Raw genomic sequence first — 57,671 nt, 5'->3', positions numbered from 1 at the left:
ATTATTTGATGATTATACGCAATTCGGTTTTAGGGGAAAAGGATATCATCATTTAATAAATGACTTTCGGATAAAGTATTGTTATCAAAATAATATAAAGAATATATATGTTTTCGTTGTACGCCACAATGTTCCAGCATTGAAAACTCAAATTAAATCTGGGTTGGAAATAAAGAAAAAATTCACGTTGTGGAATATCGGAGGTAAAGAGATTTGTTCAAAAAAAATTATATAGAAATTAGAAGAAATTATTATGCTTGTCAATGAAACTGTTTTTTTTGAAAAACAAACAAGAATGTCATATATTTCTTTTGATCAGTCAAAAGGATGGCATGATTATCAACTTGCTTTAAAAAAAGAGAAAGTTTTATATTTTATTGACCAAGAAGATGAAACCATGATTTGTGCTTGGGGGATGATACGCAAACTTTCTTTTTTGGGAAGTATTCTACAGATAAAGGGTGAAGCTAAAAAGAAAAATATTACAAGAATACAAATACAAAAATTTTATAATGATATTGCGGAGTACTCTCGGGGTAAGTACTTTTTTGTATGGGTATCGAGTTCTGACTTGTATAGTGTAGATTATGAGATCGGGATTCGTCAAGCAGGATATGTTCGTCCACTAGTTCAAAGTGTGTGTCCTTTGTCTATTCTAGTGGATTTAGATATTGATATGGAAAGAACAAAAAATTGGAGAAAAAAAGTAAGGCAAGGGATTAAGAATGAATTGGTTTTTAAATATATAGAAAAACCGACGAAGAACGATATTGAGATCGTTTGTGAAATGTTTAGAGAATTATCCCAAACTAAAAAGTTAGGGTATGAGTTATCTAATGATGCTCTCTCTTGTTTACTATTGGATACTCGAATGAAATTATTTTTTGTGTATACAAAAGATAGTATTCCTATTTGTGCAAGAATTGTTTACGTACAAGGAGATTTTTCATATGATACCATAGCTGCTAATTTTAATTTAAGTAGAGAAATACATGGAACCACTTATTTTATGATAGAATCAATATTGTCTTATTTAAAAAAGCAGGGAGTGAAAAGGTTTGATTTTGGGAGAATAGGACCCGGAAAACGTTCTTCTAATAGCGTTTATGAATTTAAAGCATATGTTGGAGCTCCAGAAGTTCATTATAACGGGGAATGGGTATTGGCAAATAGTAAATTTATTGAAATGTTATTTTTCAGCATGTTGAATTTAAAACTTCAAAGATTCTAATGGACATTTTTCAAAAATTGTATGTGAAAAGTAGTTTGTTCCATTGGAATATCGGATTAACTTCTTTTATTGATACAGATTTTTCTTTAGCAAGGATTTCTTGGTTGAAGCATTCTTATCGAGATCGTTTTTTTGCAGATCCTTTTTTATTATCGGTTAATGAAGATTTTGTTGAAGTTCTTGTTGAAGAATTTTTTTATTCAGAGTGGAGAGGGGTTATAACATTATTGGTGATAGACCGAAAGACAACTCAATTACTTGAAAGGAAAGTTATATTAGAGTTAGCCACTCATTTATCCTTTCCATTTATTATTGAAGAAAAAGGGGAGGTTTTTGTTTTACCGGAAAATGCTGCGAGTGGGAAATTGAGTGTTTATCGTTATAATACTATTGCGAAAGAACTGGAATTTGTGAAGGTGTTGTTGGATTTTCCTGCTGTAGATCCTGTAATATATAAATTCCGGGAAACGTATTATTTATTGTGTACACAAGAAGGGAAAAATGTAAATTCTGATTTGTATTGTTTTTGTGCATCTTCTTTTTTGGGAGATTATATGAAAGTAGGAGAGAATGCAGTAAAGTCGGATGTTTCTGCTGGAAGATGTGCAGGAGGAATATTTACTATTGGAGGAAATTTGTATAGAGCTGCTCAAATATGTACTAGTTCTTATGGTGAAGGATGTACTATTAATATGTTGAATTCTTTTGAACCTTTTCAAGAAAAGGTTGTTAAACGATATATGGCAGTACAACCTTATAAATTTGGTTTTCACACCTTGAACAAACGTGATTCTGTATTGGTGGTTGATGGATTAAAGTTTTTGTTTAATCCGATAGCTAAATTAAAGTTATTATTCAAATAGTGGTTCGTATGAAGAGAATATTATTTATTAATAATGGTTATCCAACCGAAGAATTACCGAATTATTCGACATATGTGAAAACGATGTATCAGTGTTTATTGAATGCTGGCTTTCAAGTTGATTTGTTGGTTCTTCGATTACATAATTTGGGCTCTTTAGCTAAAATTTGGGCTTATTTGAAGTTTTGGTGGTGTTTGTTAAGGGTGAGATTAGCCCCGTATGATATTCTCTATGTAAATCATGCTCCCTTCGCTTTTCCTCTGTTTTTTAGAAAAAGGAAATATAGAAAAAAAATATATATACATTGGCATGGAAATGAGCTAGTGGGTAAGACATTTTTTGTTCAGAATATGTTAAGAATGTTGAAGCCTAGGGTTAAAGAGTGTTGTCATATAGCCCCTTCATGTTATTTTAAAGAACGAGTGAAGGATATTTTAGAGGTTGTTGATGAGAATGTTAAGGTTTCTCCTAGTGGAGGAGTAAATACGGATTTATTTAATTTAGAGGAGAAATCGTCTGGTAGGAATGAGTTTGTAATTGGTTATGCTTCATCTTTAACAATGGGAAAAGGAGTAGATATTTTGGAGGGTGTTTTGAAGAGTTATGTTTATTTGAAAAAGAAAACCTCAAAAATTATTTCCTACAGAGTAATAAAATACGGGAGAGATGCTTCTTGTTTTCTTAATTTATTTGCGAAAGAGGAAATACCTTTATCTGTGGTTGATAAGTGTCCTAAATCTTTAATGCCTAATTTTTATCATTCAGTTGATATTTTGTTAATGCCCTCCAAAAGCGAGAGTTTAGGGCTAGTGGCTTTAGAGGCTATGAGTTGTGGTATTCCTGTAATTACATATGATATATGTGCTTTTTCTGAATTTGTGATTTCTGGAGTATCAGGAGAGTTAGTGAAATATACAAAAGATAAAAAGAGGGATGTTGAGGAATTTGAAAAAGCTATTATAAAAATAATAGAGAATTATGATTTATATGCTCCTCGGAAAATAGTATTGGAGAGATATTCAGAGCAAACGGTTGTTGATTTTTATAAGAGTTTGTGAAAGTGTTGATTAGATGAGAAATATTCGTTCGGTTATCGAAAATCGATTATGTACAGGATGTGGAGGATGTGGTGAAATTTGTCCACAGAAATGTATTAGAACCTTATTTGATAAGGAGAAGGGATTTTACGTTACTCAAATAGATGAAAGCAAATGTGTGGATTGTGGGTTATGTCAGAAGATTTGTCCGGTTTATACATGGTGTAATAATTCAGGTTGTTTGTTAGTTGGAGAGTATAGGACTATCTATAGTGGTTATTCTAATGATAAAGACTTGCGTTATGATTGTGCGTCCGGGGGATTTACAACATCGTTTTTGATTTTTTTGCTGGATAATAAATATGTCGATGCGGTTATTGCTGCAACACGAGATGAAAAATTTCCGTTACGTTCTAAATTGAGGATTTGTTTTACTAAAGAGGAGGTGTTAGCTTCCAAGGGTTCGGTTTATGCACCGACTTCTTATGGTAGCATCGTGAGTGAATTGTTGGAGGTTTCATGTGAAAGAGTGGCTGTTGTCGGATTACCTTGTCATATTCAAATGTTGAGTAACTTGGAGAAGGTGTGGAAAAAATTGAATGGCAAATTTTTCTTGAAAATTAGTTTAGTATGTGGACACACACCTTCATTGAAAGGGTATGAATATTCTTTGAGACATTTGGGAATAAGGAAAGAAGACGTGAAATTGATTCGTAATAGAGGAGAGGGATGGCCCGGTTTTTTGAAAATAAAGGTGTGTGATGATTGTGAACGCAAAATCGTACACGGAAATAAATATTCTTGGGGAATGGTTTTATCTTCTTCATTATTTACCCCGGATGGATGTTCCCATTGCGTGGATGCTACCGGATACGAAGCTGATATTTCAGTTTGTGATGCATGGTTGCCTAAGTTTGGACAAGATAAGATAGGACGTAATCTAGTGCTTGTTCGTACAGAAAGAGCTGAAGCTATCGTTGGTGAGATGTCTGCAAAAGAGATAGTATCCTTGCAAAAGGAAGAATTAGCGGATTTCGTGCAAGCAAATCACGCTGTATTTAAAGAAAAATTGATTGTAAATGGATATAAAAACAAGATTGTTTTGAGAAAGGGAGTATATGCTAATATACATTTTTTGAAATCAAATTCTTTTGTAGGCTTGTTCTTTATTTATTTGTTCGTGTATTTTGAACGAACATATAAATTGTTGTTGGGTACAAAAGGAATTAATAACGGAGTTTTATTCATGTGTAAAGTAATCAAATATCTTTCTATAAAATGGCTAAGAATATCTTGTTGATACAATGTTATAATGCAAATAAAGGGGATAATTCAGTAGCTCAGACAATGATCGATGCTTTTCGTGAAGATGGATATGAGGTTGTTGTCACTGCTTTTGATGTTGATAAAGCGGAAAAAGAATATAATGTTCAAACAGGAGAATATCTTTTCAGTGTTTGGAAAGCAAGGCAGGCTTCTTCAACATTTTTGATGATATATGAATTATTAAAAGAAGTGATTTGGTTTTTCTATTCCATCTTTATTTTATTTTTTTATAAGTGTGGTATTAAATTGCCATTGCCATATCGAAAGCGAAAAACTATCTCTAATTATTTGAAAGCGGATGTAATCGTTCTGCCCGGCGGGCATTTTTTTACCTCTTTTAATTCGTTAATAAATAATTTATCTCATTATTACGCTATGAGGTTTGCTCAATTACTGGGAAAGAAGACGATGGTTTATGCTCAAACAGTAGGCCCGTATAAAGGTTGTGCTGGTAAGATTGAACGAATTTTGGCTAATAGAGTATTATCAAAATGTGATTGTGTGACATTGAGGGAAAGTAATTCATTGGCAGAATATAATAAGAAAAATTGTGAGGTCACGGCTGAAACGGTTTTTATGACTCCAGTTCCTGTAGATGACCGGATACGAATAGAGGATTTTATTGAATGTGGGGAGGCGGATTTTATAGTGGGAGTAACAATACATCATATTTATTTTAAACATTATTTCTCAAAAGAGGTATACGTGAAGCTAATGGCTAATATTTTTGATGCTATTTTGGCGGAATTTAACTGTCAAGTACTTGTTATTCCAATGGAGGATAAGAGTTTTAGCGAGGGGGATAGAAAGATTGCCCGAGAGATGATAAATGAAGTAAAACACAGAGAGCGAATAAGAGTAATCGATGGAGATTTGAATTCTATAGAAACTGCTAATTTGATAGCCAAGGTAGATGTTTTTATAGGAACGAAAACGCATTCTGTCGTTTACGGTTTAAAAAGTTTTACTCCGACGTTATCAATTTCATACCAACAGAAATCCACAGAATTTATGAAGATGTTCGGGGTGGAAAGATACGCGATTCCGATGAGCCAGTTGTCAGTTAATGTTTTAATGCCTCTCTTTCGAGAATTGCTTGAACGACGAATGGACGTAAGATGTGAGTTAGAGAAGAAATATAGACTCGTAAAAGAAAAGGTGAAACGTAACAATGAATTATTGTATAAATTGTTGAATGATGTATCAGCTTAGATGGTTATTTGATAGATGGCGTATAATGCAACATCCTTATGAAGAAATTTATAGGGTTAATCAACAAATTCAATATCATTGGCGGGATAAAAAATGGGCTAAAAATCCTCCTTTAAAGCATAATTTTAGATGGAAATATTTGTTGAAAGAATATTATTCACGAGATGATATTAGTAGAATTGTTCATCAGTCATTTGGCAATATTTATGTATTTAAATTATTGAATACTGTCATTGATGATATTGTGCATCACACGAATTGGAATTATGATGCTAAGAATAAGATGGTTTGTAAATCTCGCTTTGTGCATGAGATAAATGATTTTGATTATTCTCAAGGAGAAGTAAAATATATATATGAACTTTCACGTTTGTATCAATTGGTTCCTTTGGTCGCTAATTATATTGCAAATAATGATATTGATGGAATTGGGAAATTAAAGTGTACATTAAAAGAATGGTATAAACAAAATCCTTTTCTATATAATGTTGCTTGGAAGTCTGGTAATGTTGTTGGAATTCGTGCAATAAATTTAATTGTTTTCAAGAGTTTATTGGATTTAGTGGATGATGATAGGTCATTTAGTGTATTTTTCAATGATCTGATAGAATTACATTATAGATTTCTAAAATCGCATCTTTCCCTTTATTCTTCTAAAGGAAATCATCATGTAGGTGAGTTGGCAGGATTAATAGCAATTACTGCATCGTTTGATTTTGAACATTCAAAACAAGATTTAGAAGCGTGTTTTCAAGAATTACAAGAAGAGGTATTAAGATTAATTCATAAGGATGGTTTTAATAAAGAACAAGCAACTCGTTATCAAGCTTCATATTTGAATTTGTTTATGATGTCGTTTTTGTTTTGTCAACGGACAGGTTTAATTTGGAAAAATGAAGTTAAAGAACGAATTGAAAATGCTTATTCTTTCCTGAGCGATATGAAGGTGTCAAATGGGGTATTTATACATGTAGGTGATAATGATGATGCTCAATTGATTTATCCTTATCCTGATGGTTCATTTGATATCTATGAATCCATGTTAAATGATTTTGGAGTGTTGTTTGGGAAAAGGGTTGAAGATAATTATCATTTTGATTTAAGAAATTATGTGTTGTTGGGGATGGAGGGTTTTACGAGATATTTTTCTTGTAAAAGGACAGTTCCTCGAAAATCAACTAAAATGACATTGTATAATGATTCCGGATATTTTCGTTATTCGGATGATAAAATTGATTTGTTATTTGATGTGGGGCAAATTGGTTTGTTGCCAACTATGTCACACGGGCATTCGGATATATTGAGTTTTCAATTTTATTACGAGAGAAATCCCATATTGGTAGACACTGGTTCGTATCAATATAATATAAAATATCGCAGGCTAAGAGATTATTTTCATGGTGTGCATTCTCATAATACCATAGCTGTTGAAGGAAAAGATCAAGCTATTTTAGGAACGGGAATGTTTTGGATGAGTAACCCGAATGTACACATAGAAGCATATTCAGCAGAAAGAAATATGGTTTATTGTACGGCTTGGCATGATGGATACGTGAGAAAGGGGATGAATGTATTGCATAAAAGAAATATAAGGATTGAAGAGAAACAAGTGTGTATAGAAGATTCAATAAAAGGACAGGGAGGACTGAGAGCTTTTTTCTATTTACACTTCTATCCGAGTGTTCGAGTGAACCATGTATATGACGAGTTGATGATAGAGGTTGGGCAAACTAAAAATATTGTTATAAAAAATCATTTATTTCATGAGGGAAAATTGATAAAAGGAGATGTTAAGTCATCGTTAGGTTGGTTTTCACCGTCTTATGACAAAGTTGTAGAAACAAATACGTTTGTATTAGAAATAGATTTGAGTGTGGTGAATGAATTGAAAACGATAATCAATTATAAATAAGTATGTGTGGTATTTTGGGGGCGATAAATCGAGAGATTACTTCTGAATTGTTGAATACAATCAAGCATCGGGGACCTGATAGACAATCAATAGTACATGACGTGTTTGAAAGGAATCAGATTGATTTAGCTCATACTAGATTATCCATTGTTGAATTGTCTGAAGCGGGAAATCAACCTATGGAAAGTCGATGCGGAGATTATGTACTTGTATTTAATGGAGAAATATACAATCATTTAGATCTGAGAAAGCAGTTAAGGTTTCAGAATTTTAGAGGATTATCCGATTCTGAAACGTTATTATATTATTTAGTAGAAAATGGAGTTGAAGGATTAAACCGTTTAAACGGTATATTCGCTTTTGCTTTTTGGAAAAGGAGAACGGGAGAATTGATATTGGCACGGGATAAGTATGGAGTAAAACCATTATATTATTATTATGACGAAAAATCATTGATGTTTTCTTCTGAGATCCGTCCTCTTGAACAGGCATTGCGTGTTGGGTTGGATCAAGATGTTTTGCCGATTTTATTGTCATTGAGATATGTACCATCTCCATACACACTTTTTAAAGGAGTAAAGAAATTACCTCCCGGGCACTATATGTGTTGTAGAGTAAAAGAAAGAAATATAGAATTTGATGTTTTAAGTTATGATATTCATAAAGTTCAATATTGTGATTTATCATTTGGAGAAGCAGTAAAGATTTATGGAGAGAGGTTTGATAAAGCCGTTGAACGACAAATGATGTCAGATGTGGAATTAGGAATATTATTAAGCGGGGGGATAGATTCTGCATTAGTTGCAAGTTCTGCAATAAAACATTCAACGCAAAAACTGAAAGCTTTCACGGTTGGTTTCGATTCTAAATTTGCCGTAAATGAATTGGATAATGCAGCTTATACTGCAAAACAATTTGGATTAGAGCATCATACTGTGAAGATTTCTTCAAGTTCTTTTTTTAGTATTTTTGAAGAATGTTCTCGTATAGTTGAAGAACCATTGGCTACAACTTCTTTTATTCCAATGTATTACCTGTCAAAATTGGCAGCGCAAACGGTGAAGGTTGTTTTGACAGGTCAAGGAGCAGACGAGCCATTGGGAGGATATGGGCGTTATCAAGGAGAGATCTTACATGAAAATTATCCTTTGTTTTTTTGGAAGATTGTTGCTTCTTTGGTTAAATTATCTGGGTGTAAAAAAGAATCTTTAATAAGAGGAGCTAATTCTTTACCGATAAAAGATGATATACGTCGCTATTTAAGCGTGTATAGTTTGTTTACTCCGACAGAAATTGAGGTTCTTACGGGAAGTAAATCAGAAAAATCCATCCAGTTGATAGAATACTATTACAATTTATTGAATTGTAAATTTTATAAAACTTCAGCGGAACGCATGATGGCAATAGACCAACGTATGGATTTGCCGGATGATCTTTTATTGTATACAGATAAAATAACAATGAATTTTTCTGTAGAATGTCGAGTACCTTTATTGGATTATGACTTGATGGATTTTCTTGATTCTTTGCCTTTGTCTTATAAGGTTTCCATGGGAAAAACAAAAATTATACACCGGGAATACGCAAAATTAGTATTGCCGAAAGAAATCGTTGATCGTCCCAAGTTAGGGTTTCAATCTCCAACAAACATTTGGTTTCGTGAGGCATTTGAAGAAGTAGAACATTTATTAATAGGGAAGGATAGTAAACTGTTAGATTATTTGGATAGAAAAGAAATTAGAAATATTTTGTTACAACATAAAAATGGGTATAATAGGGATAAACAGATATTCTTGTTATTGGGATTGAGGTATTGGTTGGATAAATAAATAGAATTTTATGAAGAGTGATGCTATTTATGTGAATGGTATAAAAGTTTATCCTTTTACTTCGGAAGAGGAATTGCTAGAGAGTGTAAATCGGCAAAAAGGGATTCTTATTGCGATAAATGCCGAAAAGATTATGAATGCAAGTGAAGAAATTCGGACTATTATAAGTCAAAATATAGGATATTGTGATGGAGTTGGTACTGTGATAGCCTTGAAAAAGAAAGGATATAATAAAGTAATAAAAATTGCAGGATGCGAACTGTGGTTGAGGATTATTAAAGAATACTATAAGGAAGGAAAGACTTTTTATTTGATAGGAGGTAAGCAGGAAGTAATAGAACGTACTGTGGCAAAATTGAAAAAAGAATTTCTTGGGATTCAAATTGTTAATTATCGGAATGGATATATTAAAACAAAAGAGGAACGGCAAGTATTAATTCAAGATGTGATTGATAAACGTCCGGATGTTGTGTTTGTTGCCATGGGATCACCAAAACAGGAATTGTTAATGCAAGAGATGTTAAAGCGACATCTTGCTATTTATCAGGGGTTAGGGGGGAGTTTTGATGTATATACCGGATTGGTGAAACGTGCTCCTAAATTTTTCCAAAAATTAGGTCTTGAATGGTTTTATCGACTTTTGTGTCAACCTAAAAGAATTGCACGGCAGTGGGTATATGTAAAATTTATGTTTTATTGTTATATGAATAAACTTTAAGTATGCGTATTGTATTACTGACACAAGCAGATCCTTTTTATTTAGCTGAGAACTTAGATTTTTTATTGAGTCACCTACCTTTTCATTCGGATGTTGTTGCAACCGTATTATTTGAGGTTTCTCCTTTTGGCAAAAGAGAATCTTGGGGAGCAAAAATGAAAAGGACTTATCAAGTGTTTGGCTTTAAATTTTTTATGCATTATAGTTTTACCTTTTTGTTTAATAAACTAAAATCCAGTAAAAATGTGAGGAAAGTTTTGCAAAAATATAAGGTACCTATAATTTCTTTGAACAGAGGAGTAAATCATCCAGAATCGTTAGGAATAATAAGATCTTATTATCCTGATTTGTTGATCTCTATTGCCGGTAATCAGATTTTTAAAAAAGAGTTGATAGATTTAGCACCATGTGGTTGTTTGAATTTACATACAGCTTTGTTGCCTAAATATCGTGGTTTAATGCCTTCCTTTTGGGTATTAAAAAATAACGAGAAAGAAACAGGGGTGTCCGTGTTTTTTGTGAATGAAGGGATTGATAGTGGTGATATACTTGTTCAAGAAAATATTCCACTGACAGAAGGAATGACGCAAGAGCAGTTGATTAAGGTAAGTAAGCATATAGGTATGAAAGCTATTATAAAAGCTATTGAAAAAATTCATGGTGGGAATTACATATTAATACCAAATGATGATTCGGGAAAATCATATTATTCTTTTCCGACGAAAGAAGATGTAAAGGAGTTTTATCGCAAAGGAAAGAGATTTTTTTGATTATGAATATACTTTCATTTGATGTTGAGGAATGGTTTCACCTTCTTGATAATGATTCAACACGTACCGAGGCACAGTGGAAAAATTATGAAGTTCGTATTCACGAGAATATGGAACGAATTTTTCGTATTTTAGAAGATACGGATACGAAGGCAACTTTTTTTGTTATTGGTTGGATTGCTAAGACCTATCCGGATATAGTAAAACGTATTGCGGAGAAGTATGAGATTGGGAGCCACACGATGAATCATCAATTGATTTGGCAGCAGAATCATAAAGAGTTTCGAGAGGATATTGAGGCTTCTGTAAAGTTATTGGAAGATATTACGGGACAGAAAGTGAGGGCTTTTAGAGCCCCTGGATTTTCGATGCGAGAAAGTGAGGGGTGGGCAATTGAAGAACTTCATCGGGTTGGTGTTACGATTGATTGTTCTGTTTTTCCCGCTCATCATGCTCACGGTGGGATGTCATCTTATGCTATGCCGGAGCCGAGTATTATTGATTATAATGGTATTCAAATGAAGGAATTTCCGGTAAGTACGAAGCAAATAATGGGAAAACATATTATTTTTTCTGGTGGGGGATATTTTAGGTTAATTCCTTATTGGCTGTTGAAAAAATGGGCTCAAGATTGTGATAATTATCTACTTTCATATATTCATCCTCGGGATTTAGATGCGGGGCAACCGTTGATTAAGGAATTGAATATGGTTCGTCGTTTCAAGAGTTATTATGGCTTGAAAGGGGCGGAGAAAAAGTTGAAAAGGTTTCTGGATGATTTCCATTTTGTGGATATCGCTACAGCGGAAAAGATGGTTGACTGGAATAATGTACCTATTGTAAAAATATGATTTATGTTTGACATGGATTTTATGGAAGGCAGAAAAGAAATTGAGGTTATCGAAGGAGAGATTTTCACGGATTACCGCGGGGTGATTTCTTCTTTGAATGGTTTTGATTTTGAAGGGGTGGAGAGGTTCTATTTTATCCATCATCCGGACGTTAATGTGGTAAGAGGGTGGCATGCGCATCAATTCGAGAAGAAATGGTTTTATTGTGTGAAGGGGGCATTCACGATCGGGTTGGTGAAGATTGATGACTGGGAGCACCCGAGTGAGAATTTGAGGGCAGAGGTGTTTCATTTGTCGGAGGCGAGAAGTGAGATTGTTTGTGTGCCGGAGGGGTATGGAAATTGTATTAAGGCGGAAGAGCCGGGGGCCGTGTTGTTGGTGTTTTCGGGCAAAAGGTACGAGGAGGCGTTGGTGGATAGTTGGCGGTATGATAAGGATTTGTGGGTGGATTGGGAGAAGGGGGAGGCGAGATTTAAATGATTTGCGATTTATGATTTTGTGATTGATGATTAAGAAATTGATGATATGCCTTGGGCGGAGTGTGCCCGGGGCTTTTTTATTTTAATAATTTGTAATATTTATGCTATGAAAAATTTATTAAAAACAAAGTTTTTCGCTTTGTTGACTGAAGATTTAAGTGCAAGTTTTGAAGACGAGAGGTTTAAAACGGCAATTCGGGAGTTTGCAGGGGATTTGCGAGAGGTGGGCGAGGCGGAGGGTGAGCTCCTTGTTCGGGAAAGAATGTTGGAGAGTGCCCGGGTGGGTTTGGAATTCTGGTTGGAGCGTGTTGAGAGTGGGGACGCTTTCGGGAAAAAATGGGGGGGATATTTGTTGTTATATTCACGTGGCGTTGAGTTTAGTGGAGGCGGAGTGTCGTTGGTCACGTGAACGTGGGGATTGTCGGAAAACGAACGATGACAGGGAACAGCCCCGGGTGATGATTCAATGGAAGTCAACGAAGTACAAAATGATGATCATAGAGTTAATCGAGGGGCTGGTGCTGGTGGACGAACTATATTCGCCTGTTGGAGATGCGTTGGGCGAGAAAGAGTTGGTGGGGATGTTGAAAGAGGTGTTTGGGGTGGATATTTCTAATTATCAACAGCTGAGGGATCAGTTTTTTGAGCGCACACGGGAACTGACGCCTTTTTTGAAGCGGATGATTACCGCTATTTTGAAGGAAGCGGACAGCAGGCGTGCGTGGAAGAAGAAAAAATGAGTTGATTTAGAAATTCAGTGATTTGATGATTGCCGATTGGGTGATTCCTGGAAGGGGGTGGCTTGATTGGCAATTTTTATTTTTGGAAGCGGGGTGATATATAGGGGGTTACGGGGAATTGTTATGAATTAATAATTAGGTGTAGTAAGTGAGTTATGGGGATGCACTAATATTGCATTCGCAAATCAAGGTGATTTGTAGTAATCATTTAAAAGAAAAAAGTTATGGCAAAATTGAGTAGTGTTTTGAAACTAAGAGGACGAGTCGGGAATGTCGTCTTTTGTGAACGGGGCGGAAAGCCTTACATGAGGGCTTTGCCGTCGGAGGTGAGGAACCCGAAAACAGAGAAGCAGGAATTGGTGCGCTCGAAATTTAGAGTTGCAGTGGAATTTTACTGTCGGGTGAAAGATACTCCTATCAGGAAAATCTGGAACGAGTCGGCGGAGGGGATCGCGGTTAACGGGTACGCTTTACACATGAAATTGAACATGAAGGCGTTCAAGGGAGATGGTAGAATCGGGGATTTTTCGCAGATGCATTTTTCGGCAGGGACGAGGCAGTGCGTGTATGATTTGGAAGGAAGGATGGATCAGGAGGGACGGGTGGAATTATACTGGAATAACGGGACTGGAAAGGTGTGTGCCGAGATGGACGACCGGTTGGGTGTGATCGTGATTTACGGGAATCGGGAATTTGTGCCGATGGTCGTGGAGGGTGTGGAAGCCCGGCGGAGGGATGAGCGTGCAAGTTTTCGAGTAGAACGGGAGGAGGGCGTGAAGGTACATTTGTATTGTTTTTTCGTGTCGGAAGAGGGAACGAAGTATTCAAATTCTCAATACATCTGTTTATGAGCGGGTTGAATCCGATAACGAGCGTGGCGGACGCCGTGAGTGGACTGGTGGAACGACTGACATTGCCTGCTCGTGAGAAGAAACAATTGGAGGCTGACGTGTTGCGGTTGTTGCTGGAAAGAGAAAAGGAGTTGTTGCGGGTACGGGCAGCGTTGTTGCAGGAGGAGGGGAAAGGGAATTGGTTGCAACGGTCGTGGCGGCCTTTGGTGATGCTGACGTTTGCCGCGGTGATTCTGATAGGTACGTTCACGAATATATCGATTCTCTCGGATTCTTCCCGTTTTTGGGATTTGTTGGAGATTGGGTTGGGTGGCTACGTGGTCGGGAGAAGTGGGGAGAAAATTTTGATGACCCTCGCAAAAGGCAGACGCTGATTTTAGATTTATGATTTACGATTTTAGATTATTGATTTAATATTGTTGATATATGGGATTTTCAATTGTAAAACACCGATTGGTGGGGGATGGGGTGATTCGCGTGGATTGCGTGAAGAATACACAGGTTATTGCCGGACCGGATATGATTATATTGCATTATACGGCGGGGGCTAGTGTTATGTCATCGGCTCGTTATCTGGCAAGACCGGATGTGGGGGCTTCGGCTCATCTGGTAATCGGGAGAGCGGGAGAAGTAGTTCAGTTGGTGCCGTTTAATATTGTGGCTTGGCATGCCGGGAGAAGTCGGTACGCGGGACGGATCGGGTTGAATTATTGTTCGTTGGGGATAGAGTTGGATAATCTGGGACAGCTTCGGCAGGAAGGGGGAAAATTTGTGGCGGAGTGCGGGGTGGTTGTGTCTTTTGAGGATGTGTATGTTGATGAGTCGGGACGGGAAAAAACTTATTGGCATAAGTATACTAAGGTGCAGGAAAGGGTGCTGGCAGAGGTGTGCGGGGTTTTGACAAACTGTTATCCTATTGACGAAATTGTGGGACATTCGGATGTGACGGAGAGAAAGGTGGATCCCGGACCGGCATTGCGGTTACCGGATTGGATGAGGTATTACTGATTTACGATTTTAGATTTACAGATAGAAATCGAGTGTTTATTTTTTTATTTATTCATTTTTAAATTTTATTGTTATGGCAAAATTTAATTCTTATTTATTAGGAAAGGTAACGAAGTCGGTTGGTAACGTGACGATGTGTTACATGAACAAGCAGAATATCGCTAGAGCGAAGATTTTTTCGAGAAAGGACAATCCGACCCCGGAGGTGTTGACTCAACGGGCGAAGATGAAGGCGTTGATCGAATTGTCGCGTTGGCTGCTGCCCGTGGTGCAGAAAGGGTTTCGGGGAATCGGGAGCGGAACGACTTCCAATGCGTTCGTTTCTTTGAATATGGGATGCGTGAGTGTTGATGAGGATTACACGGTAACGGTGGATTATGCCCGGATGCTCGTGGCTGCCGGAATCAGGAATACGCCGAAAGTTTCCGTGACGTATGATTCGGATGCGAGTAAGTACGCGTTCGTGCAGGAGGCTGAAGAAGCGGAAGAGGGGTATGCTGCCGGTGATGACTTGGTGTATGCCGTGTTGTATGAAACAGAAGTGCAACGGGCTAGATTGGTGGCATTGCGAGTCCGGGGTGAAGGTGGAAGCACGAGTTATGCGTTGCCTGATAATTGGTCGGCGGAGAACGTGAAAGCCTATTGTTTCGCGATGAAGAAGGGCGGAAAGGTCTGTTCGAATAGCGTGAGTTTGACGGTAGGGTAATTTGAGAACGAGGGTGCGTTTTAACGTACCCTCTGTTTTGTATCTTCGTGTGTTTAAATGCTTGTATTTTAAATTGTTATAATTTTAATAATAAAAAAGTGGGAGAAAGTGGTTTGAAGTGGGAAATATTTTAATAACTTTACATCACTAAATTGGATGAAGAATATGTTGTCGTTTATAGGAGATTATACATGTAAGTTGGATAGCAAAGGACGCTTGGTTGTTCCGGCTGTTTTTCGCAAGGAAATGCAGGCCGGGCAGGAGGGTTCTTTCGTGTTGCAGCGGAATATTTTCGAGACATGTATAGATGTTTATCCCAAGGGCGAATGGTTGCGGCTGGTCGAAGAATTGCGGGCTAAATTGAGCCCGTTCAATCAAGAGCATATGAGGTTCCGGAGAGGTTTTTTTCATGGAGCGCTGGAGGTGGAACTGGATGCTAACGGACGTATTCTGATTCCTCGCAAGATGCTTGAGCAGGTAGCGATAGAGGGTGACGAGATCGTGTTGGTGGGTTTGGATTCGAAGATTGAAATTTGGGATAAAATAAAGTACGAAGAGGGGGCGATGAGTACGGAGGAATTTGTACTTTTGACGGATAAATTGAATTTCGGGAATTTAGGATTGTGATGTGTTGAAAATGAGGGTTCAAGGGTAAGAAATTAAATTTAAAAGATATGGAATCGTTGTATCATGTGCCGGTTTTGTTGGAAGAGTCCGTTTCCGGGTTGAATATAGACCCGGAGGGGGTATATCTTGATTTGACTTTCGGAGGAGGTGGTCATTCGAGGGAGATATTAAGACACTTGGGTGGCGGTTGCCTGATAGGATTTGATCAGGATTCTGATGCATTGGCAAATGTGCCGGATGATAGTCGGTTTATTTTCGTGAATCATAATTTCCGGTATCTGCGGAATTTTTTGCGGTATTGCGGATATGATAATGCGGATGGTATATTAGCCGATCTGGGGGTATCGTCACACGAGTTTGACGAGGCGGGGCGGGGATTCTCGTTTCGTTTTGATGCGGAACTGGATATGCGCATGAACCGGAGAGGACGATTGAAAGCAACGGATATATTAAATTCGTACAGCGAGGAGGAGCTGATTCGGGTGTTCCGGGAGTATGGTGAAGTAGATAATGCCCGCGGGTTGGTCAGCTTGATAATCAAAGCACGGGAGGAGAGGCCGATTGGACGTTCGGAAGAGTTTTTGCAAGTGATTGCGCCTCGTGTCCCGAAACAAAAGGAAAAGAAGTATTTGGCACAAGTGTATCAAGCGTTGCGTATAGAGGTAAACGGGGAATTGGATGCATTGAAAGAGATGTTGCAGCAAGCGGAGTTGGCATTGCGTCCGGGGGGACGATTGGTGGTGATTACCTATCATTCACTGGAAGACCGGATCGTGAAAAATTTCTTGAAGAGCGGGAATTTCGAGGGAAAGATCGAGAAAGATTTTTACGGACACGTGAAACGGAATTTCGAGTTGGTGAACCGTAAAGTGATCGTGCCATCGGATGAAGAGATCGAACGCAATCCGAGGGCCAGAAGTGCTAAATTGAGAATTGCGGAAAAAATATAGTAAGGGTATGAAGTGGTTCAAGAAGAAGAAAGTAAAGGATTTTGTATCTCCTTCGCAGGAACAGAAGGAGGTACTTGCCGAGTCCATGAAAGAGGTGTTGGACGGACGGTTGCTTGCCGATACCGTGTTGCGCCGAAATATGGTTTTTATTCTTTTTCTGACATTGCTTGGTATTTTATACATAGCGAACGGGTATAATACAGAGAAATTGTTTATGAAAAAGGTGGCGTTGGAGAAAGAGTTGAGCGACCTGCGCTTTGAATCGGTAACAACCTCGTCGGAATTGATGCGCATCAGTGTGCCGTCGGAGGTGGAAAGACGGGTGAAAGAAGCCGGGTTGGATCTGGTGCAGAGTAAGGAACCGCCGATAAAGATAGAGAAATGAAAAGAGTCCGTAAAGTCCATAAGGTCAGTAAAGTCTGTAAGGTCACGGGTGTCCTTCGGACGGAATGTATCGGCGGCAGAACTGCCGTGGTTAAAGTGATTGATAGGAAGGTATGGACCTTTGACCTTATAGACTTTATGAACCTTATAGACTAATTTAGGAATATGGCATCTTCGATGAAACATGAGTTGGCTGGACGACTGGGGCTTGTTTACCTGGTGGTGATCGGGATTGCGGTGTTGATCGTGGTGCAGGCTTTGTACGTTCAGGTGTGGAAAGGGGATGAGTTGAGGAAGCAGGTGCAGAATGTTTCAAGGAAAGATTTTACGGTAGCCCCGATTCGGGGAAATATATATGCCGATGACGGACGTATTCTGGCGAGTTCTGTGCCGTATTATTCGTTAAGGTTTGATTGCGTGGCGGTGGCGGATACATTGTTTAAAAGAAAAGTGGATAGTCTGGCAATTTGCCTGTCGCGGTTTTTCGGGGATGCTCCCGCTTCAGAATACAGGCAAAAGTTGTGGAAAGGGAAATACGGGGCGAAGGCTAATCGTTATCTGTTGATTAACAAGAAGAAAATTTCTTACACCGAATTGATGAAGGTTAAGAAATTTCCTATTTTTCGGGAGAGAGGTACCCGAAGCGGTTTGATTCTCGAACGGGAGAATGTGCGGTTGCAGCCGCATAGAGATTTGGCGTATCGTACCGTGGGATATCTGAATGAGGCGGAAGATGGAACTTTCGAGGGGCGCGTGGGGCTTGAGGGAGCTTTCGAGAAACAATTGCGCGGGGTGCCGGGAAGGAGTTACCGGCAAATGATGTCCGGAAGGTGGATTTCCGTGACGGTAGATGAACCGATAGACGGGAATGACGTGGTGACGACTATAAACGTGGATTGTCAAGATATCGTGCAAGGGGCATTGACTCGCCAGTTGGAATATTATAAGGCGAATGCCGGTACGGCTATTTTAATGGACGTGAAGACGGGGGATATCAAAGCAATCGCGAATGTGTCGAAAACGGCAACGGGTTACCGTGAGGTGTTGAATAACGCGATCGGTGATGCTGCCGAACCGGGGTCGGTAATCAAGGCGGCTACTATGGTAGCTCTGTTGGAGGACGGGTACGTGCTGCCCACGGACACGATAGATTTGGGTAAAGGGATATACACGCATAACGGGGTAACTTTACGGGAGTCCAGAACTCCTATCGGGAAAGTAACCGTACAGTCTATTTTCGAGCGTTCTCTGAATGGAATCACGGAACTGGTATATGAACGTTATCGCGAGCAACCGGAAAAATTCGTGAACCGTTTGTACGCGATGGGGTTGAACCGAAAGGTGGGTATTGATATAGTGGGGGAAGCGGAGCCTTATATCAAGTATCCCACGGATAAGTCGTGGAGCGGTACTTCTTTGCGGTGGATGAGTTTCGGGTACGAGTTGCAGGTGACTCCGTTACAAGTGTTGGCGTTTTACAATGCTTTGGCAAATGACGGCAAGAAAATGAAACCCCGTATCGTGAAAGAAATCCGGGAGGGTAGCCGGGTGATAGAGCGTTTTGAGCCTGAGGTGGCTATGAATAAAATATGCAGCAAGCAGACGCTGGCTTATATGCGACAGATGATGGAGGGTGTCGTGGAGAACGGAACTGCCAAAAATCTGAAAAATGCAGCTTGTAAGATAGCGGGTAAAACAGGAACGGCAAAAGTGGCGGCAGGGAAAAAGGGGTACAAGGCGGAGCCGAAGTATCGGGCAAGTTTCGTGGGATATTTTCCGGCTGACAAACCTCTGTACTCGTGTATTGTCGTGGTGGATAATCCTTCCACGTCGGTGGGATATTACGGTAATGTGGTTTCGGGAAATGTGTTCCGGGAGATTGCCGACAAGGTATATTCAATGGCGTCATTGATGAGGCACGATGAGCAGGAGGAAGAAATAGACCGGACTCTGCCTATCAGTCAGAACGGGTTGAAGGATGATTTTTTGGCTATATATGACGAGTTGGGTATTGACGTGACGGACGAGGCGGGGAATGCCGATTGGGTGATGACGTCACGGGATAAAGAGGGGAAGGAGTTTGAACTGAAAGCCCGGAGCGTGGATTTCTCCGTGGTGCCGAACGTGAAAGGGATGGGGTTACGGGATGCGTTATACTTGCTGGAGAATAGCGGGCTGAAAGTCGGGGTGAGCGGAGCGGGTACCGTAAGCAGTCAATCGTTGACACCGGGGCAGCGGGTGCAGAAGGGAAGTTATGTAGGGATAGTATTGAAGTAATTTTAGATTTAAAATTTTAGATTTTAGATTGAAAAGATAATAATTTAGAGCAATGAAATTAAGGGATTTGTTAGAAGGGATAGCTTGTGAGATTGTGCAAGGGGATTCGGGTGTAGAGATACACGCGATTCATTTCGATTCCCGGAAGGTTGGTAAAGGGGATGTATTTGTTGCCCAGCGGGGTGTTAGTGTTGACGGGCATGCATTTATCGGCAAGGCGGTTGCCTTGGGTGCGGTTGGCGTGATTTGTGAAGATGTGCCGGAAAGTCTGCCGGACGGGGTAACCGTGGTGAAGGTGGCGAATTCATCGGATGCGTTGGGATGGATGGCATCCGCTTATTACGGGCATCCGTCGCGGGAAATGAAACTTGTCGGGGTGACCGGAACGAACGGGAAGACGACAACGGCGACATTGCTGTACGAGGTGGCACGGTTGGCGGGCAAACAAGCCGGTTTGTTATCGACGGTTTGTAATTACGTGGGGGACGAGAAAGTACATGCTACACATACGACACCGGATGCGTTGGAGATTAATTCACTGATGCGGCGTATGGTGGACGAGGGGTGCGAATATTGTTTTATGGAGGTGAGTTCCCATGCGGCGGATCAGCGACGTGTTAGCGGTTTGGATTTTGACGGTGCTATATTTTCAAATATTACACACGATCATTTGGATTACCACAAAACGTTTCGGGCGTATATCGAGGCGAAGAAGGGATTTTTCGATCGTTTGTCCGCGAAGGCTTTCGCGTTGACGAATGCGGACGACAAGAATGGTATGGTCATGTTGCAGAACACGAAAGCACGTAAATATACTTACTCCTGCAAGCGTATGGCGGATTTTAATTGTAAAATATTGGAACGCCATTTGGACAGCATGTTATTATTGCTGGACGGGAGTGAGGTTTGGACAAAGTTTACGGGAGATTTTAACGCGTATAATTTGCTTGCCGTGTATTCCGCGGCTCGCTTGTTAGGCTTCGAGAAAGAAGAGTTGTTACCCGTGATGAGTATGTTGGTTCCGGTGTCGGGACGATTTGAAACAATTTTGTCCCGGGATGGAATTATGGCGATCGTGGATTATGCCCATACGCCGGATGCTTTGGAGAATGTGTTATCGACAATCAGCGGGTTGAAAAAAGACGGTAAGGTGATTACCGTGGTCGGTGCCGGTGGTGACCGTGACCGGACGAAGCGTCCGGAGATGGCTGAAGTTGCTTGTCGATTGAGTGACCGGATTGTGTTGACTTCCGACAATCCTCGAAGCGAGGAACCCGCGGCGATTATAGAGGATATGCGTGCGGGAGTACCGGAGGATGCCCGTGCTCGGGTGTTGGCGATAACCGACCGGAAGGAGGCGATACGTACGGCACTGATGCTGGCAAAACCGGACGATATTGTGCTGGTTGCCGGTAAAGGACATGAGGATTATCAGGAAATAAAAGGAGTGAAACATCATTTTGATGATAAAGAGATTATAAAGGAAATATTTAAGTTGTAGTGTCATGTTTTACCACATTTTCGATTATTTAGAGCAGTTTGATTTTCCCGGGGCCGGAATGTTCCAGTATATCACATTCCGATCGGCTTGTGCCGTGATTTTGTCTTTGTTGATAGCCACGGTGGTTGGAAAGCGGATTATCCGTATTTTGCAGAAACAGCAGGTTGGAGAGGAGATTCGCGATCTCGGACTGGAAGGGCAGATGCAGAAGAAAGGAACCCCGACGATGGGAGGGATTATTATCCTGTTGGCGATATTAATACCCGTGATTTTGTTTGCGCGGTTGGATAACGTGTATATCCAATTGATGCTTGTGGCTACGGTGTGGCTCGGGTTGATAGGTTTTCTGGATGATTATATCAAAGTATTCAGAAAGCACAAGGAGGGATTGAAAGGACGTTTCAAGGTGATCGGGCAGGTCGGTTTGGGATTGATCGTGGGGGTGACCTTGTACGTGAGCGATGACGTGGTGATTCGCGAGAAAGCTATGTTGTCAGAAGTGGGTGTGGTGACAAGTACGGTAGATGAGGGATTCTCCGAGGAGAATAGTAAAACCTTGTTGACGAAAGACGTGAAATCGACCAGAACAACTATTCCATTCTTCAAGAATAACGAGTTCGATTACGCTTGGTTCGGGGCTCTTTTCGGGAAATATGCCGAACCGATCGGATGGATCGTGTTTATCTTGATCACGATATTTATCGTGACAGCCGTGTCGAACGGGGCAAACTTGACAGACGGGCTTGACGGGCTTGCGACGGGAACGTCCGCGATAGTCGGTGCCACGTTGGGGATACTGGCGTATGTTTCGGGTAACATGGTGTATGCCGATTACCTGAATATCATGTATATCCCACATTCCGGGGAACTGGTGGTATTTATTGCTGCCTTTATCGGTGCCACGATCGGATTCTTGTGGTACAATTCGTATCCGGCACAAGTCTTTATGGGCGACACGGGAAGTTTGTCATTGGGAGGTATTATCGCGGTATTCGCTATCATGATTCATAAAGAATTATTGATTCCGATCCTTTGTGGTATATTCCTCGTGGAGAATTTGTCGGTAGCCATGCAGGTAAGCTATTTCAAGTACACGAAGAGAAAGTTCGGAGAGGGACGGAGAATATTTCTGATGTCGCCTCTGCATCATCATTTTCAGAAGAAGGGTATTCCGGAGCCGAAGATCGTGACTCGTTTCTGGATTGTGGGAATAGCGTTAGCTGTGATAACAATAGTGACATTAAAGATTCGGTAAGTTTAATAATTTCGGATTTATGATTTTAGATTGAAGAATCGTAAATCATAAATCGTAAATCATAAATATATGAAACGCTTGGTTATTTTAGGGGGAGGAGAAAGCGGAGCGGGGGCTGCCCGGTTAGGGAAAAAGTTGGGATACGAGGTTTTCTTATCAGATAAAGGAAAATTGGCTGACAAGTACAAGGAAGTATTGGAAGAGTTGGGTGTAGAGTACGAGGAGGGGCAACATACCGAAACAAAGATATTTACTGCCGATATCGTGGTAAAGAGTCCGGGAATACCGGATAAATTACCGATGATAGTCGGTTTGCGGGAACGGGGGATCGAGGTGATTTCGGAAATCGAGTTTGCCGGACGGCACACGGATGCAAAAATGTATTGCATCACGGGAAGCAACGGAAAGACGACGACCACCTTGTTGTTGTATCATATATTGAAAGAAGCCGGGTATGACGTGGGGTTGGCAGGGAATGTCGGGAATAGTCTGGCGGCACAGGTGGCGGATAATCTGCATCGCGTGTACGTGGTGGAGTTGTCCAGTTTCCAGTTGGACGGGATGTTCCGCTTCCGGTGTGATACAGCGATATTGACGAATATTACTCCCGATCATTTAGACCGTTATGATTATAAGTTCGAGAACTATGCTCGTTCTAAATTCCGTATCTTGAATAACATGAGGGCGGAAGATTTGTTTATCTACGGGTATGACTGTGACGTGGTACGGGAATGTGTCGAACAGGAAAACATCGTACCGGAGGCAGCCGGGTTTACCTATTCGGCAGATAATCGTTTGAACGCGTATATGGACGGGAATACCGTGATTGCCCGATGGGGGGAACGGACTTTCCGCATTGACAAGAAAGAAATTACGATACAGGGACGGCATAACGTGTATAACGCGATGGCAGCTATATTGGCAGCCTTGAAGGCGGGTGTCAGTGATGCGAATTTGAGAAAGGGATTGACGACATTCCCGCAGGTGGAACACCGTTTGGAAACGGTTGAAGTCATCGAGGGGGTGACTTATATAAATGATTCGAAGGCAACGAACGTGGATTCGACATGGTACGCGTTGGATAGTATGCATGCCCCCGTGGTATGGATTGCCGGGGGAACGGATAAAGGAAATGATTATAGCGTGTTGTTTGACCTTGTACGGGAAAAAGTAAAATTATTAATCTGCATGGGGGTAGACAATAAGAAATTGATAGACTCCTTTTCTCCGATTTGTGAGGTGGTGGATACGCATAGCTTGGAGGATACCATGAAAGTGGCATCAATCCGTGCCGTGAGTGGCGATGTCGTGTTACTTTCTCCTTGTTGTGCTAGTTTTGATTTATTCAAGAATTACGAGAACCGGGGGGAACTGTTTAAAGAAAAAGTGAGAGAACTCAAGGAGTTCTGTGATTGAAGAAGTTGTGAATCATAAATCGTAAATTGTAATGGGCAGGATAATTAACAAGCTGAGTTTGAAGGGCGACAGGATATTGGGAATCGTGGTTATAGCTTTAATGCTGATCTCGTTATTGGTCGTGTATTCTTCCACGGGAAGTCTGGCTTTCCGTGTGCGCGGGGGAGATACCAGCTTTTACCTGTTAAAACAGCTTTTCTTGTTGGTGGGCTGTTATGGGGTTATCTTGCTCACACAATCTTGCCATTATAAATATTTATTGTCTTTTGCCACGTTTATTCTATTGGCTTCTTTTGGTTTTCTGGTATTGGCAAAAGTAATGGGAGCCACGTTGAACGACACGGAGCGGTGGATAAAGATATTCGGAATTTCATTCCAGCCGTCGGAGTTTGCGAAATTAGCGGTAATCATATTTTGTGCCCGTGCAATCGCGTTTGAACAGACCGAAAAAGGATGCGATGACAATGTGTTATTGCGGATGTTGTGGGTAGTCCCGATACTTTTCTTGATTTTTATGGAGAACTTTTCTACTTCGGCATTGTTGGGAGGAGTCTGTTTGTTTATGCTATTCGTGGGACGGTTGAGTTTGAAGACATTCAGTAAGATTATCGGGGGACTTGTATTGCTTGTCGTATTGCTTGTGGCGGCACTTTTTATTGTGCCGGAGAAACAATTGGGCAAGGTCGGGCGTCTGTTGACGGTGAAAAGCCGATTGGAGGCATTTTTTGTTCCCTCGAAAGCGAATAAAGATGATTCTTACCAATCGGATCAAGCGAAAATAGCCGTGGCACGAGGCGGATTGTTCAAGGTGGCTCCGGGAACCAGTGTACAGCGTAATTTTCTGCCGCATCCCTATTCTGATTTTATTTTCGCGATAATTGTAGAAGAATACGGATTGGGGGGGGCCGGGGTGGTTATGCTATTATACTTGATCATACTCTATCGTGTGGGGGTGATCGTGCGACGATGCACGAGAATGTTCCCGGCAATGCTGGTGACCGGGTTGGGTTTGTGTATTGTGTTGCAGGCCTTAATAAACATGGGGGTTTGCGTGGGCTTGTTCCCCGTGACCGGACAGCCTTTGCCGCTGGTAAGTATGGGGGGAACTTCCCTGTTATTCACGAGTGCGGCATTCGGGATGATATTGAGTGTCAGTCATACCTTCTCTGAAGAGGGGGAGCGGGAAGCGAAAGAGAAGCTGAAAGTGGCAACGACGGAAGAAGAAATATAAAGAAATAGAATACTATGAAAAAGGTGATTATCAGCGGAGGAGGAACAGGAGGGCATATATTCCCGGCACTCTCGATAGCAAATGCTTTAAAGCGTTTGGATAAAGATGTTGATATTCTGTTCGTGGGGGCAGAGGGTAAGATGGAGATGGAGAAAGTACCTGAGGCGGGATACCGAATCGTGGGTTTGCCTGTTCGCGGGTTGCAACGAAAATTGACGTTGAATAACTTGAAAGTGGCGTGGAACCTTTGGCGAAGTCTGCGGAAAGCCAAACGAATCGTGAAAGAGTTCAAGCCGGATGTCGTGGTAGGAGTCGGGGGATACGCCAGTGGTCCTATCGGTCGGGTGGCGGCGAACGCGGGAGTACCTTTGGTATTGCAGGAACAAAACTCTTATGCCGGGGTGACCAATAAACTATTGGCGAAGAAAGCCGAGAAGATTTGTGTGGCTTACGAGGGGATGGAACGTTTTTTCCCGAAAGAGAAAATTATATTCACGGGTAATCCCGTGCGGAAGGATTTGTTGAATGCTTTGGGAGAACGGGAAGAAGGTATTGTTTTTTACGGTTTGAACCCGAAGAAAAAGACTGTGCTTGTAACCGGGGGTAGTCTTGGTGCTGGATCGATTAATAAGGCTATGGTGCGATGGTTGGAACGTATTGCCGGATGGGAAGACGTGCAGGTAATCTGGCAGTGCGGTAGTTATTACCACAAGCAACTGGAAGCGGAGTTGAAAGATCGTTTGCCGGAGAACGTGAAGTTTATGCCTTTCTTGAAACGTATGGATTTGGCGTATGCTTGCGCTGATCTTGTGGTGGCAAGAGCGGGAGCCGGAACGATTTCAGAATTGTGTTTGCTGGGAAAAGCTGTTGTTCTGGTGCCTTCGCCGAACGTGGCGGAAGATCACCAAACCAAGAATGCGATGGCTCTGGTCCATAAACAAGCTGCCGTTATGGTAAAAGATAACGAGGTCGTCGAACGTCTGGGTGATGTGATGGAAGATTTATTAAAGAACGATACCGAACGCAAAGTTTTGTCCGATCATATCTTGGCGTTAGCAATGAAAGATTCGGATGAGATTATCGCGAACGAAATCTTGAAGATTATAAATAGTGGGCAAGCTAAAATCTAAAATTATGGATATTGATAATGTAAAAGCAATATATTTTGTGGGAATCGGGGGGATAGGTATGAGTGCCTTGGCGCGTTATTTCAAGATTATGGGATATCACGTGGCCGGGTACGATAAGACAGAATCACCTTTGACGAGAAAGATGACCGATGAGGAGGAATTTGATATCACGTACGAGGATGATGAGGCAAGAATCGGGGAGGTATTTCGGGATAAGACGCACACGCTTGTGGTGTACACGCCTGCCGTGCCGAAAGAGAACCGAATATTGAGTTTCTTCCGGGATAATGGCTACGCTTTGCACAAACGTGCGGAGGTGTTGGGGTTTCTTTCCCGAAGCAAAAAAGCTCTTTGTATAGCGGGGACGCACGGGAAAACGACGACGACGACGATGTTGGCGTTTTTGCTGAAAAATTCACATGTCGGATGTAGTGCTTTTTTAGGGGGAATATCTTCTAATTATGGAACGAACTTGTTGATTGACAAGGAATCGGATTACGTGGTGATCGAGGCGGACGAGTATGATCGGTCGTTTTTGCATCTGCATCCGGAAATAGCGGTGATTACAGCCATGGATGCCGATCATCTGGATATATACGGGACTCACGAGGAATTGTTGAAAGCCTTCGAGGAGTTTGCCTTACAAACTCGGGGGCAACTTTTCTTGAGAAAAGGTTTGGAATTGAAAAGGCGGGAAATTACCGGACACTACGCGGCAGGAGAGAAAACGGATTATTATGCCGACCGTTTACGGGTAGATAACGGTAGTTTTTTATTTGATTATATCGGGAAAGATATCGAAATTCGGGATTTGCGATTGTGTTTCCCGGGACGTGTGAACGTGGAGAACGCTACGGCGGCAATCACTGTGGCTTTGCATGCGGGGGTGACTGCCGAGGAAATTCGGGATGCTTTACCTTTGTTCAAAGGAGTGTCAAGACGATTTGATATACACGCGAAAACGGATCGAGTTCTGTACATGGATGATTATGCCCATCACCCGCGGGAGATTGAGGCATCGCTTTCGTCTGTACGGGAGATGTGGCCGGAGAAGAAGTTGATTGTTGCTTTTCAGCCTCACCTGTATTCGCGGACGAACGATTTCTATCCGGATTTCGCGAAGAGTTTGAGTCTGGCGGATTTAGTGATATTGTTGGATATATATCCGGCACGGGAACAACCTATACCGGGGGTAACTTCGGCTCTGATAGCCGATCGTTTGTCCGTGCCTTGTGTTCGGGTGACGAAAGAAGACTTTCCGGCATACGTGAGAGAACACGTGACGGACGGACTCTTCGTGACCATGGGAGCCGGGGATATAGACCGCTTTATTCCGGTATTTACTGATATGTTTAATACAGCAAATCATTGATTTGCTGTTGCAAGTTGAGTCTGTGGCTCTGCAAGTTGCAGGTTACAGGTTTGATTTGCGGAATGAGAATAATAACTTGTAACTTGCAACCTGTAACTTGTAACTGAAATTATTGAATGAAACGCGTACTACCATACATATTATCTTGCATTTTGCTTGTTTACCTGATAATTGTGCTTACCTTTGTGGCGACAAAATTGGGGGAGGTAACATGTAGAGGGGTGCGGATTGCTGTCAAGAATACGGATGTTAATATGTTCGTGGACGAGGAGGATATCATGAAAGCGATAAAGAAGGGGTATGGGGACATAACGAACAAAAGTATTATGGCAGTAAATAAAGATAGTTTGGAAAGGATACTTGTCAAAAATCCGATGATAAAATCGGCTCAGGTTTACTACAGTTTAGACGGCTATATCCATGTGAGTATCAAGCAACGTGAACCTGTTTTGAGAGTAATGACGGGTGAGGGTTACTACGTTGATAGTGACGGGAAAGTAATGCCGTTGTCTTCTAAGTTTACTTCCAGGGTTGTTGTTGCAACCGGTGATATTAGTAAGAAATACGCGTGCGAGAAGTTAGCTCCGTTCGTGATGTCCTTGAGGGACGATTCGTTTTTGGATGCCTACATCGAGCAATTGATCGTGAGATCGAACGAGGATATTGTGATGATTCCCAAAGTAGGTGATTTCAGAATCATACTCGGTAAGGTCGAAAATAGCCGGGAGCGCTTGGATAAACTGATATTGTTCTTGAAGAACGGTATCGCCAAAAAAGGTTGGAATCATTACAAGGAAGTCAATTTAAAATTTGATAACCAAGTAGTTTGTGTTAGAAAATAAAAAATAGATATTATGGGATTTGTAGCTTCTTTAGATATGGGCTCTGAAAAAATGGTAATGGCTCTCGGGGAAACATCCGGGGGAGAATGCCGTTTGGTCGGAATAGAGAGTGTTGCTTCTCAAGGTATCCACCGGGGAATGGTGGTCGATAGGCTTCGGGTGAAGTCTTGTGTACAACGTTTACTTGATAAATTCAAGCAGGAACACGAGATGCATATCGATGCGTTGAATATCGCCTTGGCGGGGGAATGGGTGCAACAGGTAGAGGATCGGGAAGTGTCAAAATTCTCTCGGATGAGAAGAATAGAAGAGAGTGATTTACTGGAGCTGGAAAAGAAATGCCGCGGTAATGTCAATTTGGATATGGAAGAGATCGTGGACGTGGTACCCTTCGGTTATTGGTTGGACGGGGAGGCGGAGAGTGAGCCGATCGGTTGTGAAGCGAGGCGGTTGGAGATAGATTTTCATGTTTACGTGGCGAGAAAGCGTATGTTGGAAGGATTACGCCAAGCATTGAACGAGTCCGGGATAGAGAAAATTAATTTTTACTCGGCGGTGACTGCAGCCCAGAAAGCACTGGTAGTACGGGGGCGGAAAGGCGCGAGAGATTTCGCCTTGATCGATCTGGGTGCTGAAAGCGTGAAAATACACGTGTTCCGGGATGGAATGATCGCGTACGACGAAGTATTGCCATTGGGGTGCAATACCGTGGAGCGGGATATAAATACGGCTTTTTCAATCGAGAGCATGGCGAGTGCCAAGAAATTGAAACACGAATACGGAATGGCATTACAAGCCGAGTGTAAAAGTCGTAAGATAATGATACCGGACACAAAATATTGTATTGATTTGCAGGATATGGTACACGTGGAGCAATGCCGTTTGGAGGAGTTGTTGGAAGGGGCGATCTGGCAGATATTGAAAAGCGGTTATTACAAGGAATTGGAAGACGGTATATTGTTGACAGGAGGAGGTAGTCGGGTGCAAGGAATTGATACTCTGTTGAATCGTTTGTCAAAACATCCGATAAGTATGGCAAGCGTGGTGACGGTAAAATCTGCCAAAGAAACACCCTTGAAAGCACCGGAGAATCTGACAGTTCTGGGGTTGTTGCGTTGCGAACGCAAGGAAACGAAGAAAAGAGGTTGGTTTGATAGTTTTTTTAAAGAATAATGATATAACACGTTTCAGCTATGTGGAATGAAGATGCGTTATTGGATTTGAGGATTCCGGAGCAGGATGAGTCGATTATCAAAGTAATCGGTGTCGGGGGAGGCGGAAGCAATGCCGTCAATCACATGTGCCGACAGGGTATCCGGGGGGTGGAGTTCGTCGTGTGCAACACGGATATACAAGCTCTGCGGATCAGTCCTGTGAAGAACAGAATACAGATCGGAAAGGAACTTACTGAGGGACGTGGAGCGGGCAGTTTGCCGGAACGCGGTAAACAGTCGGCGATAGAGAGTCTGGATTATATCAAGACCATACTCGAACGGAACACGAAAATGGTATTCATCACGGCAGGTATGGGGGGAGGAACCGGAACGGGGGCAGCCCCGGTGATAGCCAAACAGGCTAGAGAGTTGGGGATACTGACGATAGGTATCGTGACCATTCCTTTTAGTTTCGAGGGACGCAGGCGTGTGGAACAAGCCATGGAAGGAGTTGACGAACTGTCGGAATACGTGGATGCCTTGTTAATCATCTGTAACGAGAAATTACGGGATATGTACGGTAACTTGAAGCTGTCAAAGGCTTTCGAGATGGCGGATAACGTGTTGACCATAGCGGCAAAGAGTATCGCGGAGATCATTACCTTGAAAGGGTTCGTGAACGTCGACTTTGCAGACGTGGAAGTCGTGATGCGGAATAGCGGGGTGGCGCTGATGGGAGCCGGGGAATCGGCAGGAGAGAATCGTGCCATGGAAGCCGTGCAGATGGCTTTGGAATCCCCTCTGCTGAATAGTAACGATATCCGGGGAGCTTCCAATATATTGCTGAATATGTTGTACGGCTCGAAAGAAATCACGATGGACGAGATCACGTTAATCACCGATTACGTGAAAGAACTGGTCGGACGGGATGTAGATGTCATCTGGGGAGCAGGGAAAGACGAGTCGTTGAACGAGGAGCTGCACGTGGCGGTTATCGCTACCGGGTTTAATAATTCTCCGGTAGACACTCGACGGAAGGCGCCTACATTCAAGGTGGAACGGGTAGATGATCTGGAGATGAAATTGGAGAGCGCGAAAGAGGTCGAGGAAGAACAACGTCGCCGGAAACAACAGGCGGAAGAAAATCGTCGCATGCGTCGGGAGCAGGAAGACCAACAACGTCGTGCCGCACGAGAGCGAGAGGAACGGGAGCGAAAGACGTGGCGGGATGATGAAGAGATGAGGGAATTTGAAGATGCGGATGATGAACCGTTGTTCAAACGGAAACGGAATATACGTGAGCATAACGAGGAATATGACCGGGAGTTCGAGCGGGAGAGAGGACGCAAGAGAGGATTGAACGAGGTGCCCGATGTGGATAGCTGGTTCAAGCGTAAGTTAGGAAATATGTTCAATGAAGATATGAGCAGGGATTCTGAAATGTAAAATGTATTGTCATGGTAGATGGATTGATCAATTTTAATCAGTACGAGATAACGACACCAATTATTAAAGTGATCGGTGTCGGGGGAGGTGGCGGTAATGCCGTCGAATACATGTACCGGCAAGGAATATGTGATGTGGACTTCGTGCTTTGTAACACGGATTCGCAGGCATTGAACCAGAGCCCGATAAAAACTCGCATTCAATTGGGAACCGGACTGGGTGCGGGCAACCGTGCGGAAGTCGGTGAAGCGGCAGCTCTCGAAAGTGTGGATGAAATTCGGGGATTGTTGAGCGTGAACACGAAAATGGTATTCATCACGGCAGCCATGGGAGGCGGAACCGGAACGGGAGCTGCTCCCGTGATAGCCAAACTTGCCAAGGAAATGGGTATCCTGACGGTAGGGATCGTGACGATACCGGCACGTTTCGAGGGACCGAAACGGTTGGAACAAGCCCGTGTCGGGGTGAGTAAAATGAAAGATTACGTGGATTCTCTTATCATTATCGATAACGAGAAAATACAGAGAATATACGGACCGCAACCTTTGTCCTGTGCTTTTGGCAAGGCGAACGATGTATTGAATATCGCGGCAAAAGGTATTGCCGAGATTATTACTTTGCCGGGATACATTAACGTGGACTTTGCTGATGTGCGTACCGTGATGACCGATAGCGGTATCGCTATCATGGGGGCGGCGCAGGCAGCTGGAGAAGAACGGGCGCACCGGGTTATAGCGGATGCTTTGAATAGCCCCTTGCTGAACAAGAATGATTTGGCAGGAGCAAAGGATATATTGTTGAACATCACGTCGGGTACGGACGAGATCACGATGGACGAGATGAACGAGATCACTTCGTATGTCATACGGGAGGTCGGGGACAATGCCGCTATAATATGGGGTGTAGGAACCGACGAATCGTTAGGTGATGCCATATCCGTGACGATTATAGCCACGGGATTCCCCATGGACGACGTGGATACGATACCGATTCCCGGTCCGAAGAATGCGGTGGCGACAGAGGAAGTGACGGAACCCGGCAGGAAAAAAGAATTGGAGAAAGGAGCGATCAATTACGTGGAGGAACTGCTAAAAGAAACAGACGTGGTGCTTCGGGCTGATTTGTCGCGGGAACAGATAAAAGAATTAGAGGAAACTCCGGCCTATACGCGGAGACATATTAAAATAGACAGAACCTAGCGATTTCGGATTTTACGATTTTAGATTTTAGATTGGAAACCACACGATGGTTTCAGTGAAAATTGAAGAAGCTTTGGAAAAGTTGCCCGTCAACTTTTAATTGTAATCGAAAATCGAGAATCGAGAGGGTAAATTAAAACAGTTTAATGGAAAAATTTAGAGAATTAGGAGTAAGCGAGGAGATGCTTAAAGGAATCGCGGATTTAGGGTTTGAAACACCGAGTCCGGTACAGGAAAAAGCAATCCCCGTTATTTTAGGAGAAGAGAACGATTTAGTAGTATTGGCTCAGACCGGGACGGGAAAAACGGCCGCATTCGGGTTGCCGCTGTTACAGAAAATTGAGCCGGAGTGGAATAATGTTCAAGTCTTGATTTTAAGCCCCACGCGTGAATTGTGCGTGCAGATTGGGAATGATTTGAAAAACTACTCCAAGTATCGTAAAGATATCCGTGTGACGTGTGTGTATGGAGGTACGGATATTAAAAGACAAATCAAAGATTTGCAGAGAGGTGTACACGTGGTCGTGGCTACACCGGGGCGTTTGGTCGATTTGCTGAATCGTAAGGCTATTAACATCGAGAGCGTGTTTGCCGTCGTGCTGGACGAGGCCGACGAAATGCTGAACATGGGATTCCAAGAAGATTTGGATTTTATCTTGAGTAATACGCCCAAGGAAAAGAACACGTATCTTTTCTCGGCAACCATGCCAAAAGAGGTGGAACGGATTGCCCGCAATTATCTGGTAAACCAACAGGAGATATCTGTCGGTAAAAAGAATCAGGGAGCCGACACCGTATCACATCAGTATTATATGGTGCGTGCCAAGGATTGTTACGAAACATTGCGTCGTATCATAGACTGTGCGCCGAGTATGTATGCCATTATCTTTACCCGCACGAAAAATGATGCGCAAGAAATTGCCAAGCACTTGCAACGGGACGGGATTGATTGCGATGCATTGCATGGTGATTTGAGTCAGGCACAACGCGACAGCGTGATGAATGCTTTCCGGGCAAAACGTTTGAAAGTGCTGGTAGCCACGGATGTGGCGGCACGCGGATTGGACGTGGATACATTGACACATGTGATCAACTATAATTTGCCGGAAGATGTAGAGAGTTATACACATCGTAGCGGTAGAACCGGGCGTGCCGGAAAAGAGGGAATTTCGATAGCGATCATCCACTCGAAAGAGAAAGGAAAATTGCGTCGGGTAGAGAATATGCTTAAAAAAGAATTTAAATACATGTCCGTGCCGGGTGGAGAAGAGATTTGTCGGGCACAGTTGGCGTTCTATGCCGATAAGATCCTTACTTCAGAGGAATACGAGGATATGGATGTGTATGCACAGGATGTATATGATAAATTTGCCGAATTTACGAAAGAAGAATTACTCCGCCATCTGGTGTCTTACGAGTTCGGACGGTTGTTGCAGAAATACAAGAATACCAATGATCTGAATATTGAGGATGATGATCGCGGAGGACGTTCGGAAAGAGGAGAGCGCCGTGATCGTAGAGGACGTGACGGGGATACCGTGTACAGTACTTTCACGTTGAATGTCGGTCGGGAAGACGGTTTGACTCCGAAAGATCTGATGTCCTTGATTAACAAATATTCCCGTCGTCGGGGTATCGGTGTCGGAGGAATCCGCATTTTCGATACGGACACGAAGTTCGAGATTGATGAGGAAAGTGCATCTGATTTTGAAGTTGATTTCAGTAAGGTGCTTTTCAACGGAATACCATTGGAAATCAAGGCTATTCCTACCCGTGACCGCGGACGTCGTCGGGATGATCGGGGTAGAGGTAATTTCTCCGGTAGAAGAGATCGGCGTTCCAATGACCGTGGCGGTGATTCTCGTGACCGTGGCGGACGCCGTGAAGACCGCGGCGGAAGCGGTAACGGCGGAAAACGTAGAGGCAGACCGGGAAGTGACCCGAAAAAGCCTAGAAATTTCAACAGATCTTCTTCTCGGAGCTAAATAATTTGTAAATTTGAAGATGTAGAGACATAAACTACATCTTCAATTTTCTTCATTTTTAAATAAGACATTATGGAAGTTTACAGTGCAAAATTTGTGACAAGTAACACGGATGTGAGTAAATGTCCGGAACCTGACAGACACGAGTACGCGTTTATCGGGCGATCAAACGTGGGAAAATCCTCGTTGATTAATATGCTGACGAACCACAGTAAACTGGCCAAAACATCCGCCAGTCCCGGAAAGACACAGTTAATAAACCATTTTTTGATTGATGACAAATGGTATTTGGTCGATTTACCGGGATACGGGTATGCCCGTACATCAAAAACACAAAGATCGCAATTTAGTGCCATGATCAAGAATTATATTTTGAAACGGGAAAATATGGTTTGTCTATTCGTGTTGATAGACAGCCGCCATGAACCGTTAAAAATCGATTTGGAATTTATGGAATGGTTGGGAGAAAACGGAGTACCTTTCGTGATGGTATTCACGAAAGCAGACAAATTATCCACCACGGAACGTATGAATTGCATCGCCAAATATCACGAGGGGATGAAGGACACGTGGGAGAGTATGCCGATAACCTTTATGACTTCTGCCGAAACCAAGTTGGGACGGGTAGAATTGTTATCTTATATTGATGAGCTGAATCAATTGGAGCTGGAACCAATGGAGTGAGATTTAATTTAGAAGAAAAGAAGCGTAAATAAGCGGGTAGAAATCTAAAATCGACAATCTAAAATCTAAAATTTCAATGACTCCTATCGGTTTATATCAATTAAACAGTCTGGTGAAACAAGAGTTGAAAAACCGTTTCCCGGATACTTTCTTGGTGATTGCCGAGATCGCGGACGTGAAAGAAAACCGTTCGGGGCATTGTTACCTAGAACTCGTGGAGAAGCGGGTGGGGGATGATGCCGTTATTGCCACGGCAAGAGCAACGATATGGGCTTTCACCTATCGGATGTTGAAACCGTATTTTGAAACAACGACAGGCAAATCCCTGCAAAGAGGGATAAAAGTCCTTGTCAGCGTGGAGATCGTTTTTCACGAGCTGTACGGCTATTCACTGAATATAAAAAATATTGATCCTACTTTCACGGTAGGTGATTTGGAGCGTAAGCGAAAAGAAATTATCGACCGCTTGACACAAGAGGGAGTGATTGACATGAATCGGGAGTTGGAGTTACCCATGCTTCCGAAAACGATAGCCGTGATATCCTCTCCGACAGCGGCGGGGTACGGGGATTTCACGGATCAATTGCATCGGAACGTGTACGGTTACGCCTTTCATACCAAGTTATTCCCTGCCGTTATGCAAGGGGAGAAAACAACGGAATCGGTGATTGCCGCTCTGGAAAGGATATACGAGTACGAGTCGCTTTTCGACGTGGTGGTTATTATTCGCGGTGGTGGTTCTCAAACGGATTTGGGAAGTTTTGATTCGTATGACTTGGCGGCAAATGTAGCACAATTCCCGATTCCTGTTCTCGCGGGCATCGGGCATGAACGGGATGAAACTATCGTTGATCGGGTGGCGTACCGTAGTGTAAAGACTCCCACGGCGGCAGCAGCATTCCTGATCGAACGATTCAATGAAGCGGAGGGACGCTTGGAAATAGCCAAAGAGAGTTTGATGCGGGGAGCTAAACGATTGTTGCAGGACGAGAAAACCCGGCAAGTGGTAAAGATTACCGAATTAAAACAGTTCACCCGTTTATTTTTGGAGGGACAGGAAAACCGTTTGATTCTGGGCTCCCGACGTGCCAATCATGCCTCGGAATTGTTTCTGGGGAATCAAATGAATTATTTGGAACGGTTGAAAACACAATTCGGGGTGAAAGTCGCGGAGATACTGACAGCAAACCGTTATTTTCTGGAACTGGCGGAAACCAAGATGAAATACGCCGATCCGAAAAATATACTGGAGAAGGGATTCTCTATTACCCGTGTAAACGGGAAAGCCGTGCGGGACAGTGTTCTCGTGCGGGATGGAGATATTCTGGAAACGGAATTGTTTAAGGGTGTGATACGAAGTGAAGTTAAAGATATAGATAAATAAAGGAATTATTATGGAAGAGAATTTGACCTATAAATCAGCGATGGAGGAGATTGAGAACTTGGTAAAACTCTTGGAAGAAAATAAGTTGGATGTAGACGAGTTGCGAGAAAAAGTAAAGCGGATAGCCGTGCTTGTCGAATTTTGTAAAGAGAAATTACACAGTACGGAGGAAGAAGTAAACAAGGTGTTGAAATCCATTGCCGAATGATGAACTTCTGGGGAACCGTTATTGTTCTCTTGTTGACATTTGGTCAAGGAATCGCGCAGAATCCCGATAAATTGCAAGCCTTGTGGCAGCAGGAGGGACTGAAACACGCGGCGATCGGCGTGAGCGTGAAGAATGTCGCCGGCGGCGAAGTCGTGTATGAACATAACCCCGGAATGGCTTTGCGTCCGGCTTCCGTGTTGAAGCTATTGCCCACCTCGTTGGCTTTGAAGTTGAAAGGTGACTCGTTGACCTATCAAACTAAAGTATTTTACACGGGAGAGATAAAAGAAGGGCTCCTTCAAGGAAATATCGTTATAGAGGCCGGGGGTGATCCCTGTCTTGATTCGAAGTATTTCAAAGATGCTGTCTTTACGAAACGTTTGGTGGATTCGATCGTCGGACTGGGTATAAGACGTATCGAAGGAGCCGTTATTATTCAGGGCGAGGGGGAACAACCCTATATTCCGGGTTCGTGGCCTTGGGAAGATATTGCCAATTACTACGGGGCTTTGTATCACCCGTTCAATTATCGGGATAACGCGTACACGGTCACTTTGGCATCCGGGAAACCGGGAACACGTACCCGTGTCGTATCTGTCATCCCGTCAGTACCGGGAGTGAAATTACAAAATGAGGTTTTAGCCTCCGTGAAGCAACAGGATGACGCGTGGATATATGGTGGTCCGGAGGCTTCCGTGCTGTTGGCGCGAGGGACTATACCTGCCAACCGTTCTTCTTTTGCCGTGAAAGGAGCTATGCATAAACCGGCATCGGTTTTTCGGGCAGAGATAGAGAAAGAATTGAAAGCGAAAAACATTATCGTGGAAAAGAAAAAAGGTGTTTCTACCGAATGTCGCGAATGGTTTACTGTTGAATCTCCGTTACTAAAAGAAATCGTTTTCTACACGAATAAAAATAGCGTGAATCTCTTTGCCGAAGCATTGGGTGCGCTGGTAAACCCTTCGGATTTTGAAACTACGGTGAAACAAGAATTAAGTGTTATCGGCATTGATTCAACGGGAATCACGATAAAGGATGCTTGCGGGCTTTCTCCGTCCAATGCCTTGCCTGCAGAGGTAATCACGGATTTGCTATTATGGGCGAAAAGTCATTTGGGAGATTCTTTTTTTGCTTCCTTACCCCGAGGCGGTATTGACAGGGGGCTGCGTGTATATTCAGCCGATCCGGTATTAGGCGGTAATTTAAGAGCGAAAACGGGTTCTATGTTTGGAGTGCGTGCCTTGGCCGGATATTTGTCAACACGGAATGGAGAAACATTGGCATTCACCATATTCGTGAATAACTACACGGGAGACCCGGTGAAAATTCAAGAAACTATACGGGATTTTTTGCGAGAACTGGCAAACAGTTAGTAAAGTTCATAAGATGCATGCACCTTATGAACTTTATAAACTTATTTATTCATTTTTGAACGTGGCATCTCCGAAAGCCAACATCGGTAACGTGATGAAACCGAAGAAAATGGTTGCAATCGTGAATCCGACGCCTTTACCGAATTTGGCAAGGAACTCGTGTAACATGATGATAGAAAACACGAGGTTTGCAATCGGCACGAAAATGATGATCAAAAGCCACCACCACGGTCTGTTGATGATTTGAAGCATCACGTAAATGTTGTAAATAGGGATAATACCTTCCCAACCTTGTCTGCCGGCTTTTTCGAAGATTTTCCACATGGAAACCAACATCAAAACGACAATAAGCAGATAAATTAATCCGACCATAATTTTGAATTTTTAATTAAACATTTATAGTTTGAATGAATATTACTCCACGTTTAGCACACATGCTAAGTATGGCGCAAAAGTATAAAAATTGAATGTTCTGCAAAAGTTTTTTGCTATATTCTTATAAAGTTTTTACACTTGAACGGTAGAAAGATAAAAGTAACCACAATCTTTGATCGTTTCACAAAATTGAATACCTTTGCCCGAGGTTCGGGATTAGGATTGGCGATATGTAAGATGCTGGTTGAAAAAATGGGCGGAGATATATCTGTCGAATCCGAAGGGGATAAAGGTTCTATTTTTAAATTTACAATTCCTTATCAAGAAATTGCAATCGAAACAGGAATGAACGATATGGAAAATAATGAAACAAAAGAAAGCGTAAGTGCCGGTAGAACAATTCTGGTCGCGGAAGATGTTGAGAGTAATTACCTTTTATTGAAAGCTATTATCGGAAAAATTTATACATTGGTTCACGCGTGGGATGGGCAAGAAGCAATAGATTTATTCAAACAATCAAACCCCGACCTTATCCTCATGGATATAAAAATGCCGGTACTGGATGGTTTGGCTGCAACCCGTGTGATTCGGGCGGAATCTAAAGAGGTACCAATCATAGCCTTAACCGCTTTCGCTTTTGATGACGACCGGGTGAAAGCATTGGAAGCCGGATGTAATGATTATCTGACAAAACCATTATCAGCTAACTTGTTAAAAGAAACGATAGCGAAATATCTTAAATAAATAGTCCATAAAATTCGTAAGGTTTATAAAGTGGCATTATTACCTTATAGACTTTATAAATCTTACGAATTTTATGGACTAAAAAAGGGACTGTTTTTCAGCCCCTTTTTTCTTATTTCACTTCCTCGAAATCAACGTCGGTTACTTCTTGATCTTTACCACCATTGTTCGGTTGTTGTTCCGCGTGAGGTGCACCTTGTTGTTGTCCGCCGGCTTGTTGTTGGGCGTTATACATCTCTTGTGATGCAGCTTGGAACACGTTGTTCAATTCATCGATTGACGAGTTGATTGCGGCAACGTCTTGAGCCTTGTGAGCGTCTTTCAGTTTCTGCAAAGCGGCTTCAATCGGTTGTTTCTTGTCCGCGGGCAATTTATCTCCAAACTCTTTCAATTGCTTTTCGGTTTGGAAGATCATACTGTCGGCTTTATTGATCGTGTCGATACGTTCCTTTTCAATCCGGTCAGCTTCGGCATTAGCGGAAGCCTCGTCTTTCATTCTCTTGATATCAGCGTCCGAAAGACCGGATGATGCTTCGATACGGATAGATTGTTCTTTTCCGGTAGCTTTATCCTTGGCAGATACTTTCAATATACCGTTGGCGTCGATATCGAAACTTACCTCGATCTGTGGTACACCGCGCGGGGCTGGTGGTAGACCGTCCAAGTGGAAACGTCCGATTGTCTTGTTGTCTTTTGCCATGGGACGCTCTCCCTGCAATACGTGGATCTCTACTGACGGTTGGTTATCGGCAGCCGTTGAGAATACCTCTGATTTCTTGGTCGGAATGGTCGTGTTGGACTCGATCAATTTGGTCATCACGCCACCTAACGTCTCGATACCCAAAGAAAGCGGGGTTACGTCAAGCAACAGCACGTCTTTTACCTCTCCGGTCAATACACCACCTTGGATAGCGGCACCTACTGCCACCACTTCGTCCGGGTTTACACCCTTTGACGGGGCTTTGCCGAAGAACTCCTGTACCTTTTTCTGGACAGCCGGGATACGGGTAGAACCACCTACCAAAATCACTTCGCTAATCTCGGAAGCGCTGATGTTAGCGTTTTTCAAGGCACGGCGACATGGTTCGATCGTGTTTTGCACCAGTTGGTCAGTCAGTTGCTCGAATTGAGCTCTTGTCAATGTTCTTACCAAGTGTTTGGGCATTCCGTCTACCGGGAAAATATACGGCAAGTTGATTTCCGTTGACGTGGAACTTGACAACTCTATTTTCGCTTTTTCTGCCGCTTCTTTCAGACGTTGGTGAGCCATCGGGTCTTTCCGGATATCCACGCCTTCGTCTTTCTTAAATTCGTCTGCAAGCCAGTTGATGATTACGTCGTCGAAGTCATCACCACCCAAGTGAGTATCACCGTCGGTTGATTTTACTTCAAATACTCCGTCACCCAATTCAAGGATAGAAATATCGAAAGTACCACCACCCAAGTCGAAGACAGCGATTTTCATGTCTTTGTCTTGTTTATCCAACCCGTAGGCCAAAGCGGCAGCCGTCGGCTCGTTGATAATACGCTTAACCGTTAATCCGGCAATCTCTCCGGCTTCTTTTGTGGCTTGACGTTGAGCGTCATTGAAATACGCGGGTACGGTGATTACCGCTTCCGTAACTTCCTGTCCCAAATAGTCCTCGGCGGTTTTCTTCATTTTCTGAAGAATCATCGCGGAAATCTCTTGCGGAGAATATTTCCGGTCACCGATTTCGACACGCGGGGTGTTATTGTCACCGCGTACCACTTTGTAAGCTACCCGGTTAATTTCTTTTGCTACTTGATCATAGGTTTCACCCATGAACCGTTTGATAGAATATATTGTTCTCGTCGGGTTCGTGATCGCCTGACGTTTTGCGGGGTCACCTACTTTTCTTTCGCCATTGTCAACGAAAGCGACGATAGACGGTGTCGTTCTCCTTCCCTCACTGTTAGGGATCACCACGGGTTCGTTACCTTCCATTACGGCAACGCAAGAGTTCGTGGTTCCCAAATCTATACCAATTATCTTTCCCATATTGTTTAATATTATAATGTTATTATTTTCAATACTTGTTTTTCGTTCTTTGTCCTCGAATAGTTTCAAGAACATTAATCTTTTATCAAACGGTGTGCCAGCCGGAAAATTGGAATATTTAATGACATGATTACTGACAGAACGTCACGATTTGTCATAGATGAGGCTTGGATATAGAATTGATCCTTGTAACGTTCTGTCCGGTTTGTCATGTTATCTTTATGACGATGCAATCTGAGGCTTGCGGGAAGCTGTTTTCTTACCGGAAAGTAAACTTTCTCGGTTTTTTGTCATTCCCTTAAAATGTTATTGTGTTGAATCCCAATACAATATTCGATGTAGTTCCGATGTAATAAGGGATCAAAGACGTTACACCTTCGATACAAAGACGTTTCAAAGACGTTCACGAACGTCTTTGAAACGTCTTTAATCTGAAGATGCATTGAAATAGAGATACTTATACATGGGTGGTATATCGGAAATGCCTAGGTATTAGATGCTTGTCATGTTTTTGGAAGGTGATAAAAATATGCATATTAAATACTTTTTAAGAATGATGTTTGCTATAAAGTTTTTTATTATATTTATCCCCTTAGAAGAGATTCAATCAGGCTAGAAGATAATATAACTTGTTGTGTAAAAGAAATTATAGTGGAAGAGAACGTGAACAAAGCTATCCAAGTGATTGGTTTTAGCGGAAATACAGATTTTCATGAATCCCCCTTGGATTCGGGTAATGACTTTCGGAGTAACTTTGTTTTGTTGAGGTCGGGATGTAGTCATGAAGAGTTCTTGAAGACACTTCAGAACGTGGATGCTGACGAGGTCATGTTGGTCGATCTTGACCGGGTGGCGGTAAATACTTTGTCAACTTTTGTGCAGGCATATCGTAAGTCATGCCGGAAAGAGCATTTGTATTACGTGTCGGGACAAAAACGGAAATTATGGTTCGGTTTTATGGATGTGGCATTGTGGAGAGGGGATCGGGTAATCACGGATTCTCCGGTATTGATCGGGCAGAAGTCTTTGTTCATGCGATCATACGCCGGGCAGGATTTGGACGATAACCTGTTGCGGGCGGTAAGTTACAGTTTGCAGAAAGCATACGTGAAATTCAGTCGTTTGGAGACAACGGTCACTTGGAAGGAAACAACCGCAACTTCTAATCCGGCTGTCAACTATTTGTGGCGGGTACCGTTTCAATTTCTGGTATCCGGTCGTTTTTTTACCACGTTGTTCGATTCCGGTAATCGTGCCCGACGGGATATGGTCTATCGTATGCTGATGTTGCTTTTCGGGATATTCGTGTTTTTCTATATGCCTTACGTGAGCAAAGATTACGGTATTAGTGGCGATGAGTTTGTAGACCACCGTCATTCCGGTTACGTGTTGGATTATTTCATGAAAGGGGATAAGGCGGCTCTAAATCAGCCGAAAACGGCGTTACATCTTTACGGAAACTCGATGCAGGTCGTGGCGGCTGTTGTGGCAAACGTGATCGGTGCGGATGACGTGTACGCCGTGCGGCACGTGGTATGTGCCTTTGTCGGGGTGCTGGGGGTTATCGTTATCGGACTGATGGGATTGCGTTTCGGGGGTGGGTTATGCGGTTTGCTGTCCATGTTGATGCTTTTCTTCTCGCCGCGTTTTTTCGGGCATAGCATGAATAATTTGAAGGATATACCTTTTGCCGTGGGATATTTGGTTGCTATATTTTATTTTGTCCGGTTGTTCGATCGTTATCCCGTGATAAAACTGCGTCACGTCATTGGTGCCGTGTTGGGTATCGCTTTGGCATTGGGGACTCGTTCGGGAGGTTTGCTCCTGTTTCCTTATCTGGTGATGTACGGAGGTTTATTCTATATCCTTGGGGTAGGTTTCAAGGAATTTTACAAGTTCTTGAAATACCGGAAAGAGGTGGAGAATATCCTGTTTCTTATCGTGATCGTGTTGTTTGTCGGCTATTTCTTGTCTATTGTCACGTGGCCTTTTGCCATGGCTCGTCCTTTCACGAACGTGGTCTTTTCTTTGAAGGAGTTCACGAATTATAATATCGGGTTGCGTACCATATTCGAGGGACAACAGATGATGTCCAATATGTTGCCCGTGCATTATGCCCCGAAATACTTGATGATCGCGTCGCCGCTGGTGGTGGTGATCGGTTTCTTCGGGTACTTTATTTTTATGGTTTCGAGGAAGAAAGAGTTTTCATTACTTTCTTTCTTTATCCTGTTTTCACTGGTGTTTCCCGTGTTCTGGGTGATTTACCAGAAATCGAATTTATATGGCGGAATCCGGCATTTGTTGTTCGTTATGCCGTTCATGGTGTTGCTGGCTGCCCGTTTCTGGACATTGTTGCTGTCCGTGGCTCCCAAATACCTGAAACTCGTGTCGGCGTTCGGGTTTATCGGTTTGCTTTTCCTGCCGGCACGGCATATGGCAGTGAACCACCCGAACGATTACGTCTATTTTAACGAACTGGTAGGAGGGGTGAAGGGTGCTTATGGTGATTACGAAACAGATTACTATTATAATTCTTTGAAAAAAGGAGTGGATTGGTTTAAGGCGAACGTGGATTACAAGGGACGTCCGGTCACGATCGTCACGAATCACAGTGCCAATTTGCAACACTATTTCCGGAAGGATACGAACGTGACGGTGATTTACAGCCGATATTACGACAAGTATAGTAAAGATTGGGATTATATGATATTCGGTAACGTGTATATCAATAGTTACCAGTTGAAGAACGGGCTTTTCCCCGTGAAAGAGGGATTCCTTCATTCCGTGGATGTGGATGGTTTGCCCATGTGCGTGATCGGGGAACGTACTTCCAAAAAAGATTACGGGGCGATATTGTTGGAAAAGGAAAAGAAATACGCGGAAGCCGAGACGGAACTGGAGGATTATTTGAAAGCCCACCCGTGGAACGAGGAGATGTGGATGCGGTTGGCGAGAATGTATTACAGCGCGCACAAACACGAGGATGCCTTACGTTGTGCCGGGGAGGCGTTGAAATGGCAGCCCCAACTGATGGATGCGTTGAATATAAAGGCTCTCAGCGCGTTGGAGTTGGGACGTTATGCCACGGCGCATCAGGCTGTCGATGGTATGTTGGCTCAGAATGACGTGGCTTCTTCGTCCTATTATTTGAAAGGATTGATTTATTACACTGAAGGGAAGGATAAAGAAGCCCTCGATCAAGTGAATAAAGCGTTGCGTTATAACGGACGTAACGATCAGGCTCTGGCGTTAGGTGGTGATATTCTGAAACGTAACCGGAGTTACGCGAAAGCTATCGAAACATACGAAAAGGTGGTGCGGGCAAAGAAAGCGGACGAGAAGGTATTGCTTTCACTGGCAGAGTGTTATTGCCGGGTGAAGAACTACAAAATGCTGGAACAGGTTACAACTTTGCTGCACGAGCAGGGACGGGATAAGGTTACTTTGCGGAAGATTGAGATACGGGCTTTCTTGCAACAGAAAAAGTCGGCGGAAGCACGTGAATTGTTACTGCAAATGAAGGACGTGAAAGAGGATAGCGAGTTGATGTTGCTGTGGGGATTGTACGAATTGACAGAGGGGCGGCGTGCTTCGGCGTTGGAATACGCGAAGAAAGCCACGGAACTTGATCCTCACGATTGGGAAGCCTCGGAATTGCAGAATGTACTGTCCAAAGGGGGCGACATCCGATTATAAAAAGAGACGCGATGAAAAAAATATGTATTATAATACCTTGTTATAACGAATCCCAACGTTTGGAAGTATCCAAATTCCGTGATTTCGTGAGGCACGACGAGAGATTTGATTTCTGTTTCGTGAATGACGGGAGTAAGGATAACACTTCCGAGGTTTTGCGCCGGGCTGTAGCCTCGGAACCGGAACGGTTCCTGCTGGTGGATAACGCCGACAACCGGGGAAAGGCGGAAGCCGTGCGGAGTGGCATGCTGTACGCGGCTTCGTTGGGACGGTATGCGGCGATAGGCTTTTTGGATGCCGATTTGGCTACCCCGTTAGAGGATTTGCATTTGCTGTCGGAAGAGATGGAGTATAAGCAGGGGGTACAGATGGTAATGGGAGTCCGGTTGAAACGGTTGGGGGCAAACGTGCAGCGTAAAGCGTATCGTCATTACTTGGGGCGGGGATTCGCCACGTTGGTTTCCGTGCTGTATCAGCTTCCCGTGTATGACAGCCAATGCGGGGCGAAATTGTTTAAAAGCGAGTTGGTACCCGTGATTTTTAAAGATAGTTTTAATTCCAAATGGCTCTTTGACGTGGAATTGATTTTGCGGGTACGGAAGGAGCATGCCGACTACGACAAAATCATTCACGAGGTACCTCTCGACACGTGGGTGGAGAAAGGGGATAGCCGTATAAAGTTCACCCATTTATTGAAGATGCCGAAGGAGTTGTTTAATATATACTGCCAGTACATGGCGAAATGAAAATCAAAGATATTCCGGGTGTCTTTTTAACCAGACGACAGCGTAAGAGCAAGTCGCTTTGGGTTTCAACTCGTTGGCTTTCGCGTATTCATAGGCGGCTTCGGTCAATGCCCCGGCTATGCCTTGTCCCTCTAATGCCGGGGGTACAAACGTGTGGATGATATCCAGACTACCGTCGTGTAAATAATATTCCGCGTAGGCTGTCATGCCTCCGATTTCGATTTCAAACCGCTGTTTGTTGGGATAGTGAGTGATTTTGTAATTCATAAGTTCTTTTTTATCGTGTACGAAAGTAATAAAAAGAATGTTATGGTTCATTTTTTTTATTCTATATTTGAAAATAAAACAATAAAACAGAATGATATGATAGAAGCACCGGAAGCAGTTTGTTTGGCAAGGCAATTGAATGAAACGATCAAAGGAAAGCGTGTTACTTATGTATTGGTGCGTCACACGCCGCATAAATTCACTTTTTCTTGTGGAAACCCGGACGAGTATCCCGAAATGTTGCAAGATAAAATCGTGGGAGAGTCATGTGCTTACGGGGGAATGGTACAGGTAAACGCGGGGGATGTAAAACTTGTGTTCACGGATGGGGCGAATTTACGTTATTATGCACCGGGGGCGAAATTGCCGGACAAACACCAGTTGCTCGTGGGATTCGAGGATGAAAGTTGTATCATCGTTTCCGTACGCATGTACGGGGGAATACTTTGTTTCGCGGGCGACTCGTTCGATGGCGGGTTGAACGCCTATTACAGTTGCGCCAGAACAAAGCCGCAAGTGATGTCGGATGCTTTTACCAAGGAGTATTTCTTGGGATTGATTAACGCCGGGGACGTGCAAAACAAGAGCGCCAAAGCATTTCTGGCGACGGATCAGATGATTCCCGGTTTGGGAAACGGGGTGTTACAGGATATCCTGTACAATGCCCGTGTTCATCCGAAAACGAAGATCGCTACTCTATCCGTGCGGCAGCGGGAAGAATTGTATCATCACGTGAAAGATACCACGCGTGAAATGCTTGAGAAAGGTGGTCGTAGCTCGGAGAAAGATTTGTTTGACCGGAAGGGAGGATATATTTCTTATTTATCCAAAGATACGGTCGGGACTCATTGTCTTCGTTGTGGCGATACGATATTGAAAGAAAATTACATGGGAGGAAGTATCTATTATTGTAACACCTGTCAGAAATACTGATACTTAAATTCGTTCTATATGAGAGCGATAGAGTGTGTACGAAAAGCTACTATCCGGGATATTCCTGCCTTGAAACAGTTATTCCGGGAAACCGTCCTGTCAGTGAACAGACAGGATTACACGGCAGAAGAAGTGGCAGACTGGGCTTCCTGCGGGGAAAATGACGAACGTTGGGAGAAGATCGTGTATTTTTATTATACTTTGCTGGTAGAAGATGAGGACGGTCATGTGTTGGGATTTGCCGCGCTGTCGGCAAAAGGATATTTGAATTCTATGTTCGTGCATAAAGATTTTCAAGGGCAAGGTATCGCTTCAACCCTGTACGGTTTTATGGAGAGAAGAGCCCGTGCCTTGAAAGTATCGGCAATCACTGCAGACGTGAGCCTCACGGCTTATCCTTTTTTCCGGAAATTGGGATTTGTGGTGGAGGAAGAACAGAGTTACCCTGCCAACCGTCTATTCCTGAAGAATTACAAGATGGTAAAATACTTGGAATATGATGAAGAATAAATAGGTGATATTATATTAAGTGGTGTTTGTAGAGTAGAGGATATTTCATATATTATTGAGTAAAAATACTCACTCCATTGAGTAAATTGTTATGTATGTATAAAAGAGAGCAATACCTTTGAATCGGCAATTGGAGTTCATATTTCCTGTTCAAAAAAAATACCCGTTGTTTATCTTTCCAACGGGTATTTTTGTGTGAGTTTATAGTATGTTGCCTGATAAACTCGTGTTTTTTTATCTATTGTGATCTTTCAAGATTACATCGTGAGCGCCGCCTTCCACGATACTGGTAGATGAAACCAGCGTGATCTTGGCGTTTTTCTGCAATTCGGGGATAGTGGTTGCCCCGCAACTGCACATGGTCGATTTGATCTTTCCGATGGTTACGTCCAGATTATCTTTCAATTTTCCCGCGTAGGGAACGTAGCTATCCACTCCTTCCTCGAATTTCAAGGATTCGCTGCCGCCCATGTCGTAACGTTGCCAGTTGTGCGCGCGGTTGGAACCTTCGCCCCAGTATTCTTTCACGTAGTTGTTTCCCACCATTAATTTTTTGGTGGGGGACTCGTCGAAACGGGCAAAGTAACGTCCCATCATCAAGAAGTCGGCACCCATGGCAAGAGCCAATACCATGTGGTAATCGTGTACCAGACCACCGTCACTGCAAATAGGCACGTAAATTCCGGTATCCTCGAAATACTTGTCACGGGCTTTTGCCACGTCGATAACGGCAGTCGCTTGTCCGCGTCCGATACCTTTTTGCTCGCGGGTGATACAGATGGAACCGCCACCGATACCTACTTTGATAAAGTCCGCTCCGGCTTCAACCAGATAACGGAATCCGGCTTGATCTACTACGTTTCCGGCTCCCACGAGTACTTTGCCGTTGTATTCTTCCTTGATCCATTGCAAAGTTTCTTTTTGCCACTCGGAGAATCCGTCGGACGAGTCGATACACAACACGTCTACTCCTGCTTCCACGAGGGCGGGAACCCGCTCTTTGTAATCCCGTGAATTGATACCCGCACCGACAAGTAATTTCTTGTCCGTCATGTTCAACAGTTCGTTCGGGTTATCCTTGTGGCTATCGTAGTCTTTGCGGAACACGAAGTAAGCCAGATTCTGGTCTTTGTCTATGATGGGCAATGTATTCAACTTGTGATCCCAGATGATTTGGTTCGCTTCGCTGAGAGTCATACCTACTTCTCCCACGGTTAGTTTGGAGAACGGGGTCATAAACTCTTTTACTTTCCGGTCTTTCGGGTCTTTCTCCCCGCGGTAATCCCGGCTGGTTACCAATCCTAGCAATTTGCCGTTCGGGGTACCGTCGTCAGTCACTCCCATGGTGGTGTGTCCCGTCCGTTTCACGAGAGCCAGCACGTCAGCCAAGGTGGCTTCCGGGGTGATGTTCGAGTCGCTGGTAACGAATCCGGCTTTGAATTTCTTTACCTTGCGAACCATTTCGGCTTGCGATTCGATGGGTTGCGAGCCGAAAATGAATGACAATCCGCCGTTACGGGCAAGCGCTATCGCCAGTCCCGAGTCGGAAACCGACTGCATAATCGCGGAAACAAAAGGAATATTCAGCTCGATAGCCGATTTTTCGCCTTTTTTATACTTCACCAAAGGTGTTTTCAATGAAACATTGGTAGGAATACACTGTTTCGTGGTTAAACCGGGAATAAGCAGATATTCTCCGAAAGTTCTTGATACATCGTCCAAATAGATTGCCATAGAGTTTATCTTTATACGAATTGATTAAAAATTGGGCAAAGATAGTAAAATCCGCCGAATAATCAGGGTGCGTGTGAGGTTATTTTTTATCGTGTCTTGATTTCACGGAAAATATACCGTATTCCTAGGGTAATAATACCTCACGTTACTTGCAAGTCGCTTCGCTCGCGCTTGTTGCGCCCTTGGGGAAGGGGGCTGTAACGGGGGAATACCCGTGCTGTGACCGGGATGAGGTAGCATTACCTTGGGATTACCGTGGGAACACGGGGGATATTTGACTATTTTATGTACCTTTGGCTCGAGTTGATTATCTGTTTTGTTATGATGTTTATCCGTTGGAATGTTGAGCCGGTGGCTTTTAAGGTGTTGGGGGTGCCGATTATGTACTACAGCCTGCTGTTTATCGCGGGGACAGTGTTGTCCGTGTGGATATTGAAGCGGGTGTACGAGAGGAACGGGATGCCGTGGGAACATTTGCAGGTGTTGGTGGTGTTGAGTTTGGTGGGTTTGTTTCTCGGGGCGAGGATAGGACATTGTTTGATTTACGAGTATGATTATTACTGGAAACATCCGTTGGAGATCTTTTTGCCTGTCAGGGAATTGCCGGGAGGAGGCTACGTGTTTTCGGGCTACGAGGGGATGGCGAGCCACGGGGGAGCGCTGGGATGGATTGTGGCGTTGGTGATTTATTCCCGGGTAACGGGGGAGAAGATTATTCGAACGTTGGACGCGATTGCTTTGGTGTTGCCGTTGGCGGCTTGTTTTATACGGTTGGGAAATCTGGTCAACTCGGAGATTGTCGGGAGCGGGACGAGTGTGCCTTGGGCTTTTGTTTTCGAACGGGTGGATGGTGTACCCCGGCATCCGGCACAGTTGTACGAGGCGATGGTGTATTTGGCTATTTTCGGGGGAAACATGTTGCTTTATCGACGGGTGGGGTTGAGGCGTTACCCGGGGATGTTGTGGGGATGGATGCTCGTGACGGTATTCAGTGCCCGTTTTTTGTTGGAATTTTTGAAAGAGCGTCAAGTGTCTTTCGAGGAACAGATGTCACTGGATTTGGGACAGGTGTTGAGTATTCCTTTTATTTTCGCGGGGATGCTGTTTTTGTTATTCGCTTGGCGGGTAAGTCGTGGAAACGGTTAGTTATTCTTTTCCCGCTCTTGGGGCTATGGATTCGCTACCTTAAGAGGGTATTATGAATATAGCATGAACACATCATGAACGCAGATTTACGACTATGCTACGTTCATGATACGTTTATGCTACGTTCATGAGGGCAGGAAGGGGTAGGGAAAGGGTAGGGGTTAGTATGCCAATCGCACGTTGTCTACCCAGAATTTGTTACCGACGGAGCCGATGTACGCTTCCCCGTAGCTGGAGGAGATACGGAAAACGAGATGAGTCGGTTGGTCGTCAGCGTCCCCCCAGCCTACTTCCTCGATAGGTACGGATTTGCCTTTGCTGTTGATGCAATAGAGGGATTGTTCCTTGGGAATCAGTTGCATGAAAGGTTTGTATCCCGGTTGTCCGGTGGCGTCGCCGTACAGGATTTCCAGCCTGTGGTTGTTTACCCAGTCGGGGTTTGTTTCCGAAATACGTTCTACCACGGTGCCGACGCGTTTGGCGAACACGTTGCCGTTGGCATCTTCCCAGCGTTTTTGCAATATCACGTATATCTCGGCGGAGTCACGCCCGGGGACGTCCACTATTTTACTGAATCCCGTGGCTTTGATCCGGTGGTCGGTTTCCGGGATGTACATTTTATAATCGAGTACGACCGCTTTCGGGGTTTCCGTGAAAGGGATTCCGGCGTTCAATTTGCTTTGTGGGTTTTTGGTATCCTTGATGGGTTCCAGCATTTCCCCGAGGTAAATGGTACCCGGCACGAGCACGGTGATATTCACGAGTCCCAGCACTTTGCAGTTTTCCATGAGTGTTTCGAGGCGCACGCATTGTCCGTCACCTCTTTTCTCCGGGAACACGGAGATACTGCATTTCGTGACACCGCTGACTTTTGCCATCACGTTGGATGTACGCCAAGGGGATACGGGGGAACTGTTGTACGGAACGGCACCCCGAATGGTATCTACCGGGGCAACCTCGTAAAGGATTTTCGTGTTTCCGCCGATAACGAATGATTCGTCGATGATTCGGACCATCCAACTGTTGAAATCCCCGTAAGGAATCAGTTTCTCCGTGACCGGTGGGGCTGTTTGGGCTATACCGTTCATACTCGTTCCCAAGATGATACCCAGACATAAAGTCTTTATCGCTTTACTGTATACCAATTTCTTCATTTTATTTTGTTTTCTATTGTTCGAATATCTTTTACGGCGGATAAACCTTTAGGTTGTCATGCAAGAAGTATGCCGATATAATTGAAAATTGAAAATTGAGAATTGAAAATTAGCTTCGCGAGTTTGAAATTAAGAAGAACAAGCGAGAAGTATTCCGGCAAACATGTATACCGACCCATCGGGTTAAGACCAATTCAAGGGCAGGTAAAGAGTAGGTTAAGTGTAGCAAGGGTTGAGAGTTTGTCATGCCACTAATTAAAAATTATGGCAATTTTAAACTCGTGAAGCTAATTTTCAATTTTCAATTTTCAATTCTCCATTTTCAATTGTAAGTGTACCCCGTTTTTGTCGGTTGTTCGTTATGCTTTCGGGAGGTTGCAAGAGGGAGGAATACATGGATGATTTGTATAATGAATAAAAGAATGTTTGTATGAAAAATTGGTATGTAATGTTGTTCTGTTGTATGTGCTTGTGTGGAATGGTGCAAGGGCAGGAAACGGTATGGACGAAGAAGAATTTGCCTCATGATTGGCATTTGAGGTCTGTCGAGAAGGATGGAATACACGGGGCAGCCGTGTATGATGCTTACGATTACCTGAAAGGACGTGAGCCGAAGCGGCGGGTTGTGGTGGCAGTGATAGACGGTGGGGCGGATATCGCGCACGAGGATTTGCGGGGGAGTTTGTGGGTGAACGAGGGTGAAATTCCGGGTAACGGGATTGACGATGACGGGAACGGGTACGTGGACGACGTGCATGGATGGAATTTTCTGGGAACTCCCGATGGGGGTACGGTAAAGACGATATCGGCGGAAGCAGACCGGTATTATATGTATCTGAAAAAGCGTTTCGAAGGGGTGGACACGAATCGCTTGTCGAAGAAAGACCGGACTCTTTATTGTTATTACGTGAATGAATTGCCCAAAATATCTGAATTGGCTGATGCTTATAACACTTATATAAACGTGAAGACTTATTCGGAACGTATGGACGGGTTCGATCGGCAGTTGAAGGAAATGTATCCCGGCGTGGAGTTGGGCAAGGAGCATTTTGTCGCCTTGGGCGAGAAGTTGGAGGATGTGGTGGATAAGAAAGCGTTTGAATATTATCTTGATCGTTGGAAATATTCTCCCAAGTATAACTGGGAGCAGATGTTGAATTTGCGGCACACGCTTTTGACGACTTTCGAGGGACGCTATAATAGTAAACTCCGGGCTTACGAGGCGGACGGGCGGAAGAGCGTGGGGGATGACCTGAATAATATCAAAGATCGTTTCTACGGCAATGCTGCGATGACGCCTCACGAGCATGGATCTCACGTGGCGGGAATCATCGGTGCGACACGGAATAACGGGGTGGGTATTGATGGGGTTGCCGACGTGCGGTTGATGAGCCTGCGCGTGTGTACGGACGGTGGCGACGAGTATGACAAGGATGTTGCCACGGCTATCCGGTACGCAGTGGAGAACGGGGCTAATATTATCAATATCAGCTTGGGACGTTCTGTTTCCATGCACAGGGAATGGCTGGATGCGGCTCTTCGGTTCGCGGAAAAGAAAGGGGTGTTGGTTGTGCACGCGGCAGGGAATAACGGTCGTTGCACGAATGATGCTTATGATTATCCGACAAGGTATTTGAGTAACGGGAAGACGGTGGCGAATTTGATTAACGTGGGTAACTCTTATGCGGACGGGATGCCCGTGAACAGTTCCAATTTCGGTAAGGATGAGGTCGATTTGTTCGCGCAGGGGGGAGCTGTTTATTCCACGATCGTGGGGAATCAGTACAAGGAGTTTACCGGAACAAGCATGGCGGCTCCCGTGGTGGCGGGGGTGGCAGCCCTGATTTGGAATTACTTCCCGGAATTGAGCGTGAAGGAGTTGAAACAGGTGTTGCTTGATGGGGTTACATCCCGGAGAGGGGTGGAGGTAACCCGTCCCGCGGGGATTAAGGCTCTGGGAAAAGACAAGGTGTATTTCGAGGATTTGTGTGCTTCCGGGGGAATATTGAACGCCCTCGGATCGGTGAAATTGGCAGAAAAATTGTGTAAAGAGAAAAAATAGAAGGATGAAGAAAAGAATTTTTATTTTAACGGGTGTGACGATTGTTATCGCTTTCGTTATCGCAATCTTGTATTTTGGAAAAGGTGAAAAAGGTGAGGGCGTTTGTGATACGACGACCTTGGTGGGAGTTTACGAGGGGGAAGCGACGTTAGATATACCGGAGAAGATCAGGTCTATGGCGAAAGATTCCAATGGCAATTCTTTGATTCCCGACGGTCCTATTCCTTGCAAGGTGGCGATCGGGACGGACGGGGAAGGAAAAGTCGGGCTCGAGTTGGTAGGGTTCAAAATGCCCGTGGAGGGAGTGGAGATGAAAGCGATACCGTGTAGCGTGACCCTGCTTGACGGGGCTTTTCGGCTCGCGGGGGATGGAAAAGTGGACTATGGCGGACAGAAGTTCTCCTATTCCCACAAGGGAAAAATGAAAGACGAGGAACTGGAGTTGAGCGCGACATTGACGATCATCCCTTTCGTGATAGAACCGAAAGTCATATTCAAAGGGAGAAGAATGATTCAGTGATTGTCGATTTCAATCTAAAATCGTAAATCATAAATCTAAAATCAATTCGTTCTCCACCAGATGCAGTAGATGGCGAAGCAGGCGATAGTGAGCAAGCCCGTGTAAATGATGACTGACGTGTGAGTCATATTATGCGGGTGTTTTACTAAAGCCCTGTTTTCTTGGTAATGCAGAACGGAGGCGATTCCGTTTACGCGGAGGCTGAAACGATAGATGCCGTAAGTGATGAAACCTGCCGCGAATCCTACCGCGGTGCCGAAAAGCAGGTCGCCGGGATAGTGTACTCCCACGTAGATGCGCGTGTAACAGGTGACGATAGCCCAAAGCATGAAGAAGGTGGTGACAGCCCTGTTTTTGAACAGTAGCATCGTGAAACACGCCAAAGCGAACGTGTTGGCGGCGTGACAAGAGGGGAATCCGAATTTTCCGCCCCGACGACCGTTGACGAGGTGTACAATGTCCGCGATCTCCGGGTTACGGGAAGGGCGGGGACGCTCGAATATCGGTCGCAATATGGAACTGCAAGTCTGGTCGGCGATCAAGATCAGTAGCGCGAACATGATCGCGGTGAAAATAGCCATGCGCGGGTTGAAATTGCGGCATAACACGTACAGGATTGACGCGTACAGGGGTATCCATACCAGTTTTCCGGTGAATATATACATGAACGAGTCGAGATAGGGTGTGTGCAGGGCGTTGAGCGCCAAGAATATAGTTTGGTCTAGTGATTGCAGGGATTCTAACATGGCACGAAATATTTATATGATAGCTTACTTTGGCAAATATACTGAAAAATGCTACATTTGCCAGAAGAGAGTTTATAAAGTTTACACATGGTATTATTCCCGAACGCGAAGATTAATATAGGACTTTATGTCACAGAGAGAAGACCGGATGGTTTTCACAATATAGAAACCGTGTTTTACCCGATAGACTTGCGTGATATTCTTGAGATTCACGAGGTGAAGGGAAGCAAGGGAGTATGCTCGTTCACTTCGACGGGCATCCCGATTGACTGTGCCCCGGAGAAGAATCTGGTCACGCGGGCGTATTACCTGTTGGCGGAAGAACACGGGTTGCCTTCTGTCGATGTACACCTGCATAAAGTTATTCCTTACGGTGCCGGTTTGGGAGGTGGGTCTGCCGATGCCGCTTTTACGCTGGTGGGGTTGAATAGATTGTTCTCTTTGGGGTTGAGCGAGGGACAATTGATGGCGTACGCGGAGCGGTTGGGAAGTGATTGCGCCTTTTTCGTGAGGAACCGACCGGTGTTTGCTTTCGGGAAGGGAGAGTTGATGGAAGCCGTGGATTTGTCGTTGGCTGCTTACTCGATGGTGCTAGTGAAACCGGATCGGGGAGTATCCACGCCGGAAGCCTACCGGGGGATTGTACCGCGTGCCGCTATGTTTGATTTGCGGGAGATCGGGAAGTTGCCCGTGAGAGAATGGAGCGAGATGATCCGGAATGATTTTGAAGGTTCGGTTATTCCTAAAGTCCCGGAGATCGGGGAAATAAAAGACCGTTTGAAGTCCTTGGGGGCACTTTACGTTTCTATGACCGGGAGCGGATCGGCAGTGTACGCGCTGTTTGATAATCCCGTTGACATCGAAAAAGAGTTCCCGGGATGTTTCGTGTGGCAGGAGAAAAAGGGTTTATAAGGTTCATAAAGTTTGTAAAGTTTATAAAGTTGATTGCCTCCTGCGGGTGCTTTATCGACGGTAGCATAAGTTGTCGTTAAACATTGTCCGAAGGACACCCGCTACTTTATAAACCTTATAAACTTTACGAACTTTATAAACTAAAGGAACCTCGTTCCGTTTCTATTTCACGAAAGCGTAAATGAACGAAGATATTCCCGCGAACATGAAACTGAGTCCTGTCCAGATAATAATGTTGAATATCCCGAATACGGGGAAGAAAACAATCATGAACGAGAATATGAGGGTGATGATGCCCGCGGTGAGTATCCATCCCCATCCCCTGACTCTTAAGGAGGACATCTCTATGGACTCGGATATGAAATCTATACTCTTGAACATGAGGATAAATCCAACGATGTAGGGGAGTATGTCTTCGGCTATCGCGGGATGGAGCAGTAAAACAAAACCGATCACGAGGTCGAGTAACCCGATAAACAGGCCCCATCCCCAGTTGCGGGAGCTTCCGCCCACGAAGGCGTTCAGCACCTCGCTGATACCGATCACGATGATCATAATACTAAAGTACATTGCCAGTCCGAAGTAAGACACGGCAGGGTGGCGAACGATACCTACCCCGAAAACGAACAGCACGATGCCCAAGATTAGGTATAACCATCTGAATCCTTTAGGTCCGGCTGTTGTAGTTGCAGTTCTTGTTGTCATATCTCTTAATTTTTAGTTTAGTTCATATCCTTTATATGCGAAAAGCTTCGGAAAAGTTGTTATATTGCCTTGAAAAATGCATAACTTTATGGACGGGGATACGTTTCACGATTTAAAACGAGGTTATGAAAAGAGGATTATTGATATTGATGTTGTTTTTGGTAAATTACACGATTATGGCACAGAAGAAAGAATTGACGGCAGACGAGAAACAAGTGATACTTTACAAGGCGACGGAACGTCCGTTCACGGGTAAATATTATGATTTCAAGGCAAAGGGTACGTATGTTTGCAAACAATGCGGGGCTCCGCTGTATCGATCGGAAGATAAATTCGATTCCCGTTGCGGTTGGCCGAGTTTTGACGACGAGATAAAGGGGGCGGTGAAACGGGTGCCGGATGCGGACGGAAGACGCACGGAGATCGTTTGTGCCCGTTGTGGGGCTCATCTCGGGCACGTGTTCACGGGTGAGGGATTCACTTCCAAGAATACCCGGCATTGCGTGAACTCTATTTCAATGGAATTTGTACCTGCCGACGAGTTGAAGGTGGATACTGCTGTGTTCGCGGGCGGATGTTTCTGGGGAGTGGAGTATTACATGAAAAAAGCTCCCGGGGTGCTTGCCGTGGAGTCCGGTTACACGGGAGGTACCGTGGAAGATCCTTCATACGAGGAGGTATGCGAAGGGGGAACGGGACACGTGGAAGCTGTACGGGTGTTGTTCGATAAGTCGAAAACGGATTACGAGACGTTGGCAAAACTCTTTTTTGAGTTGCACGATCCGACGCAGTTGAACCGGCAAGGACCGGATTACGGGGAACAGTATCGTTCGGAGATATTTTATAACAGTCCGGAACAAAAGGCTATTGCCGAGAAGTTGATCCGACAATTGAAGGAGAAAGGATATGATGTAGTGACAAAACTCACTCCGGCATCTGTTTTCTGGGTTGCCGAGGATTATCATCAGAATTATTACGGGCGAAAAGGAACGCTGCCGTATTGCCACGGGTACACGAAAAGATTCGACTGATTTTAGATTTAATGATTTTCTTCCTGCAAGTACCACGTCCAGCCGTTGATGATGACGCTTATACTTAACCATGCGTTGGTGGAGCCGGAAAGGTAAAATACCACGTCATAGGCGTCTTTGCGATCCAAATATTCTTGGTCACCCCATTTGTTTTTATGTTCTTCGTGACGGAGCAGAAGGAAAAAATCGGTCAGGTCTACGTTGAATAGGGTAGTGCCTGTGGTTTTGTCTTTCACTGCAAAATTATTCAGGCGGTCGGTCATCAGCCGCATGGTGTTGAGTTCGATAACGCCCGTGGTGGCAGAGGACTGGTTTATATGATAAGGTTGATAACTCAGTACATCGTCAGGCTTCAATGCATTGTCATGACCCATGTATCCGTTCGATTCGGAGAGTTCGTACGTGTAGTCATTCAC

General features: G+C 43.7%; 55 protein-coding genes (2 of these 55 cut by a window edge). 47 read left to right on the top strand and 8 right to left on the bottom strand.

Translation table 11 applies throughout. From position 1 onward, the window contains the following. From ACK8P8_RS17460 to dacB, 37 genes are all read left to right on the top strand, one after another. A protein-coding gene (locus tag ACK8P8_RS17460) for a hypothetical protein (RefSeq protein WP_369858732.1) crosses the window boundary here: on the top strand, nt 1-235 show its 3' portion. Its footprint begins 395 nt before the window's first position; 235 of the gene's 630 nt are visible here — the last part of the coding sequence; the start codon falls outside the window, past its left edge; its stop codon occupies nt 233-235. 18 nt (nt 236-253) lie between these two features. Then, nucleotides 254-1,231, top strand: a complete 978-nt coding sequence (locus tag ACK8P8_RS17455; protein ID WP_369858731.1) for a GNAT family N-acetyltransferase — start codon at nt 254-256, stop codon at nt 1,229-1,231. Nucleotides 1,232-1,254: 23 nt separating this feature from the next. Continuing rightward, nucleotides 1,255-2,094, top strand: coding sequence for a glucosamine inositolphosphorylceramide transferase family protein (locus tag ACK8P8_RS17450; protein ID WP_369858730.1), 840 nt, complete (start codon nt 1,255-1,257; stop codon nt 2,092-2,094). A gap of 8 nt (nt 2,095-2,102) precedes the next feature. Then, nucleotides 2,103-3,152: a glycosyltransferase family 4 protein gene (locus ACK8P8_RS17445; protein WP_369858729.1), complete on the top strand. Its 1,050-nt coding sequence runs from the start codon at nt 2,103-2,105 to the stop codon at nt 3,150-3,152. A 13-nt stretch (nt 3,153-3,165) separates the two neighbouring features. Next, entirely contained in the window at nt 3,166-4,431 is a 1,266-nt protein-coding gene (locus ACK8P8_RS17440) for a Coenzyme F420 hydrogenase/dehydrogenase, beta subunit C-terminal domain (protein WP_369858728.1), read from the top strand. Continuing rightward, a complete protein-coding gene (locus ACK8P8_RS17435; protein ID WP_369858727.1) occupies nt 4,410-5,669 on the top strand; it encodes a polysaccharide pyruvyl transferase family protein in 1,260 nt (419 codons plus the stop codon). Before ACK8P8_RS17440 ends, ACK8P8_RS17435 begins: the two co-directional genes overlap by 22 nt. Next, nucleotides 5,653-7,581, top strand: coding sequence for a heparinase II/III family protein (locus tag ACK8P8_RS17430; RefSeq protein WP_369858726.1), 1,929 nt, complete (start codon nt 5,653-5,655; stop codon nt 7,579-7,581). The genes ACK8P8_RS17435 and ACK8P8_RS17430 overlap by 17 nt, the downstream gene beginning before the upstream one ends. Nucleotides 7,582-7,583: 2 nt before the next feature. Next, entirely contained in the window at nt 7,584-9,410 is a 1,827-nt protein-coding gene (gene asnB, locus ACK8P8_RS17425) for an asparagine synthase (glutamine-hydrolyzing) (RefSeq protein ID WP_369858725.1), read from the top strand. A gap of 10 nt (nt 9,411-9,420) precedes the next feature. Continuing rightward, entirely contained in the window at nt 9,421-10,128 is a 708-nt protein-coding gene (locus tag ACK8P8_RS17420; RefSeq protein ID WP_369858724.1) for a WecB/TagA/CpsF family glycosyltransferase, read from the top strand. A gap of 2 nt (nt 10,129-10,130) precedes the next feature. Next, a complete protein-coding gene (locus tag ACK8P8_RS17415) occupies nt 10,131-10,898 on the top strand; it encodes a methionyl-tRNA formyltransferase (RefSeq protein WP_369858723.1) in 768 nt (255 codons plus the stop codon). 2 nt (nt 10,899-10,900) lie between these two features. After that, nucleotides 10,901-11,749, top strand: coding sequence for a polysaccharide deacetylase family protein (locus ACK8P8_RS17410; RefSeq protein WP_369858722.1), 849 nt, complete (start codon nt 10,901-10,903; stop codon nt 11,747-11,749). Between the two features lie 3 nt (nt 11,750-11,752). Further along, complete coding sequence (locus tag ACK8P8_RS17405) at nt 11,753-12,229, top strand: WxcM-like domain-containing protein (protein WP_369858721.1); 477 nt, start codon at nt 11,753-11,755, stop codon at nt 12,227-12,229. A 105-nt stretch (nt 12,230-12,334) separates the two neighbouring features. Next, nucleotides 12,335-12,637 carry a hypothetical protein gene (locus ACK8P8_RS17400; RefSeq protein WP_369858720.1) on the top strand — a complete coding sequence of 101 codons (303 nt, stop codon included), beginning with the start codon at nt 12,335-12,337 and terminating at the stop codon, nt 12,635-12,637. Then, complete coding sequence (locus ACK8P8_RS17395) at nt 12,594-12,968, top strand: RteC domain-containing protein (protein WP_410026109.1); 375 nt, start codon at nt 12,594-12,596, stop codon at nt 12,966-12,968. The genes ACK8P8_RS17400 and ACK8P8_RS17395 overlap by 44 nt, the downstream gene beginning before the upstream one ends. Before the next feature lie 224 nt (nt 12,969-13,192). Beyond that, nucleotides 13,193-13,819, top strand: a complete 627-nt coding sequence (locus tag ACK8P8_RS17390; protein WP_369858718.1) for a DUF6266 family protein — start codon at nt 13,193-13,195, stop codon at nt 13,817-13,819. Beyond that, nucleotides 13,816-14,193: a 3TM-type holin gene (locus ACK8P8_RS17385; RefSeq protein ID WP_369858717.1), complete on the top strand. Its 378-nt coding sequence runs from the start codon at nt 13,816-13,818 to the stop codon at nt 14,191-14,193. Before ACK8P8_RS17390 ends, ACK8P8_RS17385 begins: the two co-directional genes overlap by 4 nt. Before the next feature lie 52 nt (nt 14,194-14,245). Continuing rightward, nucleotides 14,246-14,827, top strand: a complete 582-nt coding sequence (locus ACK8P8_RS17380; protein WP_369858716.1) for an N-acetylmuramoyl-L-alanine amidase — start codon at nt 14,246-14,248, stop codon at nt 14,825-14,827. A 73-nt stretch (nt 14,828-14,900) separates the two neighbouring features. After that, nucleotides 14,901-15,533: a DUF6266 family protein gene (locus ACK8P8_RS17375; protein WP_369858714.1), complete on the top strand. Its 633-nt coding sequence runs from the start codon at nt 14,901-14,903 to the stop codon at nt 15,531-15,533. 165 nt (nt 15,534-15,698) lie between these two features. Then, the gene (mraZ, locus tag ACK8P8_RS17370; RefSeq protein ID WP_099294671.1) at nt 15,699-16,160 is read left to right on the top strand and encodes a division/cell wall cluster transcriptional repressor MraZ; all 462 of its coding nucleotides are present in this window, start codon (nt 15,699-15,701) and stop codon (nt 16,158-16,160) included. Nucleotides 16,161-16,207: 47 nt separating this feature from the next. Next, nucleotides 16,208-17,110, top strand: coding sequence for a 16S rRNA (cytosine(1402)-N(4))-methyltransferase RsmH (gene rsmH, locus ACK8P8_RS17365; protein ID WP_303179934.1), 903 nt, complete (start codon nt 16,208-16,210; stop codon nt 17,108-17,110). Nucleotides 17,111-17,117: 7 nt separating this feature from the next. Continuing rightward, nucleotides 17,118-17,495 (top strand): FtsL-like putative cell division protein, encoded by a 378-nt coding sequence (locus ACK8P8_RS17360; protein ID WP_186976544.1) that lies wholly within the window; start codon nt 17,118-17,120, stop codon nt 17,493-17,495. Between the two features lie 164 nt (nt 17,496-17,659). Then, nucleotides 17,660-19,771 (top strand): PASTA domain-containing penicillin-binding protein, encoded by a 2,112-nt coding sequence (locus ACK8P8_RS17355; RefSeq protein WP_369858712.1) that lies wholly within the window; start codon nt 17,660-17,662, stop codon nt 19,769-19,771. A gap of 52 nt (nt 19,772-19,823) precedes the next feature. Continuing rightward, the gene (locus tag ACK8P8_RS17350) at nt 19,824-21,272 is read left to right on the top strand and encodes a UDP-N-acetylmuramoyl-L-alanyl-D-glutamate--2,6-diaminopimelate ligase (protein ID WP_369858711.1); all 1,449 of its coding nucleotides are present in this window, start codon (nt 19,824-19,826) and stop codon (nt 21,270-21,272) included. Nucleotides 21,273-21,276: 4 nt separating this feature from the next. Further along, nucleotides 21,277-22,527 carry a phospho-N-acetylmuramoyl-pentapeptide-transferase gene (gene mraY, locus ACK8P8_RS17345; protein ID WP_099293263.1) on the top strand — a complete coding sequence of 417 codons (1,251 nt, stop codon included), beginning with the start codon at nt 21,277-21,279 and terminating at the stop codon, nt 22,525-22,527. Nucleotides 22,528-22,596: 69 nt separating this feature from the next. Beyond that, nucleotides 22,597-23,943 carry a UDP-N-acetylmuramoyl-L-alanine--D-glutamate ligase gene (gene murD, locus ACK8P8_RS17340; RefSeq protein ID WP_369858710.1) on the top strand — a complete coding sequence of 449 codons (1,347 nt, stop codon included), beginning with the start codon at nt 22,597-22,599 and terminating at the stop codon, nt 23,941-23,943. A gap of 31 nt (nt 23,944-23,974) precedes the next feature. Then, nucleotides 23,975-25,174, top strand: a complete 1,200-nt coding sequence (locus tag ACK8P8_RS17335; RefSeq protein ID WP_186976552.1) for an FtsW/RodA/SpoVE family cell cycle protein — start codon at nt 23,975-23,977, stop codon at nt 25,172-25,174. Between the two features lie 14 nt (nt 25,175-25,188). Next, nucleotides 25,189-26,304 carry an undecaprenyldiphospho-muramoylpentapeptide beta-N-acetylglucosaminyltransferase gene (gene murG / locus ACK8P8_RS17330; RefSeq protein ID WP_369858709.1) on the top strand — a complete coding sequence of 372 codons (1,116 nt, stop codon included), beginning with the start codon at nt 25,189-25,191 and terminating at the stop codon, nt 26,302-26,304. 4 nt (nt 26,305-26,308) lie between these two features. Continuing rightward, nucleotides 26,309-27,676: a UDP-N-acetylmuramate--L-alanine ligase gene (gene murC, locus ACK8P8_RS17325; protein WP_303179939.1), complete on the top strand. Its 1,368-nt coding sequence runs from the start codon at nt 26,309-26,311 to the stop codon at nt 27,674-27,676. A 185-nt stretch (nt 27,677-27,861) separates the two neighbouring features. Further along, a complete protein-coding gene (locus ACK8P8_RS17320) occupies nt 27,862-28,518 on the top strand; it encodes a cell division protein FtsQ/DivIB (protein WP_303179940.1) in 657 nt (218 codons plus the stop codon). A gap of 12 nt (nt 28,519-28,530) precedes the next feature. Next, nucleotides 28,531-29,691, top strand: a complete 1,161-nt coding sequence (locus ACK8P8_RS17315) for a cell division FtsA domain-containing protein (RefSeq protein ID WP_369858708.1) — start codon at nt 28,531-28,533, stop codon at nt 29,689-29,691. Between the two features lie 20 nt (nt 29,692-29,711). Then, nucleotides 29,712-31,118 carry a cell division protein FtsZ gene (gene ftsZ / locus ACK8P8_RS17310; protein WP_369858707.1) on the top strand — a complete coding sequence of 469 codons (1,407 nt, stop codon included), beginning with the start codon at nt 29,712-29,714 and terminating at the stop codon, nt 31,116-31,118. Nucleotides 31,119-31,129: 11 nt separating this feature from the next. After that, a complete protein-coding gene (gene ftsZ, locus ACK8P8_RS17305) occupies nt 31,130-32,317 on the top strand; it encodes a cell division protein FtsZ (RefSeq protein WP_186976563.1) in 1,188 nt (395 codons plus the stop codon). 146 nt (nt 32,318-32,463) lie between these two features. Further along, entirely contained in the window at nt 32,464-34,302 is a 1,839-nt protein-coding gene (locus ACK8P8_RS17300) for a DEAD/DEAH box helicase (protein WP_303179942.1), read from the top strand. Nucleotides 34,303-34,374: 72 nt separating this feature from the next. Beyond that, nucleotides 34,375-34,986 (top strand): ribosome biogenesis GTP-binding protein YihA/YsxC, encoded by a 612-nt coding sequence (yihA, locus tag ACK8P8_RS17295; RefSeq protein ID WP_099293243.1) that lies wholly within the window; start codon nt 34,375-34,377, stop codon nt 34,984-34,986. A 76-nt stretch (nt 34,987-35,062) separates the two neighbouring features. Next, nucleotides 35,063-36,370 carry an exodeoxyribonuclease VII large subunit gene (gene xseA / locus ACK8P8_RS17290; protein WP_369858706.1) on the top strand — a complete coding sequence of 436 codons (1,308 nt, stop codon included), beginning with the start codon at nt 35,063-35,065 and terminating at the stop codon, nt 36,368-36,370. 10 nt (nt 36,371-36,380) lie between these two features. After that, a complete protein-coding gene (gene xseB, locus ACK8P8_RS17285) occupies nt 36,381-36,578 on the top strand; it encodes an exodeoxyribonuclease VII small subunit (RefSeq protein ID WP_099293239.1) in 198 nt (65 codons plus the stop codon). Next, nucleotides 36,575-37,951: a D-alanyl-D-alanine carboxypeptidase/D-alanyl-D-alanine endopeptidase gene (dacB, locus tag ACK8P8_RS17280; protein ID WP_369858705.1), complete on the top strand. Its 1,377-nt coding sequence runs from the start codon at nt 36,575-36,577 to the stop codon at nt 37,949-37,951. Before xseB ends, dacB begins: the two co-directional genes overlap by 4 nt. A gap of 45 nt (nt 37,952-37,996) precedes the next feature. On the opposite strand, the gene ACK8P8_RS17275 is transcribed toward dacB, so the two are convergent. Continuing rightward, a complete protein-coding gene (locus tag ACK8P8_RS17275; protein ID WP_186976569.1) occupies nt 37,997-38,323 on the bottom strand; it encodes a DUF5684 domain-containing protein in 327 nt (108 codons plus the stop codon). Nucleotides 38,324-38,464: 141 nt separating this feature from the next. Between ACK8P8_RS17275 and ACK8P8_RS17270 the strand changes: the two genes are divergently transcribed. Then, the gene (locus ACK8P8_RS17270; protein ID WP_255469534.1) at nt 38,465-39,070 is read left to right on the top strand and encodes an ATP-binding response regulator; all 606 of its coding nucleotides are present in this window, start codon (nt 38,465-38,467) and stop codon (nt 39,068-39,070) included. A 112-nt stretch (nt 39,071-39,182) separates the two neighbouring features. On the opposite strand, the gene dnaK is transcribed toward ACK8P8_RS17270, so the two are convergent. Beyond that, on the bottom strand, nt 39,183-41,090 hold the full coding sequence (gene dnaK / locus ACK8P8_RS17265; protein WP_186976571.1) for a molecular chaperone DnaK: 1,908 nt from the start codon (nt 41,088-41,090) through the stop codon (nt 39,183-39,185). Between the two features lie 651 nt (nt 41,091-41,741). Here dnaK and ACK8P8_RS17260 point away from each other — a divergent pair. Beyond that, complete coding sequence (locus ACK8P8_RS17260) at nt 41,742-44,789, top strand: tetratricopeptide repeat protein (protein ID WP_369858704.1); 3,048 nt, start codon at nt 41,742-41,744, stop codon at nt 44,787-44,789. A gap of 11 nt (nt 44,790-44,800) precedes the next feature. Then, on the top strand, nt 44,801-45,535 hold the full coding sequence (locus ACK8P8_RS17255; protein WP_292269284.1) for a dolichyl-phosphate beta-glucosyltransferase: 735 nt from the start codon (nt 44,801-44,803) through the stop codon (nt 45,533-45,535). Nucleotides 45,536-45,538: 3 nt separating this feature from the next. On the opposite strand, the gene ACK8P8_RS17250 is transcribed toward ACK8P8_RS17255, so the two are convergent. Continuing rightward, nucleotides 45,539-45,802: a GNAT family N-acetyltransferase gene (locus ACK8P8_RS17250; protein WP_099294667.1), complete on the bottom strand. Its 264-nt coding sequence runs from the start codon at nt 45,800-45,802 to the stop codon at nt 45,539-45,541. 96 nt (nt 45,803-45,898) lie between these two features. On the opposite strand from ACK8P8_RS17250, the gene ACK8P8_RS17245 reads away from it, so the two are divergent. Further along, nucleotides 45,899-46,735: an endonuclease VIII gene (locus ACK8P8_RS17245; RefSeq protein WP_099293227.1), complete on the top strand. Its 837-nt coding sequence runs from the start codon at nt 45,899-45,901 to the stop codon at nt 46,733-46,735. 18 nt (nt 46,736-46,753) lie between these two features. Beyond that, on the top strand, nt 46,754-47,245 hold the full coding sequence (locus ACK8P8_RS17240; RefSeq protein WP_410026108.1) for a GNAT family N-acetyltransferase: 492 nt from the start codon (nt 46,754-46,756) through the stop codon (nt 47,243-47,245). A 234-nt stretch (nt 47,246-47,479) separates the two neighbouring features. Here ACK8P8_RS17240 and ACK8P8_RS17235 read toward each other — a convergent pair whose 3' ends face one another. After that, nucleotides 47,480-48,979, bottom strand: coding sequence for an IMP dehydrogenase (locus tag ACK8P8_RS17235; RefSeq protein WP_099293223.1), 1,500 nt, complete (start codon nt 48,977-48,979; stop codon nt 47,480-47,482). A gap of 285 nt (nt 48,980-49,264) precedes the next feature. Here ACK8P8_RS17235 and lgt point away from each other — a divergent pair, with 285 nt between their 5' ends. Next, on the top strand, nt 49,265-50,125 hold the full coding sequence (lgt, locus tag ACK8P8_RS17230) for a prolipoprotein diacylglyceryl transferase (protein WP_410026107.1): 861 nt from the start codon (nt 49,265-49,267) through the stop codon (nt 50,123-50,125). A 161-nt stretch (nt 50,126-50,286) separates the two neighbouring features. Here the strand turns inward: lgt and ACK8P8_RS17225 are convergent, their stop codons facing one another. Continuing rightward, entirely contained in the window at nt 50,287-51,279 is a 993-nt protein-coding gene (locus ACK8P8_RS17225) for a PCMD domain-containing protein (protein WP_410026106.1), read from the bottom strand. A gap of 430 nt (nt 51,280-51,709) precedes the next feature. Here ACK8P8_RS17225 and ACK8P8_RS17220 point away from each other — a divergent pair, with 430 nt between their 5' ends. Both ACK8P8_RS17220 and ACK8P8_RS17215 read left to right on the top strand, forming a co-directional pair. Continuing rightward, nucleotides 51,710-53,341: a S8 family serine peptidase gene (locus ACK8P8_RS17220; RefSeq protein WP_410026105.1), complete on the top strand. Its 1,632-nt coding sequence runs from the start codon at nt 51,710-51,712 to the stop codon at nt 53,339-53,341. A gap of 4 nt (nt 53,342-53,345) precedes the next feature. Then, nucleotides 53,346-53,861: a hypothetical protein gene (locus tag ACK8P8_RS17215; protein ID WP_186976589.1), complete on the top strand. Its 516-nt coding sequence runs from the start codon at nt 53,346-53,348 to the stop codon at nt 53,859-53,861. Nucleotides 53,862-53,902: 41 nt separating this feature from the next. Here the strand turns inward: ACK8P8_RS17215 and ACK8P8_RS17210 are convergent, their stop codons facing one another. Continuing rightward, a complete protein-coding gene (locus ACK8P8_RS17210; protein WP_410026104.1) occupies nt 53,903-54,607 on the bottom strand; it encodes a phosphatase PAP2 family protein in 705 nt (234 codons plus the stop codon). 87 nt (nt 54,608-54,694) lie between these two features. Between ACK8P8_RS17210 and ispE the strand changes: the two genes are divergently transcribed. Continuing rightward, the gene (gene ispE / locus ACK8P8_RS17205) at nt 54,695-55,519 is read left to right on the top strand and encodes a 4-(cytidine 5'-diphospho)-2-C-methyl-D-erythritol kinase (protein WP_369858698.1); all 825 of its coding nucleotides are present in this window, start codon (nt 54,695-54,697) and stop codon (nt 55,517-55,519) included. Nucleotides 55,520-55,681: 162 nt separating this feature from the next. On the opposite strand, the gene ACK8P8_RS17200 is transcribed toward ispE, so the two are convergent. Next, nucleotides 55,682-56,224, bottom strand: a complete 543-nt coding sequence (locus ACK8P8_RS17200) for an HdeD family acid-resistance protein (RefSeq protein ID WP_410026103.1) — start codon at nt 56,222-56,224, stop codon at nt 55,682-55,684. 149 nt (nt 56,225-56,373) lie between these two features. Here ACK8P8_RS17200 and ACK8P8_RS17195 point away from each other — a divergent pair, with 149 nt between their 5' ends. Next, a complete protein-coding gene (locus ACK8P8_RS17195) occupies nt 56,374-57,255 on the top strand; it encodes a bifunctional methionine sulfoxide reductase B/A protein (RefSeq protein WP_410026120.1) in 882 nt (293 codons plus the stop codon). An 8-nt stretch (nt 57,256-57,263) separates the two neighbouring features. Here ACK8P8_RS17195 and ACK8P8_RS17190 read toward each other — a convergent pair whose 3' ends face one another. Beyond that, nucleotides 57,264-57,671 carry the end of a FimB/Mfa2 family fimbrial subunit gene (locus ACK8P8_RS17190; protein WP_410026102.1) on the bottom strand. Its footprint extends 558 nt past the window's final position, so 408 of the gene's 966 nt are visible here — the last part of the coding sequence; the start codon falls outside the window, past its right edge — the gene reads right to left on this strand; its stop codon occupies nt 57,264-57,266.

This window comes from Butyricimonas muris, from assembly GCF_046365375.1.
Lineage (GTDB): Bacteria > Bacteroidota > Bacteroidia > Bacteroidales > Marinifilaceae > Butyricimonas > Butyricimonas muris.
This window is presented reverse-complemented; position numbering and strand designations above follow the sequence as displayed.

Bases quoted from the DNA above. Each gene is read 5' to 3' on its own strand.
- ACK8P8_RS17455 (WP_369858731.1), top strand. From the start codon at position 254: ATGCTTGTCAATGAAACTGTTTTTTTTGAAAAACAAACAAGAATGTCA.
- ACK8P8_RS17445 (WP_369858729.1), top strand. From the start codon at position 2,103: ATGAAGAGAATATTATTTATTAATAATGGTTATCCAACCGAAGAATTA.
- ACK8P8_RS17440 (WP_369858728.1), top strand. From the start codon at position 3,166: ATGAGAAATATTCGTTCGGTTATCGAAAATCGATTATGTACAGGATGT.
- ACK8P8_RS17435 (WP_369858727.1), top strand. From the start codon at position 4,410: ATGGCTAAGAATATCTTGTTGATACAATGTTATAATGCAAATAAAGGG.
- ACK8P8_RS17430 (WP_369858726.1), top strand. From the start codon at position 5,653: ATGATGTATCAGCTTAGATGGTTATTTGATAGATGGCGTATAATGCAA.
- asnB (WP_369858725.1), top strand. From the start codon at position 7,584: ATGTGTGGTATTTTGGGGGCGATAAATCGAGAGATTACTTCTGAATTG.
- ACK8P8_RS17420 (WP_369858724.1), top strand. From the start codon at position 9,421: ATGAAGAGTGATGCTATTTATGTGAATGGTATAAAAGTTTATCCTTTT.
- ACK8P8_RS17415 (WP_369858723.1), top strand. From the start codon at position 10,131: ATGCGTATTGTATTACTGACACAAGCAGATCCTTTTTATTTAGCTGAG.
- ACK8P8_RS17410 (WP_369858722.1), top strand. From the start codon at position 10,901: ATGAATATACTTTCATTTGATGTTGAGGAATGGTTTCACCTTCTTGAT.
- ACK8P8_RS17405 (WP_369858721.1), top strand. From the start codon at position 11,753: ATGTTTGACATGGATTTTATGGAAGGCAGAAAAGAAATTGAGGTTATC.
- ACK8P8_RS17400 (WP_369858720.1), top strand. From the start codon at position 12,335: ATGAAAAATTTATTAAAAACAAAGTTTTTCGCTTTGTTGACTGAAGAT.
- ACK8P8_RS17390 (WP_369858718.1), top strand. From the start codon at position 13,193: ATGGCAAAATTGAGTAGTGTTTTGAAACTAAGAGGACGAGTCGGGAAT.
- ACK8P8_RS17385 (WP_369858717.1), top strand. From the start codon at position 13,816: ATGAGCGGGTTGAATCCGATAACGAGCGTGGCGGACGCCGTGAGTGGA.
- ACK8P8_RS17380 (WP_369858716.1), top strand. From the start codon at position 14,246: ATGGGATTTTCAATTGTAAAACACCGATTGGTGGGGGATGGGGTGATT.
- ACK8P8_RS17375 (WP_369858714.1), top strand. From the start codon at position 14,901: ATGGCAAAATTTAATTCTTATTTATTAGGAAAGGTAACGAAGTCGGTT.
- mraZ (WP_099294671.1), top strand. From the start codon at position 15,699: ATGTTGTCGTTTATAGGAGATTATACATGTAAGTTGGATAGCAAAGGA.
- rsmH (WP_303179934.1), top strand. From the start codon at position 16,208: ATGGAATCGTTGTATCATGTGCCGGTTTTGTTGGAAGAGTCCGTTTCC.
- ACK8P8_RS17360 (WP_186976544.1), top strand. From the start codon at position 17,118: ATGAAGTGGTTCAAGAAGAAGAAAGTAAAGGATTTTGTATCTCCTTCG.
- ACK8P8_RS17355 (WP_369858712.1), top strand. From the start codon at position 17,660: ATGGCATCTTCGATGAAACATGAGTTGGCTGGACGACTGGGGCTTGTT.
- ACK8P8_RS17350 (WP_369858711.1), top strand. From the start codon at position 19,824: ATGAAATTAAGGGATTTGTTAGAAGGGATAGCTTGTGAGATTGTGCAA.
- mraY (WP_099293263.1), top strand. From the start codon at position 21,277: ATGTTTTACCACATTTTCGATTATTTAGAGCAGTTTGATTTTCCCGGG.
- murD (WP_369858710.1), top strand. From the start codon at position 22,597: ATGAAACGCTTGGTTATTTTAGGGGGAGGAGAAAGCGGAGCGGGGGCT.
- ACK8P8_RS17335 (WP_186976552.1), top strand. From the start codon at position 23,975: ATGGGCAGGATAATTAACAAGCTGAGTTTGAAGGGCGACAGGATATTG.
- murG (WP_369858709.1), top strand. From the start codon at position 25,189: ATGAAAAAGGTGATTATCAGCGGAGGAGGAACAGGAGGGCATATATTC.
- murC (WP_303179939.1), top strand. From the start codon at position 26,309: ATGGATATTGATAATGTAAAAGCAATATATTTTGTGGGAATCGGGGGG.
- ACK8P8_RS17315 (WP_369858708.1), top strand. From the start codon at position 28,531: ATGGGATTTGTAGCTTCTTTAGATATGGGCTCTGAAAAAATGGTAATG.
- ftsZ (WP_369858707.1), top strand. From the start codon at position 29,712: ATGTGGAATGAAGATGCGTTATTGGATTTGAGGATTCCGGAGCAGGAT.
- ftsZ (WP_186976563.1), top strand. From the start codon at position 31,130: ATGGTAGATGGATTGATCAATTTTAATCAGTACGAGATAACGACACCA.
- ACK8P8_RS17300 (WP_303179942.1), top strand. From the start codon at position 32,464: ATGGAAAAATTTAGAGAATTAGGAGTAAGCGAGGAGATGCTTAAAGGA.
- yihA (WP_099293243.1), top strand. From the start codon at position 34,375: ATGGAAGTTTACAGTGCAAAATTTGTGACAAGTAACACGGATGTGAGT.
- xseA (WP_369858706.1), top strand. From the start codon at position 35,063: ATGACTCCTATCGGTTTATATCAATTAAACAGTCTGGTGAAACAAGAG.
- xseB (WP_099293239.1), top strand. From the start codon at position 36,381: ATGGAAGAGAATTTGACCTATAAATCAGCGATGGAGGAGATTGAGAAC.
- dacB (WP_369858705.1), top strand. From the start codon at position 36,575: ATGATGAACTTCTGGGGAACCGTTATTGTTCTCTTGTTGACATTTGGT.
- ACK8P8_RS17275 (WP_186976569.1), bottom strand. From the start codon at position 38,323: ATGGTCGGATTAATTTATCTGCTTATTGTCGTTTTGATGTTGGTTTCC.
- dnaK (WP_186976571.1), bottom strand. From the start codon at position 41,090: ATGGGAAAGATAATTGGTATAGATTTGGGAACCACGAACTCTTGCGTT.
- ACK8P8_RS17255 (WP_292269284.1), top strand. From the start codon at position 44,801: ATGAAAAAAATATGTATTATAATACCTTGTTATAACGAATCCCAACGT.
- ACK8P8_RS17250 (WP_099294667.1), bottom strand. From the start codon at position 45,802: ATGAATTACAAAATCACTCACTATCCCAACAAACAGCGGTTTGAAATC.
- ACK8P8_RS17245 (WP_099293227.1), top strand. From the start codon at position 45,899: ATGATAGAAGCACCGGAAGCAGTTTGTTTGGCAAGGCAATTGAATGAA.
- ACK8P8_RS17240 (WP_410026108.1), top strand. From the start codon at position 46,754: ATGAGAGCGATAGAGTGTGTACGAAAAGCTACTATCCGGGATATTCCT.
- ACK8P8_RS17235 (WP_099293223.1), bottom strand. From the start codon at position 48,979: ATGGCAATCTATTTGGACGATGTATCAAGAACTTTCGGAGAATATCTG.
- lgt (WP_410026107.1), top strand. From the start codon at position 49,265: ATGTACCTTTGGCTCGAGTTGATTATCTGTTTTGTTATGATGTTTATC.
- ACK8P8_RS17225 (WP_410026106.1), bottom strand. From the start codon at position 51,279: ATGAAGAAATTGGTATACAGTAAAGCGATAAAGACTTTATGTCTGGGT.
- ACK8P8_RS17220 (WP_410026105.1), top strand. From the start codon at position 51,710: ATGAAAAATTGGTATGTAATGTTGTTCTGTTGTATGTGCTTGTGTGGA.
- ACK8P8_RS17215 (WP_186976589.1), top strand. From the start codon at position 53,346: ATGAAGAAAAGAATTTTTATTTTAACGGGTGTGACGATTGTTATCGCT.
- ACK8P8_RS17210 (WP_410026104.1), bottom strand. From the start codon at position 54,607: ATGTTAGAATCCCTGCAATCACTAGACCAAACTATATTCTTGGCGCTC.
- ispE (WP_369858698.1), top strand. From the start codon at position 54,695: ATGGTATTATTCCCGAACGCGAAGATTAATATAGGACTTTATGTCACA.
- ACK8P8_RS17200 (WP_410026103.1), bottom strand. From the start codon at position 56,224: ATGACAACAAGAACTGCAACTACAACAGCCGGACCTAAAGGATTCAGA.
- ACK8P8_RS17195 (WP_410026120.1), top strand. From the start codon at position 56,374: ATGTTGTTTTTGGTAAATTACACGATTATGGCACAGAAGAAAGAATTG.